This window comes from Pseudomonas ovata, from assembly GCF_003131185.1.
In the GTDB taxonomy this organism is placed as follows: Bacteria; Pseudomonadota; Gammaproteobacteria; order Pseudomonadales; family Pseudomonadaceae; genus Aquipseudomonas; species Aquipseudomonas ovata.
This window is the reverse complement of sequence record NZ_QFFU01000010.1, coordinates 1-56,263: the sequence shown is the minus strand read 5'-3', so window position 1 is coordinate 56,263 and position 56,263 is coordinate 1. Positions and strand designations below refer to the sequence as shown.

Below are 56,263 nucleotides of genomic sequence, written 5' to 3'. Positions count from 1 at the left end.
TTTTCGATGTACTCAAGATCGAATTCGACGCGCTTCTCGATTTTTTCCACGGTATCTGTCTCACCCCTGTAGCCGTTGATCTGCGCAAGTCCTGTAATGCCCGGTTTGACGCGATGCCGCGAGGTGTACTCCTTGACCGCTTGCTCGAAGAGAATGCCGGCCGCTTTGGTGGCTGTGGCATGGGGGCGCGGGCCCACCATGGACATGGTGCCGGCCACCACATTGAACAGCTGTGGCAGCTCATCCAGGCTGGTTTTACGGATGAAGCGACCGACCCGCGTGACCCTGGCGTCGTGGCGGGTGGTTTGGTTTTCCGCCGTGGCATCGGCCTGGTGCTGATGCATGGAGCGAAACTTGAAGACCTCGATCAGGCGGTTGTTGTAGCCGTAGCGTTTCTGCCGGAACAGCACCGGGCCCCTGGAGTCGAGTTTGATGGCAACAGCCACCAGCAGCATGACCGGAGACAAGAGGGCCACGGCCAGTGACGACAGCACGATGTCCTCGGCGCGCTTGATGAACGGCGACCAGCCGTTGAGCGGCACATCCGAGGCATTGAACATCGGCAGGCTGGCCACTTCGGTGATGCGGTTATGGGTGTGGCGAAAGGCAATCATGTCCGGCACCAGCAGCACATTGACCGGCAACCGGCGTAGCTCGCGAATGATGTAGTCCATGCGGTTTTCGGCCGTCCAGGGCAGGGCCACCAGCACCTGGGTGACCTTGTCTTCGCGGATCAGGCGCTCCAGGTCGCCGGTATTGCCCAGCAGCGGCAGGTTGGCAACGGTCTTGGGCATGCGCCCGATGCGATCGTCGATGAAACCGCTGACCCCCGAACGAATGTCCTGATGCTGGAGCAGGTATTCGGCCAGGCGCAGGCCGTTCTCGGTGGCGCCCAGAATCACCGCGTTTTGCAGGAACAGGCCTTTCTTCATCAGGTGGCGGAACAGCACCAGTAACAGCAGGCGCAGCAGGCACAGCAGGGCCAGGGTCGACAGGTACCAGACCAGCAGCGCGTCCTGGCTCACCGACTGCAGCACTTGCATGAAGTGATGCATGATCAACAACAGGCCGAAGGCCGCCGTCCAGGCGAACAGGATCATGCGCATGCGCAGCGAGTTGCTGAACAAGGCCTCGGAATACACGCCCAGCGCCTGGAACATCATCACGCAGATCAGGCCGAAGACCAGCAGCATGCCCAACTGCCCCTTGGCCTGATCGACCTGGATCGCAGGCTCCAGTGCCAGGATTACCAACCCCGGCACCACGCAGGCCAGGCCATGGGCTAGGCGAATGCCGAACAGGAAATACTCCACCAGGCTGGTTCGGGTCAGCGACAGACTGTCGACGGGCTGCAACCGCATAGGGTTTCCTCACTGCGTGTCGATCCTTTGCTCAAGCGTCGGTCCTTGAAATCCATGGCTTGACAGGAGAAGGTCAAAAAAATGTCTATTTGTAAGAGCTGGGAAATATAGTCATTGTTTTGGCGTTTGCAGGTTTATTGCTCCTTGGATTTTCAGTCACTTGTTAACAGTTCTGACGATTGCTATAGCTAATGCCTTGTTTTCATGTAGGACGTATCTGTGATGGCGAACAGAAGCCGCTCTCGGTCAGGCTTTTTGACAGTAAAGCCCATGCAACAAAAAACGTCGGGTTTGACACGCGGATTTGCCGGACAGCGAACGTGCAAACCGCCCGCCTGCAGTTTCTTTCCCCAATAAAACCGGGCCGATGCAGGCGCTGGCCGGGGCACGAAAAAATTACTGGCGCTCGCGAGCGCTTTTGTTTTGGCCAGGGTCATATGCAGGTATCGCCCGCCGCCCGCGACGAACCTGCCCAGGGCAACGCCCGGCGTCCGGCGCGGACGTGGCAACCATCATCGATTACAGGGGACCGTCATGGCTCAACGCAGAGCGATTCTGATTCTTCATGGCAAGCAGTCGCTCAATGAGGATGTACGCAGTGCCGTCAGCCGCAAGCGCGAGGAGGGCTGGGAGCTGGATGTGCGCCTGACCTGGGAAGGTGGCGACGCGCAACGGCTGGTCGCCGAGGCCCTGGCCGCCGGTCATCGACGGGTGATTGCCGGCGGTGGCGACGGCACCTTGCGCGACATCGCCGAGGCGCTGGCCTTGAGCGACGTGCCAGTGGGCGATGATGATCCGTTGAGCCTGGTGATCCTGCCCCTGGGCACGGCCAATGACTTTGCCCGTGCCGCCGGTGTGCCGCTGGAGGTCGATGCCGCCATGGACTTGCTGGACGCCCCGGCACGCCCGGTTGACCTGGGCGAGGTGGACGGCAAGCTGTTTCTCAACATGGCCACCGGCGGCTTCGGCAGCCAGGTGACGGCCAATACCTCTGAAGACCTGAAAAAGGTCCTGGGCGGTGCCGCCTATCTGTTCACCGGGTTGAGCCGTTTCAGTGAACTGCATGCGGCCTATGGCGAGTTGAGCGGCCCTGACTTCCAATGGAGCGGCGACCTGCTGGCACTGGGTATCGGTAACGGACGCCAGGCCGGCGGTGGCCATGAACTGTGCCCCACGGCGCTGGCCGATGATGGCCTGCTGGACATCAGTATCCTGCCGGCCCCGCAAGAACTGGTCGGTACGCTCAAGAGCCTGCTGTCCGGCGGGCTGGGTATCGAGAACATGTTTGTCCGCGCCCGCCTGCCGTGGGTCGAGATCAAGTCGGCACAAGGCCTGGACATCAACCTTGATGGCGAGCCGTTGTCGATCAAATCGATGCGTTTCAGTGCGCGGCCGGCGGCCTTGCGGGTGCATTTGCCAACGGGGTCCGCGCTCTTGGGTGCCAGCGAAACGCCCTGGCTCAGTCGCGCTGACTGACGCCTGGGGGCGTAGCGGTTGCTGCCTGATCGCCGAGCCTGGCGAGCAACCGATGCTGATCATCATCGTCCAGCGGCAACTCGCCGGTGTGCGGGTCGATCAGTTCCAGTTGCCAGGCCAGCAGGCCCAGGCAGTGCCTGAGTGTGGCGATGGCCTCAAGGCTCAAGCCATGGCTATCGATCAACCGCGCCAGGCGTTGCTGCAGTTGCAGGGTGAAGGCCGCCATAGTGTCCAGCGAGGCGCCGGCGGCCTGCTCGGTAAGGCTGAGCAGGGTCGCTTGCAGGCAGGCGATGGCATCTTCGTCATCGGCGATCATTTCCAGATGAGTCACGCATTCGTGCAACCGGTGCAGCAATGCCTGGGACTGGGTCACGAATTGATCGTGTCGATGCAACCATTGATTGCTGTTCAGCATCCTTGATCTCCATGCTCAATGGATAGCGCACACAGGGCGCGCGTTATGAATGCCTGACAGTTAATTTTGGTTTTGTTGGAAAGTCTGTAGGGCGTTTCTGAATGTTGCCTGGCTGTGATATTCAACCGCTTTGAACGCACGACAGAGGCTGCAGCAGGCGCGCACCCGGACGCGCAATAGCGCCCGGGCAGGTGTAAGGGTCGCAAATCCTGAAGCACGGTCAACGGCCTGACTCCATTCATGCGTTGAGAAGGTCGTCACAATAATGGCTATCGAATATGACGAGTATCGGGCGCGCCCCGAGCCGGACTCAGGCTTACCCTTACGCTCGGGCATTCCAATTGGCTTTGCGGGAGGGCTTGCAGGCCTGTCGGGCAGTGGCAATCAAGGCACCACTCAAGCATGATGCCTGTATGACATCAATGACTCCGATTGACTGCAAATAGCCTTCAAGGGTCGCTAAGGTCTGGCGTTTTCCAGCCGATAAACCGGCTGGCAGACTCATCGTTATCAACGCTTCAGGAGCTATAAATGGCCGGCATTCTCGACACAGTAGATCAGCGCACACAATTGGTGGGCGAGAATCGCCTGGAAATCCTCATGTTCCGCCTGGCCGGTCGTCAGTTGTTCGCGATCAACGTATTCAAGGTCCAGGAAGTGCTGCAGTTGCCCAAGCTGACGCTCATGCCGCAGCGTCATTCGTTCGTGTGCGGCGTGGTCAACCTGCGTGGCCAGACCCTGCCGGTGATCGACCTGTCCCAGGCCATCGGCATGCGCCCGCTGGTGCCAGGCCCGGAGAGCACCATCATCGTGACCGAGTACAACCGTACGGTGCAGGCGTTTCTGGTCGGGGGCGTCGATCGCATCATCAACCTGAACTGGGAAGCGATCATGCCACCGCCGGCCAGTGCCGGTCGCCAGCATTACCTGACGGCCATCAGCAAGGTCGATGACCAGTTGGTGGAAGTGATCGACGTGGAAAAGGTCCTGGCCGAGATCGTGCCGTACAACGCCAAGGTCTCACGCGAAAAACTCGAAGACCCGATCCTGGATCATGCGCACGGGCTCGAAGTGCTGCTGGTGGACGACTCCAAGGTCGCCCTGGCCCAATTGCGCGATACCCTGTCACAGCTGGGCCTGAAGCTGCACACGGCCAGCGATGGCCTCAAGGGCCTGAACATGCTCAAGGCTTGGGCCGACACCGGCATGGACATGAACGAAAAACTGCTGATGGTCTTTACCGACGCCGAAATGCCGGAAATGGACGGTTATCGTCTGACCACCGAAATCCGCAACGATCCGCGACTGAAAGGGTTGTATGTGGTGCTGCACACCTCACTGTCGGGCAGTTTCAACGAATCGATGGTCAAGAAGGTGGGGTGTGACAACTTTCTGTCCAAGTTCCAGCCCGACAAACTGGTGGACATCGTGCGCGACCGGTTGAAAATGGTGTTGGAAGGCTAAAACGTGTGCAAAGCCTGTAAGCTGTGGCGCGAGTCTTGAAGTGTTCGTGTCACACAAGGAAAAGCCGGCCATGGCCATGTTACAACTCAGCGCGCTTTACCGTTACCCCCTCAAGTCCTGCAAGCCCGAGGTGCTCGACAGCGCCCGCCTTGATGCGCTGGGGCTGGCCGGGGATCGCCGCTGGATGCTGGTCGATGCGGCCACGGGGCGTTTTCTGACCCAGCGCGCCCTGCCGCATATGTCGCAACTTTCAGTGCTGTGGAATGCCACCGGTGGCGTCACGCTGGCCGCCGAGGGCCTGGGCTCGCTGGACGTGGCCGTGCCCTGTGATCAGGCCGATACCCTGCGTGGCGTGACGGTCTGGCGCGACAGCCTGCAGGTGCCTGATGCCGGTGACGAGGCTGCCGCCTGGGTCAGTGCCTTTATCGGCAAGCCAGCCCGCATGGTGTACATGCCCGAGGGGCGGGCGCGCTGGTTGCCGGATGGCTATGGCACGGTCGCCGACAAGGTGGCATTTGCCGATGGCTTTCCGCTGTTGCTGATTGGCCAGGGCTCGCTGGACGATCTTTCGGCGCGCATCGGCCGGCCGCAGGAGATGCTGCGCTTTCGGCCCAACCTGGTGATCAGCGGGACCGAGCCGTTCGCCGAAGACAGCTGGAAGCGCATTCGTATCGGTACGATGGAGTTGCGGGTGCTCAAGGGCTGCTCGCGCTGCATCCTGACCACCATCGATCCGGCCACCGGCCTGCGCAGCCAGGACCGCGAACCCTTGACCACGCTCAGGACCTATCGACAGGTCGAGGGCGAGATCCTGTTCGGGCAGAACGTGGTGGGTGACGGGGAGGGGCAGCTGGAGGTGGGGATGGCGGTCGAGGTGCTGGAGTAGGGCCCTTTAGGACCCCTCTGAAAACGACCTGCGTTGTCATCGCTGCGTTAAAAACAGGCCCGTGCGCGAGTCCGATCGTGCGCGATCCCGGTCAAAATGCTCATTTACAACCTGTAAAGTCGAACGTGACTCCGACCGTTTTTCGCCTGTTTTTGTGGGGCCGCCGTCGGTGTTGCGCTGACTGCCTCGCCTGCGTTTATAGAGGCCCCCCTTTATGGCGTGGCTTCGCGCACTTTCCCCAGGCCTATCCGTCCAGATCAGCGGCCGGTTGATTGCGCGTCTGTCGTTCCTTTATGAAACACAAGTATTGTATTAAAAGGTACACGCTGCCAGCATCAGGTTTGATGTATGTTCGCATTATTATTGATGTTGTAAGCGAGGTTCGATCATGAGAACGACCGTTACGATTGATGACGCCCTGTACGCGCGCGCCCTGGAAGTTGCAGACCCCAACATGGACAAGGCCGATTTGTTTCGTGAAGCCGTACAGACGTTTGTCCGTGTCCAGGCGGCCAAGCGCCTGGCTGCCCTTGGCTCTTCAATGCCCTCGATCAAGGACATTCCACGCAGAAATGAAGATTTGAAATGATGGATGTATTGGTCGATACATCCATCTGGGTGGCGCACTTTCGAACTCACAATCAGCCCCTGGTGCAATTGCTTGAGCATGATCGAGTGCTGATCCACCCTATGATCCTGGGTGAGCTGGCGTGCGGTACGCCGCCTGCGCGGGTTCGAACGCTGGCTGACCTTTCCAGCTTGAAGCATTGTCAGCAACCTGCCTTAAGCGAAGTGATGACCTTTGTAGAGCAGCACAAGCTGTATGGTCTGGGATGCGGACTGGTCGACATGACCCTGTTGGCATCAGCCTTGATCACTCGTGCCAGGTTGTGGACGCTGGACAAACGACTTGCCAGTCTGGCCACACGCCTGCAGATCAACTACCAGCCCCTTTGACAGGTCCCTGCATACTTACTGTTGCGGTTGCCGCTTTGCCAACACTGATTGCAGACGCCTGGTGATTTGGGGGCGGGTTGTTCTTGCAGGCTATGGTCTGGCTGGGGAGAGGGTCGCAGCCTCTCTCACAGACCGCCCCGGTCAAAGAACAACCCGGCCGCAAGCGTGGATCCTGGCCGTTCAGCCCTTACAAATCATCAAAAAACCGTTCATGCCAATCCACCAGCGGCTGCGGCGAGTTGAGCTTCTGGCCGTAGATCACCGAATACGACAGCACGTTCTGCACATACTGGCGCGTCTCGTCGAACGGAATGCTCTCGACCCACACATCGAACGCCAGGTGATTGGCACCCTTGAGCCATTGCCGCACGCGGCCGGGACCTGCGTTGTAGGCGGCCGAGGCCAGGACCCGGTTGCCATTGAACTGGCCATGCACCTGGCTCAGGAACGCGGCACCCAACTGGATATTGGTATCCGGGTTCAACACCTGCTGCGGTGAGGCCAGCGGGATATTGAAGCGCTTGGCGGTCTCCTTGGCGGTGGCCGGCATCAGCTGCATCAGGCCGCTGGCGCCGACACCTGAGCGAGCGTCATCCATGAAGGCGCTTTCCTGACGGGTTATGGCAAACACCCAGCTTGAATGCAGACCGCGCAGATTGGCTTCACGCACCAGGGTGTCGCGATAGGCCATCGGGAAGCGGATATCCAGATCGTCCCAGTACTGCGCCTGGCTGATGGTGCGAATGGCCGGGAAGTACCATTTCAGGTCATAGGCCAGTTTGGCCTGGGCGACCATTTCATCGCGGCTGAAATGACGGCTGACGTGATACCACTCACGGCGTCCGTCGACGATTTCGCCCCGGTCATGAAACTCCAGCGCACGGCGCACGCCTGGGGTGTTGCGCACCTTGGTGATCAGCGCCTGGCTGAGCAGCAGCGGCTTGTTGTTGAGCTGATAAGGGTTCTGGGTACGATCGGCGGCCAGGAAACCGTAGAAATCACGCTCCTTGGCCACGTCCTTGTACAGGGCCGGAATCTGCGGGTTGTTCGGTTGCGCCAGCTCCAGCGCACGCGCTTCCCAGTAACGCCAGCGGTTGGTGTCGGCCAGCGACGGCGGCAGGCGCCGGGCCAGGTCGTAGGCGTCCTGCCAGCGGCCCAGGCGCAGCAGCAGGCGCATGCGCCATTCGCTGACCGTGTCGTCGCGCAGTTCGGGGTCGTAGCGGGTCATGACGTCCAGTGCGCGGTCGTCATAGCGCCGCGCCAGGGTCAGGCCGATCTCCTTGGCGATCTCGACTTTCTCTTCCCGGGAAAAGCGCAGGCTGGTGGCATAGCCATCGAGCATCGCCAGCGCTTTCTGCGGGTCCTGGCGTGCCAGGCGGCGCAGGCCCAGGCCGACGACATCGGACATGGCCTCGTCGACCGGCATGAACTGCGCCGGGTTGTTGAGCATCTCGGGCTTCTGCGCCACGGCCAGCAACAGCTTGCCCTGGGGCGCCAGGGACGTGAGGCTGTCGACCAGCGTCTTGGCCAGCGTGTAGTTGCGCGCCTGGGCGGCGAGCTTGGCACGCTGCCAGCGTTTTTCTTCGGGTAACTGGCCAGCAGCGGCCCATTGCGCGAAAAAGGCATCGCAGGCGCCGGGCAGGGTCTTGCTGGTCATCCACAGTTTTTCGGCGCTGGCAAAGCCTTCGGCGCGCTGACCGTGGCCGATCTGGTACTGGCCATACAGGCAGTCCAGCTCGGTGAAGTTCATCTTCGGGTCGTAGTACTTGACGAAGGTCGCCCAGTCGCCGCGCTCGGACAACCAGCGCAGCCAGCGCAGTTTCATCCAGTTGGCCTGCGGCAGGTCGCCATGCTCGGCCAGGAATTTCTCGATCTCGGCGTTGCTGGCGCTTTTCAGGCGGGCCGTCAGTTCGTCGTATTCGAGGTAGGGCTGCAGCGGGTAGTCGGCCAGCGCCACGCTGCTGGCCATGTACGGCCCGGTATCGCCCCGCGCCAGGGCACGCTTGGCCTCGTCATAGAGTTTGCGCTGTTGGCTGAGGTCCGCCGCCTGGGCATGGGTGGCGGCCGTGATGGAGAGAAGCAGGCAGGATACAAGGCTGAACAAACGACCGCGCATGGGACTTCCGGGCTGGTGAGTCGTAAAAAGTGCCGCTAGCTTAGCCTTTTGCCACCTCCGGTTGAAAGCATTGCCGTCCATCGAGACTCACCTGGAAATAAATCTTTGTCCCGCAGGGCGCAGGTGGCGGGCTTCAAGGGTATTGCCCGGTCATCGGATGCCGACATTCGCCCGCCATCTCAGGTAGAATGCGCGCCCGGTTTTTGGAGAAGATCATGACCCTGCTCAAATTCAGCGATGTGTCCCTTGCCTTCGGCGCCATGCCATTGCTGGACAAGGTCTCCTGGCAGATCGCCCGTGGCGAGCGGGTGTGCATCATCGGCCGCAACGGCACTGGCAAATCCAGCATGTTGAAGCTGGTCAAGGACAGCCAGAAGCCTGACGAGGGCTCGATCTGGCGTGCGCCCGGGCTCAAGATCGGCGAATTGCCGCAAGAATTGCCCGAAGCCGACGAGCGGACCGTGTTCGACGTGGTTGCCGAAGGCCTGGACGGTGTCGGCGCGCTGCTTGCCCAGTACCATCACCTGGCGCAGAACTGCGTCACCGAAGACGACCTCAATCAGCTCATGCATGTGCAGCAGGAGCTCGAGGCCCGTGACGGCTGGCGCCTGCAGCAAGTGGTCGACAGTACCCTGAGCCGCCTGCAACTGCCGGCCGACAAGACGCTGGCCGAGTTGTCCGGTGGCTGGCGCCGGCGTGTGCTGCTGGCTCAGGCACTGGTGTGCGAGCCCGACCTGCTGCTGCTCGACGAACCGACCAACCACCTGGACATCGGTGCCATTGCCTGGCTTGAAGAGGCCCTCAAGGATTTCCAGGGCGCCGTGCTGTTCATCACGCACGACCGCTCGTTCCTGCAGAACCTGGCGACCCGGATCCTGGAACTGGACCGTGGCGGCCTGATCGACTGGAATGGCGACTACGCCAGCTTTCTGGTGCACAAGGAAGCCATGCTGTCGGCCGAAGAGACCGCCAACGCGCTGTTCGACAAGCGCCTGGCCCAGGAAGAGGTCTGGATCCGCCAGGGCATCAAGGCCCGCCGTACCCGTAACGAAGGCCGTGTGCGCGCCCTGAAGGCCCTGCGTGTCGAGCGTGGCGAACGTCGTGAGCGCACCGGCAAGGCCAATATCCTGATCGAGTCGGCCGACAAGTCCGGCAAGCAGGTTATCGTGCTGGACAACGTCAGCTTTGCGCACCCGGGCGGCCCGCAACTGATCAAGGACTTCTCGATGGTCCTGCAGCGCGAGGACCGCATCGGCCTGCTGGGCGCCAACGGCACCGGCAAGACCACCTTGCTCAAGCTGATGCTCGACAACCTGCAGCCGACGTCTGGCACGGTCGAGACCGGCACCAAGCTGGAAGTGGCCTACTTCGACCAGTTGCGCCATCAACTGGAACTGGAAAAGACGGTGATCGATAACATCGCCGAAGGGCGTGACTTCATCGACATCGACGGCCAGAGCCGCCATGTGTTGAGCTACCTGGGTGATTTCCTGTTCAGCCCGCAGCGTGCCCGCACGCCGGTCAAGGCACTGTCCGGGGGCGAGCGGGCACGGTTGCTGCTGGCCAAGCTGTTCAGCAAGCCGGCCAACCTGCTGGTGCTCGACGAACCGACCAACGATCTGGACGTCGAGACCCTGGAGCTGCTTGAAGAGGTGCTGTCCAACTACAAGGGCACTGTGCTGATGGTCAGCCACGACCGGGCATTTCTCGACAACGTGGTGACCAGCACCCTGGTGTTCGAAGGCGAGGGCAAGGTTCGCGAATACGTGGGCGGTTACCAGGACTGGCTGCGCCAGGGCGGATCGCCACGCCTGCTGGGCGTGGCCGACAGCAAGTCGGGCAAGGCCGAGCTCAAGAGCGCCGTGGTGCCGCCTGTGGCCGCCGCGCCCGTGGCGGCAGCGCCTGCAGCCAGAAAGAAGCTCAGCTACAAGGAACAGCGCGAGCTGGAAGCCTTGCCGGGGCAGATCGAGCAGGCTGAAACGCAACTGGCGACCCTGAGCGCCGAGATTGCCAAGCCGGCGTTCTATCAGCGACCCTCTGCCGAAGTGACGGCGATGCTGGCCAAGGTCGAGACGGTGCAGGCCGAGCTGGATGCGCTGCTTGAGCGCTGGGCCGAACTGGACGACTGATGAAACGAAAACGCCCGGTTGATACCGGGCGTTTTTCGAGGCGGCTCGCTTACTCCTGTTTCTTCAGGCGTACGGCCAGTACGTCACATGGCGCGCCATGCAGTACATCGTTGGCGGTCGAGCCCAGTAGCAGTGCCAGGCCATGACGGCCATGGCTGCCCACCACGATCAGGTCGCAATTGTGTTCACGGGCGAGCTTGTGGATCTCCTGGCGCGGCTGGCCATATTCCAGGTGGCTTTCGCCGGTCTTGATGTCCGGGTACTTGAGTTTGATCTGCTCCAGCTTGGTCTTGGCCTGGTCGATCTGCTGCTGTTGCAGTTGTGACAGGTCCATCGGCACATCGCCACCAAAGGCCATGGCCATGGGTTCGACGATATGGACGGTCGATAGCCTGGCACCACTGACCTGGGCCAGTTCGCGTGCCTTGCGGATGACCGGATCGCATTCTTCGGTGAGGTCTATGGCAACCAGGATGTGTGTGTACGGCATGAGGGTATCCTCCGGAAGATTGCATGCGGCGAGTATGACCCTTTCGCGCCCTTCTGGGCAGGCCGTTGTGGGCCAGCGTTTTATTGATTTTTGTAAGGCCTGGGTAAGGCGGGGGCAAGAAATATGACGAGCTGGATCATTCTGTCAATCATTTGTGTGATGTTGAGCCCTCTGGTGTGGATGATGCCCACTCGTCGGCAGAACGGCAGAATGGCCCTGCGCCTTGAGGCGCGGCGCCTGGGACTGGGCATGCAGCTCAGTCGCGAGGAGTGGCCACACTGGCTGCAGCGCGAGCCGCCAGGCTCCTGTGCCCAATACCACCGCCCGCGCCAGGCCGGGCAGACAGCCTGCTGGGCTTACTGGCAAAGTGAGCCTGGGGTGTGGGTGAACCGCTGGCGCGAAGTCTGTGAAGACGAGCAGATGATGGCCCATTTCAGGGCGTTACCGGCCGATGTCTACAAAGTCGAGGCCGATACGCAAATGGTCGCGCTGTATTGGGGAGAACGCGGCGATGCACAAGTGTTGCAACATATGAATGCGACACTCAAGGCCCTGGCAGCCAGATGAACAGGGCTGGATGACAGGCATAAAAAAGCCCGATAGCAACATCGGGCTTGGGTGTGGCCAGGCAGGCCGGTAATGCGGTGAGCTGACGGTGCAATGCCGCAGTGATGACGCTGTTATGCGGGTGTCAGGCAATGGCTGGACTCTAGCGGCTTTGCTCTTTTTTGTCGCTTTTTTTCTTCAGAATTTGCTGATGTGAACCGCCACGGTGCACGGGCAACTGCTGGACTTTGACCCATACTTTGCACGGGTGCCGCTATTGGCAGCGCAGGCGTGTGCCTGCGGATACCGACCAGGCGGAACATGCAGGCTCAATGCTGGCCCGGTTTCACGGGTTTTTGAGGCGAATTGACAATTGGCCGGTTTTGGATGAAGGTGTGCTACCCAAATCAAACGGGCGTATGAATTGATCGTTTGGTGTCAGACTTTTCTGACAGAATCCTGACTGCCGCGTCGGCGGGTTTGCCTTTGATTTGGCGTGTTCATGACGGCGACGTCGTAGTCTCGTTGGACCCTGCTGTCCGGCGTGTATTGTTCAGCTTCCATATCGTGGAGATCAGTTGATGATTTACGAAGGTAAAGCCATCACGGTTAAGGCTCTTGAAAGTGGCATCGTCGAATTGAATTTCGATCTCAAGGGTGAGTCCGTCAACAAGTTCAACCGCCTGACGCTCAATGAGTTGCGTGAGGCGGTCGAGACCCTCAAGGCCGATGCCTCGGTCAAGGGTGTGATCGTTACCAGTGGCAAGGACGTGTTCATCGTCGGTGCCGACATCACCGAGTTCGTCGAGAATTTCAAGTTGCCCGAGGCCGATCTGGTCGCCGGCAATCTGCAGGCCAACCGCATCTTCAGCGATTTCGAAGACCTTGAGGTGCCCACTGTCGTGGCCATCAACGGCATCGCCCTGGGGGGCGGCCTTGAGATGTGCCTGGCAGCCGACTATCGCGTCATGTCCAGCAGCGCAAAGATCGGCCTGCCTGAAGTCAAGCTGGGCATCTACCCGGGGTTTGGCGGCACGGTGCGTCTGCCAAGGCTGATCGGCGCCGATAACGCCATCGAGTGGATCGCCTCCGGCAAGGAAAACGGTGCCGAAGACGCACTGAAAGTCGGCGCGGTCGATGCCGTGGTCGAGCCGGGCAAGCTGCAGGCAGCTGCTCTTGACCTGGTCAAGCGTGCCATTGCCGGCGAGTTCGACCACAAAGCCAAGCGCCAGCCCAAGCTCGACAAGCTCAAGCTCAATGCCATCGAGCAGATGATGGCCTTCGAGACCGCCAAGGGCTTCGTCGCCGGTCAGGCCGGCCCGAACTACCCGGCCCCGGTCGAAGCCATCAAGACCATCCAGAAGGCCGCCAGCTTCGGGCGCGACAAGGCGCTTGAAGTGGAAGCGGCCGGTTTTGCCAAAATGGCCAAGACCTCGGCGGCGCAGAGCCTGATCGGCCTGTTTCTCAACGACCAGGAGCTTAAGCGCAAGGCCAAGGCCTATGACGCCCAGGCCCGCGAGGTCAAGCAGGCGGCCGTACTCGGTGCCGGCATCATGGGCGGCGGCATCGCCTACCAGTCTGCCGTCAAGGGCACGCCGATCCTGATGAAGGACATCCGCGAAGAAGCCATTCAGTTGGGCCTGAACGAAGCAGCCAAGCTGTTGGGCAATCGTGTCGAAAAGGGCCGCCTGACCCCGGCCAAGATGGCCGAGGCGCTCAATACCATTCGCCCGACCCTGTCCTATGGCGATTTCGGCCATGTCGACCTGGTGGTCGAGGCGGTCGTGGAAAACCCCAAGGTCAAGCAGGCCGTATTGGCCGAAGTCGAGGCGCAGGTGGGTGACAACACCATTCTGGCGTCCAACACCTCGACCATTTCCATCAGCCTGCTGGCCCAGGCTCTCAAGCGCCCGGAAAATTTCGTCGGCATGCACTTCTTCAACCCGGTGCACATGATGCCGCTGGTCGAAGTCATTCGCGGCGAGAAATCCAGCGAAGAGGCCGTGGCCACCACTGTCGCCTACGCCCGCAAGATGGGCAAGAACCCGATCGTGGTCAATGACTGCCCGGGCTTTCTGGTCAACCGCGTGCTGTTCCCGTACTTCGGCGGTTTTGCCCGTCTGGTCAGTGCCGGGGTGGATTTCGTGCGCATCGACAAGATCATGGAAAAGTTCGGCTGGCCCATGGGCCCGGCCTACCTGATGGACGTGGTCGGCATCGACACCGGCCACCACGGCCGTGACGTGATGGCCGAAGGCTTCCCGGACCGCATGAAGGACGATCGCCGCTCGGCCATCGATGCCCTCTACGAGGCCAAGCGCCTGGGGCAGAAGAACGGCAAGGGCTTCTATGCCTATGAGACCGACAAGAAGGGCAAGCCGAAAAAGGTCAACGATGCCACCGTGCTCGACGTGCTCAAGCCGGTCATCTATGAGCAGCGCGAGCTGAGCGACGACGACATCATCAACTGGATGATGATCCCGTTGTGCCTGGAAACCGTACGTTGCCTGGAAGACGGCATCGTCGAAACCGCCGCCGAGGCCGACATGGGCCTGATCTACGGCATCGGTTTCCCTCCGTTCCGTGGTGGCGCCCTGCGCTACATCGATTCGATCGGCGTTGCCGAATTCGTGGCCCTCGCCGATCGCTACGCCGAGCTGGGCGCCCTGTATCAACCGACCGCGAAGCTGCGCGAAATGGCCCGTACCGGCCAGAGCTTCTTTGGTCCTGCGTCTGTCAAGGAGTAAACCTATGAGCCTGAATCCGAGAGATGTGGTGATTGTCGACTTCGGTCGCACGCCCATGGGTCGTTCCAAAGGCGGCATGCACCGCAACACCCGCGCCGAAGACATGTCGGCGCACCTGATCAGCAAGCTGCTGGAGCGCAATGCCAAGGTCGACCCGGGCGAAGTCGAAGACGTGATCTGGGGCTGCGTCAACCAGACCCTGGAGCAGGGCTGGAACATTGCGCGCATGGCATCGTTGCTGACCCAGATCCCGCACACGGCTGCCGCGCAGACCGTCAGCCGCCTGTGCGGTTCGTCGATGAGCGCGCTGCACACCGCCGCGCAGGCGATCATGACCGGCAACGGTGATGTGTTCGTGGTCGGTGGCGTCGAGCACATGGGGCATGTGGGCATGATGCACGGTGTGGACCCCAACCCGCACCTGTCGCTGCATGCGGCCAAGGCCTCGGGCATGATGGGCCTGACCGCCGAACTGCTGGGCAAGATGCATGGCATCAGTCGTGAACAGCAGGATGCCTTCGCCCTGCGCTCGCACCAGTTGGCCCACAAGGCCACCGTGGAGGGGCGTTTCAAGGACGAGATCATCCCGATGCAGGGGTATGACGAGGACGGTTTCCTCAAGGTCTTCTCTGAAGACGAGACCATTCGTCCCGACACCACCCTTGAAGGCCTGGCGGCCCTCAAGCCGGCCTTCAATCCCAAGGGCGGTACGGTCACGGCCGGGACCAGTTCGCAGATCACCGACGGTGCCTCGTGCATGATCGTGATGTCAGCCCAGCGTGCCAAGGACCTGGGGCTGGAGCCGCTGGCCGTGATCCGTTCGATGGCCGTGGCCGGTGTGGACCCTGCCATCATGGGCTACGGCCCGGTACCGGCCACCCAGAAGGCCCTCAAGCGTGCCGGCCTGTCGATTGCCGACATCGACTACTTCGAGCTCAATGAAGCCTTCGCTGCGCAGGCGCTGCCGGTACTCAAGGACCTCAAGGTGCTCGACAAGATGAACGAGAAGGTTAACCTGCACGGCGGTGCCATCGCGCTGGGGCACCCGTTCGGTTGTTCCGGGGCGCGGATCTCGGGCACCTTGCTCAATGTCATGAAGCAGCGTGAAGGTCGCCTGGGGGTGGCCACCATGTGTATCGGTCTGGGGCAGGGTATCTCGACTGTCTTCGAACGCGTCTGATTCTGCGCATGTGAGACCGGCCGGGGCCTTGTGCCCCGGCTTTTGTATTTTTCAGATACGGTTTTTCAAGGGCAGGTTCTGCCCGACTCAAGAGGATTCTGTTGATGCTGTTGCAGCCCGGTCTATATCGTCACTACAAGGGGCCCGAGTACCGGGTTTTCAGCGTCGCGCGTCATTCCGAGACCGAGGAGTACGTGGTGTTCTACCAGGCGTTGTACGGTGATTACGGCATGTGGGTCAGGCCCCTGGACATGTTTCAGGAGACCGTCGAGGTTGACGGCGAGCCTGTGCCGCGCTTTGCTTTGGTCCAGGCCGAAGAAAGTCTTTTTTCCAGGCCGTGAGTCAAAACCGCCCATCAGGCGGTCTGAAAAATCGCTGCGGCATGACAAGCGCTGTTGCAAAACTGTGAGGCAGGTGGCTGCAGTGCCTGCTTTCATGGGGGCAAAGCGCGAGCCAGAGCGTGTTTTATGCATGAGGTGATCGACCCGGCGACGGTTTTGCTGCACAGTCCCGTGCTTGACCTCACTCTGTAGCCACTATATATAGCGGTGCCTTTAGCAGGCTCGCGTCTGTCTTTCATTTATCGTATTCAGGAATTTACTGATCCATGGGCAAATCGCTGGTCATCGTGGAATCCCCGGCTAAGGCCAAGACCATCAACAAGTATTTGGGCAACCAGTACGTGGTGAAGTCGAGTATCGGCCATATCCGTGACCTGCCCACCAGCGGTTCGGCCAGTGCCAGCAAAGAGCCTGCCGCCAAGCGCGGCAAGGCTGCGGCCGGTGATGCGCCGGTCCTGACGCCCAAGGAGAAGGCCCGCCGTCAACTGGTGGCGCGCATGGGTGTCGATCCGGATCAGGGCTGGAAAGCCCAGTACGAGATCCTGCCGGGCAAGGAAAAGGTCATCGAAGAGCTGCGCAAGCTGGCCAAGGATGCCGACACCATCTACCTGGCGACGGACTTGGACCGCGAAGGGGAGGCCATTGCCTGGCACCTGCGCGAAGCCATCGGTGGCGAAGACGAGCGCTTCAAGCGTGTGGTGTTCAACGAGATCACCAAGAAAGCCATCCAGGAAGCCTTCTCCCAGCCGGGCGAACTGGACATCGACCGGGTCAACGCCCAGCAGGCGCGCCGCTTCCTCGATCGGGTGGTGGGCTACATGGTCTCGCCGCTGCTCTGGCAGAAGGTCGCCCGTGGCCTGTCGGCCGGTCGCGTGCAATCGGTGGCGGTGAAGCTGGTGGTCGAGCGCGAGCGTGAGATTCGTGCGTTCAACCCCGAAGAGTACTGGGAAGTGCACGCCAACCTGGGCACGGCCAAGGGCGCCCAGGTGCGCTTCGAAGTCGCCCGGCACAAGGGCGAGGCCTTCAAGCCGCTCAACGAGGCCCAGGCCACCGCCGCTCTGCAGACGCTCAAGGCGTCCAGCTACAGCATCATCAAGCGCGAAGACAAGCCTACCAGCAGCAAGCCGTCGGCGCCGTTCATCACCTCGACCCTGCAGCAGGCGGCGAGCAATCGCCTCGGCTTTGGCGTGAAGAAGACCATGATGATGGCCCAGCGCCTGTACGAGGCCGGCTACATCACCTATATGCGTACCGACTCGACCAACCTGTCGGCCGATGCCCTGGAGATGGCGCGCAGTTTCATCGAGAGCGAATTCGGAAAGAAGTACCTGCCCGAAGCGCCCAACCTCTACAGCAGCAAGGAAGGCGCCCAGGAGGCGCACGAGGCGATCCGTCCTTCGGACGTCAATACGCACCCAAGCAAGCTGACAGGCATGGAGCGCGACGCCGAGCGCCTCTATGAGCTGATCTGGCGCCAGTTCGTGGCCTGCCAGATGCCACCGGCACAGTACCTGTCGACCACCGTCAGTGTCAGTGCCAGCGACTATGAGCTGCGTGCCAAGGGCCGCATCCTCAAATTCGACGGCTACACCAAGGTGCTGCCTCAGATCGCCAAGCCAGGCGATGACAGCGTGCTGCCGGACATGGGCGAGGGCGAGGCGCTTGAGCTGCTGGCGCTGGAGCCCAGCCAGCATTTCACCAAGCCACCGGCCCGCTTCTCCGAGGCCAGTCTGGTCAAAGAGATGGAAAAGCGCGGTATCGGCCGTCCGTCGACCTATGCTGCGATCATTTCCACGATCCAGGACCGTGGTTACGTCGCACTGCATAACCGCAGGTTCTATTCCGAGAAAATGGGCGATATCGTCACAGAGCGCCTGGCCGAGAGTTTCTCCAACCTGATGGACTACGGTTTCACCGCCGGCATGGAAGAAAACCTCGACGACGTGGCCCAGGGCGAGCGTGACTGGAAAAACGTGCTGGACGAGTTCTATGGCGATTTTCGCAAGAAGCTCGAAGTGGCCGAGGCGGCCGAAGGCGGCATGCGCGCCAACCAGCCGGTGATGACCGACATCCCGTGCAAGACCTGTGGCCGGCCGATGCAGATTCGTACCGCCTCCACTGGCGTGTTCCTCGGCTGCTCGGGCTACAGCCTGCCGCCCAAGGAGCGCTGCAAGGCGACCATCAACCTCACCCCCGGCGACGAGATTGCCGAAGACGACGAGGGCGAGTCCGAATCGCGGGTCCTGCGCGGCAAGCATCGCTGCCCGATCTGCAGCACGGCGATGGATGCTTACCTGCTCGACGAGAAGCACAAGCTGCACATCTGCGGTAACAACCCTGATTGCACCGGCTACGAGATCGAAGAAGGCACCTATCGCATCAAGGGCTATGAAGGTCCGAGCCTGGAATGCGACAAGTGCGGCAGCGAGATGCAGCTCAAGACCGGCCGTTTCGGCAAGTTCTTCGGCTGCACCAATGCCGAATGCAAGAACACCCGCAAGCTGCTCAAGAGCGGTGAGGCGGCGCCGCCCAAGATGGACCCGGTCAAGATGCCGGAGCTCAAGTGCGAGAAGGTCGACGACACCTACATCCTGCGTGACGGGGCTTCAGGGTTGTTCCTGGCCGCCAGCCAGTTCCCGAAAAACCGTGAAACCCGCGCCCCTCTGGTGATCGAGTTGCTGCCGCACCGTGAAGAGATCGATCCCAAGTATCACTTCCTGTGCGACGCACCGGCCAAAGACACTGAAGGCCGTCCGGCGGTGGTGCGTTACAGCCGCAAGACCAAGGAGCAATATGTGCAGACCGAAGTGGAAGGCAAGCCGACCGGCTGGCGTGCGTTCTACGACGGCAAGGCGTGGAAGGTCGAAGACAAGCGCTGATCGGGTCAGCCCTTGCCGGGTAGTCCCGGCAAGGGTGCCTGGCCTCCGGCCTACGCCCGTTCCATTTGTGACTCAGGGGAGTTAGCCGCATGGCTCAAGAGCGTTATACCCGTACCAACCAGAAGATCTACTTCGCAGGCCTGGCCCTGGAAGCGTTGGGCAAGGCCGAGCAGGGCCAGGCCATCAACGCCCAGGCGCAGGTTCAGGCAAGTCGTGAAGCGGTGTTGTTTCATCTGTACGGTGCCCTGCTGGGCCTGTGCCATGAAATCGCCGGTTATTACCGCTTGCCGCAAGCCAATGCGCCACGTGCCGAGCAGTTGCTGACCCCGCAGGTCATCGAGAGTGTGGCCATTCCGGAGCTGGGCGAGTTGATCGAGCTGGCGCAGAACTCGCACACTTGGGTGGCCCGGTTGCTGGCCGCCTATGGCGCGTTGTTCGAGCCACCGCGTGAAGTCGTCAAGCCCAAGGGGGATGTCACCCAGCCGATGATCGTGGCGGTGAACCTGGACCGCGAGCCTGAGCCGGAGCTGGACCGTGAAGAGCTTGAAAGCTGGCGGCAATCGCTCAAAGCACTGGCGGTACGCTTTCGCGAAGGCCTGAACGAGTTCTGAAACCTGTGATGTATGCGACCGTGCGGACTGTTACACTGTCCGCCTTTCGCGGAGTATTTGTACTGATGCCTACTTCTTTTCTTGAAATTGTCGAACTTCCTGACGGTCGTATCGAGCTGCGTCGTGCTGATGACGAGGGCTCGCTGGTGACGCTGAATTTCTCCGAGGACGCCAAGGTCTTCCTGCAGGGTCAGCATGTAGAAGTCGCCAAGGCCATGTTGAGCGTAGGCGTGCAGATGGCCGGGCGTCTGGCAGAAGGCGTGACGGAGAAGGAAGAAGACGGGCCTCGTGTGCTGCATTGAGCCCCGTCGACTTTCCTGAAATCAGCCCAGGCGGATGTTCAGGCTTTGCGCATCGCCGATGCGTGCGGCAGCCGTCAATTGCTGGCGTGCTGCAGGGCTGAGGGGATTGAACCAGCTCACCACCGTGTGGCTGCGGCCCAGGCGCAGGACTTCGCGAGCCAGTTGCAGGGCGTTCTGATTGCCGCTGGGCTGTAGCAGCAGGATCCGCTCCCGATTCAGGCCTGCCTCACGCAGCCAGTTCTGGGTCAGGCTTGGCGGCGGCGCGACCAGGGTCAGCCAGCGTGCGTTCGGCCCCAGGCTCAACTCTCTCAGCATGGGCGCCAGCAGGCTCAGGCAGTTCCCGGCGGCACCACGCAACGACACTTCACTGAATACGTCCGGAGCGGGCTCTTGTAGCACTGGCTGCAAGGTCGCGGCCAAAGGCACATCCATGGACACAGGCATGGGCTGGGCCAGGAATGCCTCGAACAGGTGGAGTTGGGTATTGGGTACCGAATGGAACTGCATAGTGTTCTCCCTTAGCGACGAATCACGCCAACGCTCAACCCTTCGATGACCAGCTCCTGCTCCTTGAGGTCGATTTCGATCGGGGCGAAATCGGGATTCTCGGCAATCAGCCAGACCTTGTTGCCTTCGCGCTTGAAGCGTTTGACCGTTACTTCATCGCCGATACGGGCAACGACGATCTGGCCGTTACGGGCTTCACGCGTGGTGTGGACGGCCAGCAGGTCGCCGTCGAGAATGCCGACGTTCTTCATGCTCATGCCATGCACACGCAGCAGGTAGTTGGCGCTGGGGTGGAAGAAGGCCGGGTTGATGTTGCACGACTCCTCGATGTGCTGCTGGGCGAGGATCGGTGCGCCGGCAGCGACGCGGCCGATGACCGGCAGGCTGCTGTCGTCGGCACGCGCTTCGAAGCCCGGGATGCGAATACCCCGCGAAGCACCGGGGGTCATCTCGATGGCACCTTTGCGGGCCAGGGCCTTGAGGTGTTCTTCAGCGGCATTGGGTGACTTGAAGCCCAGCTTCTGGGCAATCTCGGCACGGGTGGGCGGGTAGCCATTGTCTTCGAGACACTGCTTGATGAAGCCCAGGATTTCGGCCTGGCGTGGCGTCAGTTTGATCATGATGGGCGCTCTGGATTTTTGTACAGTGACTGGGATTATATACAGTGAAGGCGTCTTGGCAATCGCCCTGTTTATTTTTTCGCCAGACGGACGTCTATATAGAGCAGCTGAATGCGCTTGTCAGACCGGCTTGAATACGTGACTGTTCGGCCACAAAATGAACCGCTGACTTGACAACCTGCCTGCCTGAAACGTATGTTTCAAACGATTGTTTTGTCAGGCAGAGAGTCATGGCCCAGTCGGAAACCGTTGAACGTATTCTTGATGCTGCCGAGCAGTTATTCGCCGAGCGAGGGTTCGCCGAGACTTCGCTGCGGCTGATTACCAGCAAGGCCTCGGTCAACCTGGCGGCCGTGAATTATCATTTTGGCTCCAAGAAAGCCCTGATCCAGGCGGTGTTCTCACGGTTTCTCGGGCCGTTCTGCGCCAGCCTGGACCGTGAGCTGGAGCGCCGCCAGACCCGTCCCGAACACCAGCCTGACCTCGAAGAGCTGCTGGGCATTCTCGTCGAACAAGCCATGGCGGTGCAGCCGCGCAGTGGCAACGACCTGTCGATCTTCATGCGCCTGCTGGGCCTGGCCTTCAGCCAGAGCCAGGGTCACCTGCGCCGTTACATGGAAGACACCTATGGCAAGGTGTTTCGTCGTTACATGGTGCTGGTCAATGAGGCTGCGCCGTCCATACCGCCCATCGAACTGTTCTGGCGCGTGCACTTCATGCTCGGGGCAGCCGCCTTCAGCATGTCCGGTATCAAGGCACTGCGGGCAATTGCCGAAAACGATTTCGGCGTGCACACCTCGATCGAGCAGGTCATGCGCCTGATGGTGCCGTTCCTGGCCGCCGGCATGCGCGCCGACAGCGGGTTGACCGACGCGACGATGATTACCGCCCAGCCACGCCCGCGCACCAAGACCGCCGGTGTACCCAACGGCACGGCAGGCATTGCCAAAGCCTGAGCGCCTGCATTGCACCAGGCGGCCGGATCAAGCACCATGCGGCCCTGATCCAAGGCAATGGTGTGAAGGTTTCCTATGAGTTCTGGCCTGCAAGGCTCCTTGATGGTCGATGTCGAAGGCCTCTGGCTGACAGCTGAAGACCGCAGTTTCCTGCGCCACCCGCAAGTGGGTGGCCTGATTATCTTTGCACGCAATATCGAACACCCGCGCCAGGTGCGCGAGCTGTGTGCCGCGATTCGTGCCATTCGTCCCGACCTGCTGCTGGCTGTCGACCAGGAAGGCGGGCGCGTGCAGCGTCTGCGCCAAGGGTTCACCCGCCTGCCGGCCATGCGCTCGATTGCCGAGCGTCCCGAGGCGCAGACGCTGGCCCGTCATTGTGGCTGGCTGATGGCCGCCGAGGTGCTGGCGGTGGGGCTGGACCTTAGTTTCGCGCCGGTGCTGGACCTGGACCACCAGCGCAGTGCCGTGGTCGGCACCCGTGCCTTCGAGGGCGACCCGGAACGCGCAGCACAACTGGCCGGCGCCTTTATCCAGGGCATGAACGAGGCCGGCATGGCCGCCACCGGCAAGCACTTTCCGGGTCATGGCTGGGCCGAGGCCGACTCGCATGTGGCCATCCCCACCGACGAGCGCAGCCTGGACAGTCTGCGCGCCCAGGACCTGGTGCCTTTCGCCCGCCTGAGCCGGCAACTGGCTGCCGTGATGCCAGCCCATGTCATCTACCCGCAGGTCGACGCTCAACCGGCCGGCTTTTCCCGGCGCTGGCTGCAAGACATCCTGCGCGGCGAGCTGCAGTTTGACGGGGTGATCTTCAGTGACGACCTGTCGATGGCCGGCGCCCATGTGGTCGGCGATGCCGCCAGCCGTATCGAGGCGGCATTGAGCGCCGGTTGCGACATGGGGCTGGTGTGCAATGACCGCGCCGCCGCCGAACTGGCCTTGAGTGCGGCGCAACGCCTGAACGTCACGCCGTCGCCGCGCCTGGCGCGCATGCACGGCCAGGCCCATGCCGCCAGCGAGTACCGCCAGCACCCGCGCTGGCTGCAAGCCATGCAGGCCTTGCGGGCCGCGCAACTGGTCGACTGATCAGAGAATCCGGTAGAGCAAGCGCTCGATACGGACCCGGCTGACCCTGCGCAGGAATTTGTGCACGCCTTCGGGGTAGTCGGCCAGGGTCTGCAGCTCTTCGAAATGGCCGACGCGCCGGGTGTGCTGCATCAGGTGGGCAACTTCCTCGGCCCGTGGCTGGCGCCATTGACCTTGCGGGTCATCGATCAACAGGGCGTTTTCCAGGTCCAGGTTGAAGGCCCGCGGGTTGAGGTTGTTGCCGGTCAGCAGCGTGTAGCGCTCGTCAATCCAGATGCCCTTGAGGTGAAAGGTGTTGTCGCCGTCTTTCCACAGGTGCACGTTCAGGCGCTGGCGGGCGATCGCTGCCTGATGCTTGCGGGTGAAGCGGCGCAGGCTGATCTCGTACAGGTAGGGCAGGGCCGAGATGACCTTGAACGGTTCCTGGGGCGGGATGAAGAAGTCGTTGGCGGTCTTGTCGCCAATGATGATGTCGACCTTGACCCCACGCTTGAGCGCCCGATTGATTTCCCGCGTCACGGCCACCGGCAGGTTGAAATACGGGGTGCAGATCGTCAACTGGCTTTCACTGCTGGCGATCAGGTCGCAGATCGTACGGTTCAGGGCATTGCGTGGCCCGACCCCCAGCAGTGGCGTGATGCGCAGCTCGCCATTGTCAGTGATGCCGGTCGAGGTGTCGTAGGCGGCGCGCTTGAGCTGGCCACGAAACGCCCGGATCTCGCCTCGCAGGCTGCGCGAGGTCGGGGGTTGTGGCAGGTCGAGACGGTGCACCGCCGGTGACGCAATGATCTCGCGCTGTACCAGGTCGACAAAACTGTCGGCCAGTGCGGCACTGTGGATCAGGTGATAGCGGTCCAGACGGTACTTGTCCTGCTTGTGCAGGTAGACATTGTTGATGCTGGCGCCGGTGTATAGCACGTTGTCGTCGATCACGCTGCCCTTGAGGTGCAGCACGCCGAACAGCTCGCGGGTCTGCACAGGCACGCCGTAGACCGGCACTTCCTGCTCGTATTCCAGATGCTGGGCCTGGTACCAGGCGCTGTTGCCCGGCTGGCGGCCGGCGCCGATCAGCCCGCGCTGGGCCCGGAACCAGTCGACCAGCACGCGGATGTCCAGGTGCGGACGCGCCTGTTTGGCCGCGTACAACGCGTCGAGGATTTCCTGCCCGGCTTCGTCCTGTTGCAGGTACAGGGCGATGATGTAGATGCGCCGGGTGGCCGAGGCAATCTGTTCCAGCAGGCACCGACGGTAATCGGCGGCGCTGGGAATCAGGGTGATTGCCTGTTCTGACAAGGCAAAACCGCGCAGCGCGGCCAGGGTCGAGCGTCTGAAGGGGGACTGCATAAGCCTCTCATGGGGTTTGCGCAACAGCCTGCGAGCTTACACCAGAAACAGGCTGTGATGCCCTCAGTAACCGTGGCGCTTGAGCAGCGCGTCACTGTCCTCTTTGGCTGGTCGCTCGTAATAGCGCAGCAGTTCGGCCGGGCGGTTGGTGAAGAAGCCGTCGACGCCGGCCGCGCTGATGGCCTTGAAGTCTGCGGCAGCGTCCACCGTGTAGGGGTGGATGATCAGGCCCCGGTCGTGGGTCAGGCGGTTCATCCACGGCTTGACCAGGTCCATGTAGCTTTGCTCGCCACCCTCGGCCAGGCGGGACGAGGGGCCGGTGCCCAGGGCGCCGTTGTCCCGGGCCCAGTCGACCCAGGCCTGGAAGTCGGCTTCGGATTTGACCTCCTGGGCAGCGTAGTAGCTGGCCCGGTCCTTGAACCCCGAGTCCTTGAACGCCACCTCGGACTTGCCCGGGATCGACCCCGGGCCGATCCACAGCAGCAAGACCTTGGGCACCTGGGGCATGGCCTTGTGCAGCAGTTGCAGGCTGTTCTTGTCGAAGGTCTGCAGCACCACCCGGCCCGGTCGTTGCGCGACATTGACGTGTCCGGCAGCGGCTGCCGGACGTTCGCCGAGCCAGCCGCGTTTGGCCAGAGCCTTTTGCAGGTCGGCCTCGATGCCCGGAAACTGACCGGGCGCCTTGGTCTCGATGTACAGCCCGGGCTTGTTGGCACCGCCCTCGGCAATGTCGATGACCTCATCGAGGGTCAGAATCTTCAGCCCTTTGAAGGCGGCACGCGCGCGGTCCGGGTGAGCCTTGTTGAACCAACTGCCGGCATCAAGCTGTTTGAGTTCGGCCAGGGTGAAGCGGTTGACCGGCTCGTCGGCACGCGCCGGAAACACCTCGGCGACATTGGTGGTACGGCGCAGGTTATCGTCGTGCAGCGCGATCAGGACGCCGTCCTGACTGCGCTGCAAGTCCAGCTCCAGGTAATCGGCGCCCAGCTCGCGGGCCAGGACATAGGCCGGCACGGTTTCTTCAGGCGCATCGTACGAGGCCCCCCGATGCGCGATGACCGCTGGCCACGGGATGCCGGCCTTTTCGCTCAAGGCCTTGCCGACAGGCTCGCTGGCCAGGGCGGTGCCCGTGCTCAGCACCAGGCCGATCAAGGCCTGGACAAGCCGCTGCCTGGTCGTGGAGAAACGGGGCAATACAACATCCTGCATGGTCAGATTCCTTACTGATGATGAAAAAGGCGTCACGCCGTCTGTCGCCTGCCGCCGCCTGACAGCAGTGTCCGGCATGCAGTAATGGCCGCAAGCCTTCAATGCAGGCACTATTGAGCGCGCAAGCAGGCAGTCTAGCTGGCAGTTCAGTCTGTGTGGTCAATGAGTCCAGCGTATGAATGTCCCCAATTTCCCAGGCAGGTCTCATGGAAAACACCACTCACCGGGCCCTCGAAGGTTTCGTCGATATGCTCATGGACGCGATCTGCGTGGTGGACACAGAGGGACGCTATGTCTATGTCAACGCCGCGTGTGAACGGATCTTCGGTTATACCCCACAGGAATTGATCGGCACCCAGATGATCCGTCTGGTCCACCCGGACGACCGGGCGCGCACGCAGGCAGCGGCGCAGGAAATCATGCAGGGACAGCCCAAGCTGCATTTCGAGAACCGTTACCTGCACAAGAACGGTCAGGTGGTGCACATCATGTGGTCGGCCCGCTGGTCGGAGGTGGATCACCTGCGCATTGCCGTAGCTCGCGATATCACTGAGTTCAAGCGCGCCGAGCACCTGCGCCTGAGCCTGTTGCAGATTTCCGAGGCGGCCAATGGCTGTGATGAGCTGCCGGACCTGTACCGACGTATCCATGAAGTACTTGATGAGCTGCTGCCGGCGCGCAACCTGTCGATTGTCCTTTGCGGTCAGCCGCCGGATCACGTGACGTTTGCCTACCACGTCGACGACGAGGCCGACCCGGCCACTGTCCAGGCCCTGGCCCTTGAGGTGATGCGCAGCGGTCAGTCCTTGGTGTTTGCTCCCGACCACGCCACTGCCTGGCCGCAGGCCCTGCGTGAGCGTCTCGACCCGCATGCGCCACCCTGGCTTGCGGTGCCATTGCAGTCCACAAGCGGCATCATCGGTGCCTTGATGATCAAGGGCACGTGCGAGAGCCCGGCCTACACCGCCCAGGATCAATCGGTGCTGCAGTTCGTGTGCGGTCAGGTGGCGGCGGCCATCGAGCGCAAGCAGTTGCACGAACGCTTGCAGTCGATGGCCCGTTACGACCAGCTCACCGGGCTGGCCAATCGCATGCTGCTGCAGGAGCGCCTGCAAGAAGCGATCGAGTCTGCCCAGCGCCACGGCGATCAACTGGCGGTGCTGTACCTGGACCTGAACAAATTCAAGCAGGTCAACGACACCCTTGGCCACGCGGCTGGCGACGCCTTGCTGCAAGAGGTGGCGCGACGGCTCAAGGCCTGTGTGCGCAACAGCGACACTGTGGCGCGTATCGGCGGCGACGAGTTTGTGGTGTTGCTCGAGCGGATGCAGGCCGACACTGACGCGGCGCGTGTCACGCAATTGATCCACAGTGCCTTGCAGGTGCCGATGCAACTGGAAGGGTGGCCCTGGAGCATTGGCGCCAGCATCGGCATTGCCCGTTATCCGCAGGATGCCACTGACCTGGCGCAACTGTTCCGCCATGCCGACCAGGCCATGTATCGCGCCAAGCGTCAGGGCTGATCGGTCAGAGGAGGGCTGCACAAAGCCGCGACTCGGGTTACTGTCGGCACCTTTGAACAGGCTGTGGACGCATTCCCATGACAACGACGGTGCTGGTGCTGGTCGAAAACCTCAACGCATACCTGCCGATTCTGGAAGACAGCGGCTTTCGTTTGCTGCGCGCGCCCACCGCCGCGCTGCGCGCCGAGGCCATTGCCCGGCACGCCGATGAGATCACAGCGGTGGTCACCCGCGGACCGCTGGGTTTCTTTGCCGAAGAGATGGACGCCTTGCCCGGCCTGCGCATCATCTGCGTCAGTGGCGCAGGCTATGAAAAAGTCGATGTGCCGGCGGCCGAAGCGCGCGGTATCCAGGTTACCAACGGCGCCGGCGTCAACGCCCCGACCGTGGCGGACCATGCGCTGGCATTGCTGCTGGCGCTGGTGCGCGACATCCCGCAGGCCGATGCCTCGGTGCGCCGCAGCGAGTGGCGCAAGGCAATGTGCCCGTCGCTGGCCGGTAAACGCCTGGGCATCGTCGGTCTGGGCGCGGTGGGCCTGGCGATTGCCCGCCGTGCCGCCGCGTTCGATATCCACATTGGCTACCACAACCGCCGTGCGCGCCAGGACACCGAGTACAGCTGGTACGCCTCGGTGCTCGAACTGGCCCAAGCGTCGGATTTCCTGCTGCTGGCCACGCCAGGCGGTGCCGACACCCGGCACCTGGTCGACGCCTCGGTGCTCGAAGCCCTGGGTGCGCAGGGGTATCTGGTGAACATTGCCCGCGCCAGCGTGGTCGACACCGTCGCCTTGCTCGATGCCCTGCAAGGGCGGCGCATCGCCGGCGCGGCGCTGGACGTGTTCGACGACGAGCCGAATGTGCCTGACGCCCTCAAGGGCCTCGACAACGTGGTCCTGACCCCGCATGTCGCCGGCTTGTCGCCCGAGGCCTCGCATGACTCGGTGCGCCTGGTGGCCGACAACCTGCTGGCCTTCTTTGCCGGCCAGCCTGTGCTGACGCCGGTTTCGTCTTGATAAGACTTGTATTGGTGCGTCATGACCTGATCAGCCCGGACCTGTTCATCACGGTGGCCCAAGAACGCAACCTGACCCGTGCCGGGTATATCTGCATGCACGTCATCACCTGGATTTTTCCCTCACACCACAGGAGCACCCGATGAACACTGTCACCCCTGGCGTACTGGCTGACCTGGCCCCCGATGGCGTGCTGCGTGCAGCCATCAATCTGGGTAACCCGGTGCTGGCCCAACAAGCCGCCGACGGCACGTTGCAAGGCGTTTCGGTGGCCTTGGCCAAGGCGCTGGCTCTCGAGCTGGGCGTGAGCCTGCACATGCAGACCTTTGATGCCGCCGGCAAGGTGTTCGCCGCGCTGGAGCAGGGCGCCTGGAACCTGGCGTTTCTGGCCATCGAACCAGTACGGGCGGCGCTGATCGATTTCAGCGAACCCTATGTACTGATCGAAGGCACCTACCTGGTGAATACCCAAGCACCGTACCAGCGCGTCGAAGAGCTGGACCAGCCGGGGTTGCGCCTGGCCGTGGGGCAGGGCGCCGCCTATGACCTGTACCTGAGCCGCACCTTGCAACAGGCCAGCCTGGAGCGGGCCGAGACCTCGGCCGGGGCGATGGAGCTGTTTATCGAGCAGGGCCTGGATGCGGTCGCCGGTGTACGTCAGCCACTGGAACAGACAGCGGCCAGCGACCCGCGCTACCGGGTGCTGGACGGCGCCTTTACCGCAATCCGCCAGGCCATGGCGGTGCCGCGCGGGCGCGAGGCCGGCGCGGCGTATGTGCGTGACTTCATCGAGCGCCAACTGGCCGGCGGCTTTGTGCGCGGCGCGCTGCTCGCCAGTGGCCAGACTGACGTCAGCGCGACCGTGGAATGTCAGTCAAACGCCTGACATTCCACGGTCGCAAGACCCCTTATGGCATGACCGGGGGGATGTAGGTCAGGGTCGTGCCCAGCGCCCAGAGCAGGAACAGCACGATGGGCGCATGCACCAGCAACTGCACGAACGAGAAGCCGATCAGGTCACGCGCCTTCAGGCCCAGTACGCCCAGCAGCGGCAGCATGTAGAAGGGGTTGATCAGGTTTGGCAAGGCCTCGGCGGCGTTGTAGATCTGCACCGCCCAGCCCAGGTGGTACTGCAGCTCGTTGGCCACTTGCATCACATAGGGCGCCTCGATGATCCACTTGCCGCCACCAGAGGGAATGAAGAAGCCCAGCACCGCCGAGTAGACGCCCATCAGCAATGCATAGGTGTCGTGGGTCGCGATGCTGGTGAAGAACAGCGAAATGTGGTGCGCCAGGGTTTGCGCGTCACTGCCCTTGACCGTGGTCATCAAGGCGGCGATCGAGCCATACAGCGGGAACTGGATCAGCACCCCGGTGGTGGTCGGCACGGCGCGGGCCACCGCATCCAGGAAGCTGCGCGGGCGCCAGTGCAGCAGGGCGCCCAGCATGATGAACAAAAAGTTGTAGGTGTTGAGCCCCGAAATCGCGGTGATCACCGGCTTGCTGCTGAATTCGTTGATCAGCCAGCCCACGCCCAGCGCGACCATCGCCAGGATCAGGATCGGGCTGTATTCCAGCCATTCACCCGGACGCGTGCGCGGGGCCAGCGGCGGCAGGTTGAAGGCCGGGTCCACGCCGCAGTCCTTGGCTTCACGGGCGCTGTTGGGGCCGGGAGCGGTGGCGTAGGCGACGATGATCGAGATCACCACCAGCGCCAGCAGGATCACCCCGGACTGCCAGAGGAAAATGGTCTCGGTAAACGGTATCACACCGGTGATCGACAGGATCGACGGTGGCAGGCTGGCCGGGTTGGCCTGCAACTGCGCCGCCGACGATGAAATACCCAGCGCCCAGACCGCGCCCAGGCCCAGGTAGGCGGCAGCGCCCGCGGCGCGATAGTCCATTTTCAGGTCTGTACGGCGTGCCAGGGCGCGCACCAGCAGGCCGCCGAACACCAGCGACAGGCCCCAGTTCAGCAACGAGGCGACCATCGAGATCAGGGCGACCCAGGCCACGGCACTGCGTCCGTTTTTCGGGATACGCGCCAGGCGATCAATCAGCCGCACCGCCGGCGGCGAGCTGGCGACCACATAGCCGCTGATGACCACGAAGGCCATTTGCAGGGTGAAGGGGATCAGGCTCCAGAAGCCATCGCCAAAGGCCTTGGCAGCCGCGGCCGGCTTGGCGCCCATGGCCAGGGTTGCGAGAGTCACGATCAAGACGGCCAGGGCGGCGAACACCCAGGCATCGGGGAACCAGCGTTCAGCCCAGGCCGAGCAGCGCAAGGCAAAGCGGGCGGAGCGGCTTTCCTGGATGGGAGCAGACATGAGAAACCTCGTTATTATTTTTAGTCAATACGAAAAAGACCCCTGACGGTGCAGGGGTCCTGAAGCATAAAAAAGTCAGAACTGCATTTCGATCACATTGTCCGGCACGATCAGCTTGCCGGCGGTCTTGGCGACAATTTCTTCGATGCTGACCCCCGGTGCCCGCTCGCGCAGGATGAAGGCGCCGTCCTCGATCTCCAGCCAGGCCAGGTCGGTGAGCACCCGGCGGATGCACCCGGCGCCGGTCAATGGCAGGCTGCACTGCGCCAGCAGCTTGGATTCGCCGTCCTTGGAGGCGTGGGTCATGGTGACGATGATGTTGTCGGCGCCGGCCACCAGGTCCATCGCGCCGCCCATGCCCTTGATCAGTTTGCCGGGGATCATCCACGAGGCGATGTTGCCGCTGACGTCCACTTCGAAGGCGCCCAGCACCGTCAGGTCGACATGGCCACCACGGATCATGGCGAAGGAGTCGGCGGAGTTGAAGATCGAGGCGCCGGTGCGGGCGGTAACGGTCTGTTTGCCGGCGTTGATCATGTCGGCGTCGAGGGTCTGCTCGGTGGGAAACTCACCCATGCCCAGCAGGCCGTTTTCCGATTGCAGCATCACGTCGATGCCGTCGGGGACATAGTTGGCCACCAGGGTCGGAATGCCGATGCCCAGGTTGACGTAGTAGCCGTCTTTGAGTTCACGGGCGACCCGTTGAGCCATTTGTTCGCGCGAAAGTGCCATGGTCGAATGCTCCTGCTCAGGCCTTGAGGGTACGTTTTTCGATGCGTTTCTCGAAGGTGCCCAGGATCAGCCGATCGACGTAGATGCCGGGGGTGTGAATCTGTGCGGGGTCGAGTTCACCGGGTTCGACGATCTCCTCGACCTCGACCACGGTGATGCGTCCGGCGGTGGCCACCAGCGGGTTGAAGTTTTGCGCGGTGTGGCGATAGATCACGTTGCCGAAGTGATCGGCCTTCCAGCCTTTGACCAAGGCAAAGTCGCCGGTGATGGCCTCTTCCAGAATGTAGTTGCGGCCCTTGAACTGACGACTTTCCTTGCCTTCGGCGACCGGGGTGCCGTAGCCGGTGGCGGTGTAGAACGCCGGAATGCCGGCGCCGCCGGCACGCAGTTTCTCGGCCAGGGTGCCTTGCGGGGTGAGGTCCACTTCCAGTTCGCCGTTGAGCAACTGCTGTTCGAACAGCGCGTTTTCGCCCACGTAGGAAGAGATCATTTTGCGGATCTGCCGGTCTTCGAGCAGGATGCCCAGGCCAAAGCCGTCGACGCCGCAGTTGTTGGACACCACGGTCAGGTCGCGGGTGCCCATGCGCCTGATCTGCGCAATGAGGTTTTCCGGGATGCCGCACAGGCCAAAGCCGCCGCACAGCACGGTCATGCCATCGGTAAGCCCGGCCAGGGCTTGTTCATAGGTTGCTACTCGTTTGTCGAGTCCGGCCATGATGATCCGCCTTGTTGTCGTTGTAATTGTCTGGGAGTGTGGCGCGATTGCATGCCGGCCATCTTCTGCTTTGAGCAATGATTTGTTAATTTTGTTTTTCTGATGATTTGATAAGAAAAGCAAAACAATGAACGTCAAACAACTGCGTGCCTTCGTGGCCGTGGCCGAATGCCTGAGTTTCGCCCAGGCCGGCGAGCGCCTGCACCTGTCCCAGCCGGCCCTGAGCCTGACCATCAAGAACCTCGAGGAGTCGCTGGGGGGCCAGTTATTGACCCGCACCACCCGCAGCGTGAGCCTGACGCCGGAGGGCGAGACACTGCTGCCGCTGGGCCGGCAGTTGCTGGCCGATTGGGACAACACCGAAGAACTGCTGCGCCAGCGCTTCACCCTGCAAATGGGGCGGGTGTCGCTGGCGGCCATGCCGTCGTTTGCCGGCAACCGCCTGCCGGAAGCGCTCAAGGTGTTCAGGCAGCGCTATCCACGGGTCAACGTCGCGGTGCATGACGTGATCAACGAGCAGGTGCTGGAGATGGTGCGCGAACGCCGCGTTGAAATGGGCATCGGCTTTGAGCCCGAGCCCGGGCATCTGCTGCATTTCACGCCGTTCTGGCTGGACCGCTTCGTGGCGGTGGTGGCGGCGGACTCGCCGCTGGCGGGGCACGAGGAAATCGACTGGAGCGAACTGCTGCGCGAGGATTTCATCGCCTTGCAGCGGCCTTCGGCAGTGCGCCTGCTGCTGGAGCAGTCGATTGCGCCACTGCATGGCCGGCTGGCGGTGGCCTTCGAAAGCCATCAACTGGCAACGGTGGGACGCATGGTTGCCCATGGCCTTGGCGTCAGTGCGGTGCCGGCCTTGTGCATCGGTCAGATGCAGGAACTGGGCGCGCGCTGCATCCCGCTGGTAGGCCCGCGTATCGAGCGGCGTATCGGCCTGATGACCCTGGGTGAGCAGCCCCTGTCAGTGGCCGCCCAGGCGCTGCGCGACGTGCTGATCGAGCAGGTATCGATGAACAGATAGTGACTATCAAAGGCGGTGATTTTTGGCCGGGACGGCACGGGATTAAGCTTTGCTCATTCCGAATCGAAACGACCACGGAGGTCGCCATGAACCGTATTACTGCCCTTGCCCTGTTGCTCACCGTCGCCGTCGTCAGCGGTTGCTCGACCCATCATGCGGTCGAACAACGCCCTTTCAGCGCCGAGGAGTCCCGTCAACTGGCACTGGAAGACCTCAACCGTCGCGGCCTGTCGTTCGACGAGTACCATGCCCGCAAGGCGCAGTTGCTGGCCGAGCCGCAGATTCAGCAGGTGCGTGAATTCGACCGCAGCGCCGAAGTCAGCGTCGACGCCGGTGTGATCGGCCAGGATCGCCAGGGCTGACAGTTTCTGTGGCGCGCTTATGTGGCTGAAACTGTACTGGCTCAACTTTCGTGTAACTGTCCGTGTGTTTGTCCAGCCTGGCTGGTTAGTGTGAACGCCTTGTTCACCGCTGCCCTGGACTGTCGTCATGTCTCTCTCGTTCGATCTGCTGCTGGCCTTTGCCCTGTTTGCGCTGGTGACCTCCATCACGCCGGGCCCCAATAACATGATGCTGCTGGCCTCGGGCGTGAACTTCGGCTTTCGTCGCACGCTGCCGCACATGCTGGGTATCAGCACCGGGTTCATGGTGTTGGTGCTGGCGGTCGGTTTTGGCCTGGGCAGCCTGTTTCAGACCTGGCCGTTGCTCTATACGCTGCTGCGTTATATCGGCGGCGCCTACCTGCTGTACCTGGCCTGGAAGATCGCCACCTCAGGGCCGGCCAACGAAGATGACCAGCCTCAGGGCAAACCCATGAGCTTCATGGCGGCCGCGCTGTTCCAGTGGGTCAACCCCAAGGCCTGGGTCATGGCAATCGGCGCGATCAGCACCTATACGCCAATGCAGGGCTACTTCACCAATGTGCTGGTGATTGCCGCCGTCTTCGCCTTGATCAACCTGCCAGGCGTCAGCATCTGGGCCGGGTTCGGCAGCCTGCTGCGCAACGTGTTGCGCGACCCACGCGGGCTGCGGATCTTCAACGGCGTGATGGCGTTGCTGCTGGTGCTGTCGCTGTACCCGCTGGTGATGGGGTGAACGGCGGGTGACGGGCTGAAGGGCGGCTGTAGGAGCGCGCTCTGCCCGCGACCGAGTGCGCAGCGCTCGCAAAATTGATGCAACGCCACACATTTACGATCTGAAAATCTGCGAAATGCCACTATTTTACGACTGCTAACGCAGCCGGTCGCGGGCAAGCGCGCTCCTACAACGCCAGTTGTAAATGGGTGCCGGCGGCTTTCTGGCGGGTGTGCAGGCGGTGCTGCAGGCTGCGCAGGAAATGCTCCAGCCCCTCATGCAAACGCTCGGTCAGAACCTGATCGAGCACGCCGCCTTCAGACCCGTCGCCGTAGCTGATCTGGCTGTCGATGGCGAAGATGCCGTGCAGCACTTCCTGGGACTTGAGCGCCGACAGCACCGGCTTTAGCGCATAGTCCACCGCCAGCATGTGCGCCATGCTGCCGCCGGTGGCCAGCGGCAGCACCACCTTGCCATACAGTGCCCGTTCGGGCAGCAAATCCAGCAGCGTCTTGAGCGCCCCGGAGAACGAGGCCTTGTACACCGGCGTGCCGATCAGCAAGCCATCGGCCTGCTTCACCGCTTCGATATACGCCTGCACCTGCGGGCTGTCGAAGCGGGCGAACAACAAGTCCTCGGCATTGAAGTCACGAATGCGCAGCGTTGTCACATCGACACCGTGCTGCGCCAGCCAGGTACCGGCATGGGCCAGCACCACGCCGGAACGGGAAGTGGGAGAGGGACTGCCAGAGAGTGAAACGACCAACATCGGGGAGATTCCTTGCAATAGGCGTCTGACGGTAAAGCAGCTTGCGTGCCAGTCCGCAGGGTGGTCTGCAGGCCACGCAGTGCAAGGGGGCGAGGCGGGTGGGAGCTTGCGGGTGATGCTCCAGCAACAGGCCGGTGTCGAATGGCTGTTGCTGGAACAACAGGGGGTAAAGGGGACAAACGTGCAAGAGCGGCTGTGGCGAGGGTCAATTGCGGAACGAGGCACCGGTCTGTACCACGCTGGCCGAGCCCAGCAACTGGCTGATGAAGCGGCTCCAGCGGGTGATATTGGCTGGCCCCACGAACACTACATCCTGTGCCTTGAGTTCGAACTGTCCGGCCAGCAGGTAGGCGGTGGGTTTTTTGGCCTTGAGGTTGTAGACCGTCGACACGGTATTGGCCTGGGCATCGGCCCCGCGAATCACATACACCGCATCACCATCGGCGCTGTCAGGGCTCAGGCCGCCGGCGTTGCCCAGCGCTTCGAGCAGGGTCACGCGCGTGGTCCCGAACGATAGCACTTGCGGAGTGCGCACTTCACCGAGCACGTAGATGCGGTTTTTCGAGTTGCTGTTGAGGTGCAGGTAATCGCCGTCCTTGAGGTAGATGCGGCTCAGTTGCGAACCGCGGCGGTTGAGCGAGTCGATGTCGATCAGGTAGTCGCGTCCATCGCGGCGCAAGGTCAGGCCGGCGAGGTTGGCATCGGTGAGGTCGACGCCGGCGGTACTGACCGCCTGCACCAGGCTCAAGGGGATATTGGTGATCGGTTGCGGACCCGGGGTCTTGAACGAGCCCGACAGCAATACCCGCTGGCTGTTGTAGCGCAAGACTTTGACGTCGACCTTGACCTCGGTGTACTGCGGTGCCAGGCCCATGCGCAGTTGTTCGCGAATCTGCCGCACGGTCTTGCCCGCCGCCTGGATGCGCCCGATGTACGGAAAGTACAAGGTGCCGTCGCCCTGCACTTCACGGGTGTTGGCATCGAGTTGGTCCTGGGAGCCTGGCGCGGTGAGCTCGGGGTGTTCGAACACCGTGACCAGCAGCGTATCGCCCGGTCCGACCTGGTATTCAGGCGTCTTGTAGTTGAGCAGCTCGGGCGGTAGCGGCTGGCCGTTGGCCAGGGCCACATCCTGCGCCTGTTGCAGGCTTTGCGGGGTAATGTCGACCAGCCGGGCCTGGGGACCGTCAGGGTCATGGGCTTCGATGTCGTCCTGGGTCATGTGCTGGCCGGGGGCAAAAGCACAGCCTTGCAGGAGCAGGGCAAAGATCATTGCAGCGGCGAGAGGTCGCTTCATAGGGCGGTTTCCTTCCTGAGAATTCGCGGGGGGCCATGGGAGGTGTCGACGTGCAGCGTCAAAAGGCGTTCTTGTTGAGAAAGCCCTTGAACAGGGTCAGCAGGATGATTTTCAGGTCCAGCCAGACCGACCAGTGCTCGATGTAGTGCAGGTCGAATTCGACCCGCTTGCGCATTTTGTCCAGCGTGTCGGTTTCACCGCGCCAGCCGTTGACCTGGGCCCAGCCGGTGATGCCGGGCTTGACCTTGTGGCGCAGCATGTAGCCGTTGACCTGCTTGCGGTATTGCTCGTTGTGCGCCACGGCGTGCGGGCGCGGGCCGACGATGGACATGTCGCCGCGCAGCACATTGAAGAACTGCGGCAGCTCGTCCAGCGAGGTGCGGCGCAGGAAGCTGCCCAGCGGCGTGATGCGCGCATCGTTGCGGGTGGCCTGGCGCACCACGTCGCCATTTTCCTGCACGGTCATGCTGCGAAATTTCCAGACCATGATCGGCCGGCCATCCAGGCCGTAGCGACGCTGGCGAAACAGCACCGGGCCCTTGGAGGTGAGCTTGATCGCCACGGCGATGATCAGCAGGGGCACGGCGATCACGGCCAGGATCAGGCAGGCCAGGACGATGTCTTCCAGGCGCTTGACCACGCCCCAGGCACCGTCCATGGGCGAATCGAAGATGCTGATGGTCGGCAGGCCGTTGATGCTTTCGCTGCGGGCGTGCAGCAGTTCGAAGGTGAACACGTCAGGAATCAGATAGACCGAGGCGGTGGTGTCGCTCAGGCCGGTGATCAGCTCGCGCAACTGCGGCTCGGCCTGGGTGATGTACACCTTGTCGATACGGCCACAGCGGGCATCCTCGATCAGTTGTTCAAGGTTGCCCAGCACCGGGACACGTAGCCTCCGGCTGCGCAGGTCGGTCTGTTGCGGGCAGGAGTCGTAGAAGCCCAGCAGCTTGAGGCCCATCCATGGCGCATCGTTGATCGAATGGGCCAGGCTCACACCGACCTGGCCGGTGCCGAAAATCGCCACCCGCCGGGTATTGAAGCCGCGTCGGCGCAAGGCGTGCAGCCCCTGGCGGATCAGAATCCGGTAGCCGCACAGCACCGTCAGCACCAGGGCGAACCAGGTCATCTGTTGGGGCGCCGGCAGGTCGCGCTGGCCCAGCAGCAGGTAGTTGCTCGACAGCAGGATCACGAAGGCCAGCGCCCACCAGGTGAACACCTTGGTCAACTCAGTGGCAATGCGCTCGCCGCGCCAGGAGCCATACAACTGATGAAACTCGCTGAGCCAATGGAACGCCAGCACCGCCAGCAGAATCTGCAACCAGGCTTCGGTGTGGTCGAACAGCGGCATTTGCTGGTGTTGCCAGTAGCCGATCGACACGATGACCAGCAAATCCAGCAGGCGATGGGCAACTGACAGGATCGATTGATGGGCATGCAAGATGCCGCGTACAGGGTTGTCCATGACCGTCTTGCCTCATGCCGACTCGATGGGGGCGGCACGTACCGGCAGCTCGTTCGGTAGGGGCACGGGCAGGCGTACGTCCTGGACCGCCAGGCGGGTGTTGGCCAGGCGGCTGTCGACGAAGGCTTCGAACTGCTGCTCGAAACGGCTGACCGAGAAACGCTCGGCATTGAGCCGGCAGGCCGTGGGTGTGATACGCGCCTGCGCGGCTTCGAATTCACGGACTGCCGCGCAGAGCGACTCAATGTCCTGGTGCTGGAAAAACACCCCGGTGGGCGTCGGGTGGTCCAGGCCCAGAATGGTTTCCAGCGCGCCGCCCTTGCCATAGGCAATCACCGGCGTACCGCAGGCCTGGGCCTCCAGCGGGCTGATGCCGAAGTCTTCTTCGGCGGCGAACACAAAGGCCTTGGCGGCACGCATGTGTTGCAGCATGACCGCCGCCGGCTGGTAGCCGAGCAGGCTGACGTTGGGCGCTGCGATGGCTTTGGCACGGGCCATGTCCGGTCCGTCGCCAATCACCACCAGGCGTTTGTCGGGCATGGCCGCAAAGGCTTCGACGATCATCGGCAGGCGTTTGTAAGGCACCATGCGCGAGGCGGTGAAGTAGTAGTCCTGACGCGGGCCCTGGGCGGTGAAACTGGAGGTGTCCACCGGCGGGTAGATCACCGTGGATTCACGCCGGTAGGCCTTGCCGATCCGCGCGCCGATAAAACCTGAAACCGCAATGAACTCGTCCACGCCGGCCGCCGTGCGCTGATCCCACAGGCGCATATAGTGCAGCACCATGCGCGCCAGCCGACCCTTGAAGCCCTTGTCCAGGCCCGATTCGCGCAAGTACTGGTGCTGCAGGTCCCAAGCGTAGCGAATGGGCGAATAGACATAGCTGATATGCAACTGGTCGGGGCCGGTCAGCACGCCCTTGGCCACCGCATGGCTGCTGCTGATCACCAGGTCGTAGCCGGACAGGTCCAGTTGTTCGATGGCCAGCGGCATCAGCGGCAGGTAGCGCTGGTAATGCTTGCGTGCGCCGGGCAGGCGCTGGATGAAGGTGGTGGTGGCCATCTTGCCGCCCAGTTGCACACGGTCCTTGTCGCTGAGAAAGTCGATCACGGCAAACAGGTCGGCCTGGGGCCAGATGCGCAGCAGCGAGGCCAGGGCGCGTTCGGCGCCAGCGTAAGTCACCAGCCAGTCATGGACGATTGCGATTTTCATGGGTCTTCCTTGATGTATGGAATCTCGCTACATCAGGCGCATACAGCAGGCGTCTAAGCGTGTAGGAACGGCTTCAGCCGTGAAGGGCATCACTAAAAGAGGTTGTGTTGTCGGCTGACACGGCTTGTCAAACCACGGCTCTACTTGTTGGAGCCATTGGCGGTCTTGCCTGGTCGGGCGTGAGCGGCTTGCAGGTTGTCGATGTGTTGCGACAGGCGCTGCGCCGAACGTTGCCAACTGAAGCGCGCCGCATTGGCCAGCCCCTGGCGGCGCAGCGACTGGCGCAAGGCCGGGTCGTGGAGAACGCGCTGCATGGCGGCGGCCATTTGCCCGACCTCCAGCGGGTCGAAATACAGCGCACTGTCCCTGAGTACCTCCGGGATCGAGGCGGCCTTGGCAGCCAGCACCGGGCAGCCGCAGGCCTGGGCTTCGAGCGGTGGAATGCCGAAACCCTCATACAGTGAAGGAAACACGAATGCGGTCGCGCCCTGGTATTGGGCCAGCAGTTCCTGGTCATCGAGACGGCCCAGAAAACGGATGCGTGGATCGCGGCTGGCCAGGCGCTGCAGGTCAGGCTCGGCGAACAGACCATTGGTGGAGCCGACAATGTGCAATTGCAGGTCCGGCTGGCCGCGCAAGCTCAGGAACGCCTGGATCATACGGGCAAAGTTCTTGTGGACGCTGGGTGAGGACACGGCCAGCAGGTAAGGGCGTTCGACCTGTGCAGCGGGGTTGGGCACAAAGTGTTCGGTCACCGCATTGGGCAGGGTCAGGATGCGCTGCGGGTCGATCTTGTAGAAGCGCGATATTTCACCTTTGGAAAACTCGCTGGGTGTCAGCAGTGTCCTGACCCGCGACAGCAGGATCGGAGTCATGAGCCGGTAGGCAACGCGGAACTTCCACGAGTAGGTGTGGGGAAACCGCACATAGGTGATGTCATGGTGCGTGGCGATCTGGTTGGCATAGAACACCGGGCTGGTGCTGCACAGCGACACCAGCAGCGGATTGCCTTGCTGGCGCAGGTAGCGGGGCAGGTCGAGCTGCTCCCACAGGTGGCCCCGATGGCGGCCGATGCAACGTGCTTGCAGTACGCCTGCGATGTGATGCGAGTGGATGTCATGCGGGGCGACGAACACCACGTCGTCGCGCAAGCGCTTGAGGGCCAGGCTGATTTGCTCGGCATAACGCTGCACGCCGGTGACAGGCTGGGTAAGGAACCGGGCATTGATAACGATCATCGTGTGCTTCCTGCAAGGATGAGCTGTAAGAAGAAGGCGACGGCATGACCCATAAAGCTCTCAGAGCGAAGGATTGACCGGGATCAGCCGCCGCTCGCGCAGGGCCTGGGCAAATATGCGTTCATAGCTGTCGAGCATCAGGTCCAGATCGAGCAAGGCGGCGACGCTGCTGCGGGCCTGGGCGCCGAGGCGTGCCAGCAGGGTCGGGTCCTGATGCAGCCGCAGCATCGCCAGGCCCAGGGATTCCGGATCGTCGGGGTTGCACAGCAAGCCGTTGAACGGGTCCTGGATGATCTCGACCAGGCCGCCCATGCGGCTGGCAATCACCGGTTTGGCGTGGGCACAGGCCTCGACGGCGACCATGCCGAACGGCTCGCTCCACATCGAAGGCACCACGGCTACATCGATGCCGGCATAGAACTGCTCGGGCCTCTGGTAGCCGACGAAGCGGATGCGTTCGCTGACGGCCATGGCCTTGAAGCGTTGCTCGTCGGCCAACTGCCCGCGTCCGGCGATGTCCAGCGTGGCCTTGAACGGCAGGCGCAAGAACTGTTCGATCAGCCAACCCACGCCCTTGGGTTCGGACAGCGTGCCCATGTAGCCAAAGCGCAGCGGTGCGTCGGCCGCACGCGGGGCCTGCGAAGTCGTTGGCGGTGGGGCAAAAGGGCTGGCGTTGTACACCACATGGCTGTGGGCATGCTGAAAGTACCCTTGGCCCTGCAAGCGTTCGAGCATGAAGCGGCTGACCCCGACCACGCTGTCGACCTGCGCCGAGCGTTCGGCATGACCCTTGCGCAACTGCACGCACAGCCCACACTGGCGCTGGCAGTCATGACCCTTGCGAAACATGGTGCTGCCAGGGCACAGCAGGTAGAGGTCATGCAGCACCTGCACGATGGGTCGCTCATGCTGACGAATCTCGTCCCAGGCCGAGACCGACCAGCCGGTGAGGTTATGGCAGACCACCAGGTCCGGTTGTTCCAGGGCAATGACCTGACTCAGATAACGGCGCATGCTGCGGTTGTAGCGGTCGCGCAGGTGCCAGCCCAGGCGCTTCAGCCGGCCGGGCCGCTGAGGGGTGAAGTGCCAATAGAAGTTACGCAGGCCGGCGCGATAGACCCTGACCTGATTGACGCTGTCCTGATGCAACCCGGCCTTGGCGCCAGTGGCCAGTACCACGACCTGATGACCACGTGCCTGCAGGCCCTCGACGGTGCGTTGCAGGATGATTTCGGCACCGCCGCCGATGTCCGGGGCATACAGGCTATTGAGGAAGAGCAGTTTCATAGTGGATAGGACCGGTTCAGGCCCAACAGGCCGGACTCACCGTCGGCGATGGCCTTTTCCAGCAGTTTCAGGCGTGCGCCCGCGTCGCAGCGGCGCGCAAAGACCCGCAGCAGGCAGAAGAACAGCCAACGGTTGAAACGATAGACCTGCGGCGAGGCAGCCCACACGTGCTTGTCGAACCACGCCTGGTTGCGTGCGCCGTAGTAGGCGCGCAGGTCGGAGCCGCCGAGCAGGTAGTTTTCATAGATATTGCTGGTGCGCGCCTTGATGTTCCACGAGTGCTCCAGGTCATCGAGCAAGGCCTCGGGCACCAGGAAAATCCGCCCGCCACCGGCGGTGATGCGCCAGGTGTATTCGGTGTCGTCGGCGTAAAGCTTCAAGGCATCCAGCGGCAGGCCAATGCGTCGATACAGGCTGTGGTGGGCCAGCAGGCCGCCGTAGGTGGCAAAAGGCAGTTGCACCAGTGATGGCAACTGATGCTCGGGTCGGGGCCGGCCCCACGGCAGGCGGCGCCATAGCTTGTAAGGCAGCTGGGTAATGTGAAAGCCGAAAAAGCTTGAGCGCGGCTGGATGGCAAAGCGCTGCGGCACCCCCATGGCAATGTCGGCCTGGTGGGTCGGCCGAAAGCCCACCACGGCCACCCGGTCGGCACCGTAGGTCGGCTGCAGACGCTGCAGCCGGTCGTGCAGGGCCTCGATGGCGTTGATGGTCGGGGCGTTGTCATCGTCCATCAGCCACAGGTAGTGCGCACCGGCGTCCAGTGCCGCCTGGATACCGACGGCATAGCCGTTGGCAGAACCTGTGTTGGTGGGCAGGTCAATGACCTGGACCCGGTCGGGCCAGGTCTCGACCAGCATGTGCAGCGGTGCGCTGGAGGCGTTGCTGACGACGATGACGCGCTCGATCTGCGGGCTTTCCAGCGATCGGCTGATCAGCGTGTGCAAATAGGTGTAGCGGTCACCGTAGGTCAGGGTCACCAGGGTGGTCAGGTTGGGCATGGTGCAAGTTCCGCTCATGAGGCCGAGTTCAAGACAATAAGAGGCGCCGCTCAAGCCCTGGCCGGCACGCGGGTCAGGCTGCTCAAGGGCAAGACCACCTTGTGCTGGCGTTGCAACAGGTTGAGCAGGATCACCGCGCGTTCAGCGCCGTCCAGGGCAAGAAAGATCGCTTCGACGTCGCTGAAGCTGCCGCTTTTGATGCGCACCGCCTCGCCGTGGGCGAATACGTCGTGTGGTGCCGGTCGGGCCAGGCGCTGGCGGATCTGTTCGATCAGCTCGTTGTGCACCGGCACCGGCTGGGCGCCGAAGGTGACAATGCGGGCCACGCCACGAGTGGAGCGGATCGGGTACCAGTTGTCATGCACCTGGTCCATGCGAATGAACAGGTAGCCTGGAAACAGCGCTTCCTGGCGCGCGGTGCCGGTGGTCAGTGGCTGGTAGCACTCGAATTGCTGGCGCTGCAGGTGCTCCAGGGCGCGCAATTCCTGGCGCGGTTTGGTCTGGATCAGGTACCAGCGCGCTGGATCAGGGGTCGACATGGGCTTACTCCACGGCCAGTTGAGGAATCAGGGGTCGCACAATGGCGCCCAGGCCGGGGTCGTTGGCAGCACTGCCTTCACTGATGGTGAAGCGATCGAGCAGCGCGCGGGTCTGTTCGACGCTGTTGAACATCAACACGTCGATGATCGACAGGTTGTCGACAAAGTGCTGGCCGAACTGTGGGTAGCGAACCGGGTTCATGGTGAAAAAACGCAGCAGCAGGCCGTTGCGGGCAAACAGGTCGCGTTCGTACAGGTCGAAACCGCCGATAGGGTTGAGAAAGGTGGTCGCCGAAAAGGTGCGGGCAATGTTGATGACCCGATCCTGCTTGTCGTGGCATGAGGCCAGTTTCAAATCCGAGCCGCGCAGGATCGGCGTGGTGATGCGCAGCCAGGCGCATAGCTCGCGCAGGGCGTTTTCGGCGTACAGCGCCAGGTTGTGCTGCGGGAAGCGGATCAGCCGCTCGATCAGCGGCATGACCTCTGCGAAGTACGGCGCCTTGCGGTAACTTTGCTCGATCAGGTTGACCAGCCGTCCGGCCTCGGTGTCGAAGTCGTCGGCCAGGCGGCGCTGCATGATGGGCAGATTGAAGTGATCCTTCTTGACCGGGAAGGTCAGCAGGCGCGGCTGGCCATTGCTCAGGATCCGGTTGCGGTTGACCCAGCCGGCGCGGATGAACTGCAGGTCATCGCCGAGGATGAACACATCGGCGCGGTTGATCAGTTGGAAGTACCCCAGGTAGGGGAACAGGTACGGCTGCATCATTGCGATAGTCCTGGCCACGGTTAACTCCTTTTAGTGATGGCTGGCCAGCCCCTGTGAACACCTTGGGCATTCATGGGGTCTGGAGTGGGCGCGCCCTGTTCACTTGCGTACAGGGTGATAGCTGTATCCATAGGTGGTGCAGTCGTACTCGGCGGTGGAAGCCTTGCGGATGGTGGCGTTGAAGATCGCTCCCTTGATCAGGATGCCGTTCTGGTTGAGCCGGCGTTTGCAGGCTTCAAGTTCCTTGGTGGTGGTCAGGCCGAAGCGCGCCACCAGCAGGCAGGTGCCGGCCTGGCGACCGACCAGCGTGCCGTCGGTGACCGCCAGGATCGGCGGGGTGTCGATGATGATCAGGTCGTACAGCGGCGACAGCTCGCTGAGCATCTTGTTAAAGTTGTCGTGCATCAGCAGTTCGGAGGGGTTGGGGGCGGCAAAACCACAAGAGATAAAGTCCAGGTGACGCACTTCAGTGCGGTTGATCACCTCAAGGCACTTGAGCCGCGCCGCCAGGGTGTCGGACAAACCGTGCCGCGACTGCACGCCCAGCACCTTGTGCAGGTAGCCCTTGCGCATGTCAGCATCGATCAGCAGCACGCGCTTGCCGGTCTGCGCAATGATCACCGCCAGGTTGGCCGACACGAACGACTTGCCGGCGCCAGGCAGGGGACTGGTGATCATCAGCACATTGTTGCGCGCTTCGAGCATGGCAAAGTGCAGGCTGGTGCGCAGGCTGCGCAGCGATTCCAGGGCCAGTTCCTCGGGCGCACGGGTGCTGAGCAGGCGCGATTCGCGCGGGGCACCGTGGCCGGTGGCCGCCTTGTCCAGGCGCTCCTGCTGGCGTGAATAGGGCAGTGAGGCATAGACCGGCATGCCAAGGCTTTCGATGACCTCCGGATTCTCGATGCCGCGATAGAACGCCTGGCGCACGAAGATGATCGCCACGGCGAGCAGCGCGCCCAACAGGGTGGCAATCAGCACCACCAGTTTCTTCATCGGCTTGACCGGTTTTTCGACGTTGCTGTCGGCGTTGTCGATGATGCGCACATTGCCGATGCTGCCCGCGCGCAGGATGTCCTGCTCCTGGCTCTTGTTGAGCATCAGGGTGTAGGTCTGGCTGATGACCTGCATGTCGCGGGTCAGGCGCAGCAGTTCCTGCTGGGCCTGGGGCAGGGCGTCGATCTTGCGCATCTGGCCCTGCTTCTGGGCTTCAAGCTGGCTGATCTGGCTCATCAGGCTGCGGTAGGTCGGGTGCTCGCGGGTATAGAGGCGCTCAAGCTCGACACGCTTGAGCTTGAGCTCGCTCAGTTGTTTGTCCAGCTCGACCACCTGGTCGAGCACCCCTTTGGTTTCGATCGACAGGTCCACCGAGCGCGAACTGGTCTGGAAGGTGTTCAACGCCGCTTCCGAGGCTTCGAGCTGCTTGCGCACCATGGGCAATTGCGAGCGCAAAAATTCCAGGCGCTGCGCCGCTTCGGCCGAGCTGCGTTCGACGTTCTGGCGCACATACAGGCGGCTGACTTCGTTGAGCACCGCGTTAGCCTTGAGCGGGTCGGGGTCTTGCAGCAGCAGGTAGATGATCCCCGAGTCCTTGCCGGCTTCGGTGATCTTCAGCCGCTCCTGCCAGGCCAGGGCGGTGCTTAGATTGCGCTGGCGGATCACAGTGAAGCCGGTCTGCGGGCGGGCATTGAGGGTGGCGACCTGAATCTTGATGCCCTGGCCTTCGCTGCTGCGCCCTACGGTGCCGTTGAGCAGCAGATGGCCGTCGGGGTCGTAGAGCGCGTACTGGCCCGGTTTGCCGGCCACCAGCTTGAGTTTCTCGCCCAGCAGGGCCTCGGGTACTTCAAGCTGGAATACGTCCAGCTTTTCGCCGCCCCACGCATAGCCCTCCAGGCCGAACAAGGGTTCAGCCAACTGGCCGGCGTACTCGGGTGCAAAGGTGCGAAACAGCCACGGCCCGATGACCGGCAGGCGGTCAGGCTCGGTTTCCACGTTCAGGCGCAGGTCCTCGACCACTTTGCCCAACAGCGCGCGGGACTTGATCAGCTCGATCTCGGTGGTGGCCTGGGAGGCCGACATGGGCTTGTTGCTGACTTCCGGAATGCCCTCGATACCGACCTTGCGCGGCTCGACCTGAATCATCGCCGAGGCCTGGTACACCGGGGTGGCGAGGATGGCGTAGAGCACACCGATCAGCATGAATACACCGGTCATCCACAGGATCAGGCGTTTGTGGTCGAGCAGGGTGCGCAACAGGGTGGCCAGGTCGATCCGGGTGTCCTGGGGGGTGTCCAGAGAAGTGCGGTTCATGACAGTCATTTATCTCGGATCTCCTGACTGAAGATAAGGAAGCCAGTCGTCGACACAGCGCGACAAGTGCACGTAGGTCTGTTCGAAGGCGGTTTTTGCACGCCGGTAGGGGTCGGCAATGTCCGTCGGGTGTTGCCAATGGCCGATCAAAAAGGTGCGGCCACGTATTTCCGGCGCCAGGCGGAACAGGCCGTGCAGATGGGATGGCTCCATCGCCAGGATCAGGTCGGCGCGGCGCAGCCTGTGGCGGTCGACCTGGCGGGCCTGATGCGCAGGTGGCACCAGGCCATGGTCGCGCAGCACTTCTTGCGCCAGGCGATCCATGGGCTCGCCAATCAGGGCATGCAGGCCGGCCGAGTGCACCTGGATGCCCGGGGTGGCCAGCCGTGCCCGCAGCATGGCCTCGGCCATCGGGCTGCGACAGATATTGCCCGTGCAGATCACCAACAGCTCACTGAACATAGGCTTTACGGGTGGCCTGGCGCAGGCGCCGGCCAAGGTTGACCATGACATTGCGCGCCACGGTCAGCATGGCCTTGATCTTGTGCGCCGGCGACAGGGCCGCCAGCGACAGGCATACGCTCTGGCTCAGGAAGTGCTCGTACAGGGCCTGGTTGCCCAAGCGGTTGTAATAGTTGGCCAGGCTGGAAGCGGTTTGCAGGCTCATGTGCAATTTGCGCTTGTCGCTGCGCATGGAAAAGATCCCGCCGGCATGCAGGCGGTAGGCAGCCGGCTTGATCTCGGCCATGAACTTGCCTTTGCCGTGGGCGCCCAGCAGCGACCACCAGCACAGGTCGTTGAGCGGCGCGATGCGAATCTGCAGCTCCGGCGGCATGCTGGTCAAAACGTTGCGAAAGCAGGTGGTCAGGGTCGAGATCGGCCGGGCCTTTTGCAGTTCCAGCGCGCTGGCGTCGCGGCGCAGGTCCCCCTGCAACTGGATGCCATGCTGCTTGTGCTCATCAAAGGCCATTGCGTCGTGGTAGGTGATGACGTAGTCGGGGTGGCTTTCCAGAAAGTCCACTTGCAGCTGCAGCTTGCGCGGATCGGTCCAGTAGTCGTCGCCCTCGCAAAAGGCGATGTAGCGCCCGCGGGCTTCAAGAAACAGGTCCGGCACGCAAGGCTTGCCTTGCCGGTACTGGTTTTCCTCGTGATAGAAGGGTCTGATGATTTGCGGGTAGCGCTCGACGTACTGCGCGATGATGCGCGCGGTGTTGTCGGTCGAGGCGTCGTCATTGACGAGGATTTCGAAACTGAAATCGGTCTGTTGCGCCAGAAAGCTGTCCAGGGTCTGGGCGATGAAGGCTTCCTGGTTGTAGGTCGGGCAGACAATGCTCAGCAGCGGTGTCTTGGCGCAATCGGGGCGCGTGTGGCGGGCAAGGGCATCCATGGCTCAAGTACTCGGTTTGCTCAACGATAGGTAAAGCTTGTGCATCAGTGGCCGGTAGCTGACCGCCACCAGCAGCAAGGTGACCAGGCCACTGGCGGCCAGGCCCAGTAACAGCGTCAGGCGGTTGGGCCCCAGGCCTGCGATCAGTTCGAACAGCGGGTTGCTGAGCGCCAGGCCCAGCGCGGTCATCAGGCTGATGCGCAACAGGTCGCGCAGCCAGGGACCGTGCACGGCAGGCGCCAGGTGTCGGTGCACGATCAGCGGCCAGATGGCCAGCGACACCAGGCGCAGGCCGAACCAGGCCAGGGCCGCCCCCAGCACCCCCAGTTCATCGATGGCCCAGACCAGCAGCGGTACGCTGATGACGGCCGACACCAGGCTGTAACCGACATGCAGGCGCATCTGGCCATAGGCGTATTGCAGGTAGAACTGGAACGCACTGATGGCCATGATCGCGCTTCCCAGGGCATACCAGCCCAGCACCGGCTGGCTCCAGCGCGCGGCCGTCTCATCGCCGGTCCAGGCGTAAATCAGCGCTTCGCCATGCAGGGCAATGATCGCCGCCAACGGAAACAGCACCGTGCAGACCAGCCGGTGCGCGGCCAGAAACAGGTTGTGCATGTCGTCTTCACGGTCCTCGGCCACCAGCCGGGTGAGGCGTGGCAGCAGAGTCTGCACCAGAGGGTTGGTCAGGGTCAGGATGCCGGTGGCGACCAGCGCCACCAGCGAAAAGTACCCGTACTCGGCCAGCGGCAGGCGTTCGGACAGCAGCACCTTGTCCATCTGGGTCAGAACAATCCATAGCACGGCGGTCAGCGACAGGCTGGCGGCAAACGGCAGCACCGGCCTGACCTGCACGCCGTCGAAGCCGGCCAGCAAGGCGCCGGGCATCTGCCGCCAGGCGCGCACAGCGAACAGCAGGGTCTCGACCAGGCTGATCAGGGCCTGAAACAAGAAGAAATCACGCACATCGCTGGACACCGAACTGACCAGCCACAGCGCGCCGAAATAGCGCAGGGTGGCAATCAGCACATTGGCGCCATTGAGCCAGGCGTGCTGTTCCAGGCCTTGCAGGCCGCTTTTATACAGCGTGGCGTACAGGCGCAGGGCAATGATCACGCCCATCAGGCCAATGCAGTCGCTGACGCTTTGCGCCGACAGACTCTGGGCATTGAGCCAGTGGCTGGCGATCCACGGGCTGGCCAGATGGATGGCCAGCGCGCAACCCAGGGTCAGGGGCAGAAAGATGATCTCGAACGAGCGCAGCAGCCGCCCACAGTTCAGGCGTCCTGAGCGGGTCGCCGGCTGGTGGGCCACCGCACGGACCAGGCTGGGCGACAGGCCGGCGTCGAGCAGTTGCAACCAGGCCTGCATGACGGTGAAAAACCCGATCAGGCCGTAGGCTTCGGCCCCCAGATGCCCCAGGTAAAAGGGCATGACCGCAATTCCTGTCCCCAGCACGTAAGCCTGGCCGGCATAGTTCAGCACGGTGTTGCGAATCACCGACATGCTCAATACTCGACTGGCGCCACGACCGGGCGAGTGCGGCGTGGGCTGCACGTTTCCAGCACGCTGTCGATCACGCGATTCTGGTCTTCGTGCGGCAGGCCCGGGTAGATCGGCAGGCATAATACCCGGTCGCTCAGGGCGCGGGCGGCGGGCTGGCCCGGCTGTGGCTGCAGGTATTCCAGGGTGTCCAGGCACGGGTAGAAATAGCGCCGCGGATTGATGCCGCGGGCATTGAGCAGGCTGCGTACCTGCAGTAGATGTGTCTCATCGCTCAGGGCGATCGGGTAGTAGCTGTAATTGGCCTGGCTGTGGGTTTGCGGTTGCTGCAGGTCGACATAATCACGCAGCCGCGTGGTGTAACGGTCGGCGATTTCGGCCCGCGCCTGCAGAATGGTGTCGATGTCGTCAAGAATGCACAGCCCCATCGCTGCGCAAAACTCATTGAGCTTGGCATTGATGCCAATGCCCTCTATGCGGTCGACGCCGCTGATACCGAAGTTGCACAGCAGCATGGCACGCCGGGCCACGTCATCGTCGTTGGTGATGATGGCACCGCCTTCGATGGTGTGGAACAGTTTGGTGGCGTGAAAGCTCAGGATGCTGATGTCGCCCCAGGCATACACCGATTGTCCGGCGTAGCGCACCGAGAACGCGTGCGCGCCGTCATAAACCACCTTGAGTTGGCGTCGACGGGCGATTTCGTCGATGGCCTGTACCGCGCACGGGTTGCCGAAGACATGCGTGGCGACGATGGCTGAGGTGTCGGCTTCGATCGCCTGTTCGATGTGCCGGGGTGACAGGTTCCAGGTCTTGGGGTCGATGTCGGCAAAGAGGGGGCGAATACCTTCCCACTGCAGCGAACTGCTGGTCGCCACGAAACTGAACGGGGTGGTGACGGCACTGCCGGTGAGGTTCAGCGCCCGATAGGCGATCTGCAAGGCCAGGGTGCCGTTGTTGGTCAGGATCACATGGCGTACGCCCAGGTAATCACGCAAGCGTGCCTGCAACTCTTCGACCAATGGTCCGTGGTTGGTCAGCCAGCCGCGTGCGTAAATCCCTTCGACATAGCGCTTGAACTTGTCGATATCGCCAAGATAGGTCTTGGTCACATTAATCATCGAAACCTCCGTGTCAGTGGGTTCAGCAGGCTGTGGCAAATAAGGCGGACAGGTATGGATCAGGATGCTTGCGGCGGCTCGTCGCGCAGGGCTCTGGCGCTGAGACGGGCGGCGCGGCGCTGGCTGTATCTGAGAATCAGCCGGGTCGCCAGGCTGCCGCTGTGCGGGTCGCCAAAGTGCAGCAGCACCGTGGCGCGCATCAGGCCGGGGCTGCACGGCTGATTGGTGTGCAGGGTGCGATAGCCCCAGAACAGGTAAAGATTGCCGGGCACCAGCGGCAGGATCATTGGCTTGAGCCAGCCGCGCTGGATGGCCTGGCCCATCAACCAGCGGCTGGCCTTGTTCTGCAGCAAGGCCTTCTGGATCAGGTTGACCAGAATCGACTGGCGGGCGCGGCGAAGGTTGGGAAACAGCATCAGGTCACCGCGCTCCTGGCCTTCGGTGGGGATGTGAATCGGCACCAGCACGGTGACCAGGCTGGCGTCGAAGTGAAAACAGTTCGACTCACGGCGCCCTTGTGCGCCCTGTACACAGCGCAGGACCGGAAAGATCCTGGAACTGAGGCTGTCGTGACCGGTGGCCAGCCGATAGAGCGCGGCCAGTAACTGCTTGAGTTGCGGATTCGACCAAAGCTGCACCAGCACCTTGTGATTGAGGTGTTGCTCACCGTGATAGGCAAAGTACTCGCCCGGGTGGCGCTCGGCGTGCTCACGGGTGAAGGCGCGCAATTGCGCCAGGTCTTCCTGGCCCGGCAGACCTTCGATCCGGGCATAGCCTTGGGTGTCCATCAGGCCGGCCAGCGTGGTGGCGCAGTCGGTGACAGCTTCAGCAGTGGATGACATTCGGTACACCTCATGGGCAGGGGGAGGCGAAAAACCAAAGGCATGGCGGCAGGGCCTGGCTTGTCAACGATCCGTTCGGCCACGCTACCGCCCCAGGCACAAGCACCAGGCGGGGTGAAGGCAGGCAAGGCAGGCCCGTGACCGTCAGCCACAGTCGGCCGTGAGGGTCGGAAAACTTTTGGGCAAAGCTACCGCCATACCGAACAGGTTCAGTCATTCAAATAGGGGTATGCGAGTCGACAGACATCCAGCGGCATGCAGCAGCACCGTGGAAACAACCGGGATACAGGGTTACAGCGATGTGGGGTCACTACGACCATTCCGATGCAATGCTCTGTGGCATTGGCATAAAAGCCAGGAATCGTCAGACAGGTCTATATATTGAAGCTGTGTGGGAATCTGTCAAATTATTTCGTCAATTTCCTGTTAAATTTTTAATAAAGCCCAAGTTGTAAGTTCTAACCGTTTGAATTCAGTAAAAGTCAAAAAAACAACAGGGTGTTTTTTCGCTTGGTATGACGGTTTTCTGGCAGTCGGGCAGACCTTCATGAATCACATCTGCTGCCTGAAGTTGACACACGACACGGCGTTCAAGTCACGGTAGAGCACGTTGTACCAAGCGTTGAGCAATATCGGCAATCTGCCTGTGACGCGGTGCGATACAAGGCTTTTATTGACGAAAGCCGGCTGGGAGTGACACGAATGGCCTTGCAAGGTTTTTTATTCTTTTTATGAATATATAAATTCAAATTTAGAATTTTTAGTTCTATTTGATTGGGTGCATCATGCTTTCATGGTTATGCCATCACCCCTAACAGGTGTGAGGCAGCAACGTGCCGCCGCGGCCCTGTTCGACTGGCCGGGCCGTGTATATCAGGGGAATGTTCATGAGCAATAGCGCACTGTATTTCGACTACGCCGCCACCACGCCCGTGGACGAGCGTGTCATCCAGGTGATGGTGGCCTGTCTGGGGCAGGCGGGTCACTTTGGCAACCCGGCCTCCAGTTCCCATGGGTTCGGTCAACAGGCGCGAATGCTCGTGGAGCAGGCCCGGCAGCAGGTGGCAACCCTGGTGGGCGCCCGTTCCGGGCAGATCGTCTGGACCTCCGGTGCGACCGAGTCCAACAACCTGGCGCTCAAGGGTGTGGCCGAGGCGTACACGCAGCGCAGCGGCAAGACCGTCGGGCATATCATTACCAGCCAGATAGAACACAAGGCCATCCTCGATACCGCGCAGTACCTGCAAGGGCGGGGGGTAGACGTCACCTACCTGGCGCCGGACGCCGATGGCCTGATCAGCGCCGAGGCGGTCAGCGCCGCCTTGCGTGACGACACGTTTCTGGTGTCGCTGATGCTGGTCAACAACGAGCTGGGCACGGTCAACGACATTGCGGCCATTGGTGAGCGCGTACGCGAGCACGGCGCCTTGCTGCATGTGGATGCCGCTCAAGCAGCCGGCAAGCGGCCTATTGACCTGAGCACGCTGGCGGTCGATCTGATGTCGTTCTCGGCGCACAAGCTCTACGGGCCCAAGGGCATCGGCGCCTTGTACGTCGGGCCGCGTGCCGAAAAACGGGTGTTGGCGCAGATTCACGGCGGTGGTCACGAGCAGGGCCTGCGCTCTGGAACCCTGGCGACTCACCAGATCGCCGGCATGGGGGCGGCCTTTGCCTTGGCCGCTGAATCACTGGATAAGGAGATTGCCTGGACCCAAAGGCTCAATGACCGTCTGTGCGAGCAACTGGCAGGCATCAAGGGGCTGGTCATCAACGGCAGCCGCGAGCAGCGCATCCCGCACACCCTGAGCCTGACGTTCACGCGCCATGATCTGGATGTGGCCGCTTTGGGCAAGTCGCTGGCCTTTTCTTCGACCTCGGCCTGCAACTCGGCGAAAAATGCACCTTCTCATGTGTTGCTGGCGCTGGGCCTTGATGCGGCAGCCGCCAGCCAGACCATTCGCCTGAGCCTGGGGCGTTTTACTTGCGAGGCTGATATTGACGGCGCCGCCGGGCTGATTCAGGCAGCTCTGAGTCGTCCACCGTTCTGGGCGGTTGCTCAGTCGTAAGCGCTGCTCCATTATCTGTCCCAAGGTCAATTCCGGGTCAGCAGGAGCGGTAATGAGTAAGCAAACCAATGCCCATGCAGGCGCAAGCGAGCGTCTGGCGCAGGCACGGGCGGTGATGAGTCGTGAAAAAATCGATGCCTGGCTGGTGCCCTCGGCCGATCCGCATCTTTCCGAATACTTGCCGGGGTTCTGGCAGGGGCGCCAATGGGTGTCCGGGTTTCATGGTTCGGTCGGGACGCTGGTCGTCACTCAGGATTTCGCCGGCCTTTGGGCTGACAGCCGTTACTGGGAGCAGGCGAGCAAGGAGCTGGCCGGCAGCGGCATCGAGCTGGTCAGGCTGTTGCCCGGCCAGCCGGGGCCGCTGGAATGGCTGGCCGACCAGGCCGAGGCCGATACCGTGGTCGCGGTCGACGGGGCGGTATTGGCCGTAGCCTCTTCCCGAACCCTGGCCAGCAAGCTGTATGACCGTGGCGCAAGATTTCGTACCGACCTGGACCTGCTCACCGAGTTGTGGCAAGACCGTCCGGCCTTGCCGACCCATCCTGTCTACGAGCATCTGCCGCCTTATGCCACGGTGTCGCGCCGGGAAAAGATCGAGCGACTGCGCAAGACCATGGCCGAGCGCGGGGCTGACTGGCACTTTATCGCGACTTTGGATGACATTGCCTGGCTGTTCAACCTGCGCGGCTCGGACGTGTCTTATAACCCGGTGTTCATTGCGTTTGCTCTGGTCGGGCCCAAGAGCGTCACCTTGTTTGTCAGTGGCGAAAAGATCGACGCTGCGGTGCGCCAGAGCCTGCAGCGCGACGGCGTCAATCTGCTGGAGTACAGCCAGATTGGGGCTGCGCTGCGCCGGGTGCCCAAAGCCGCACGACTGTTGGTCGATCCGGCGCGTGTCACCTGTGGCCTGCTCGATTATCTCGACAGCGAGATCAGCCTGGTCGAGGGGCTCAATCCCACGACCTTGTTCAAGTCGCAGAAGAGCGCTGAGGATTTGCGCCATATCCGTCTGGTGATGGAGCAGGACGGTGCGGCGCTGTGTGAGTTCTTTGCCTGGCTGGAAGCGTCCCTGGGGCGCGAGCCGGTCAGTGAACTGACCATTGATGAGCAACTGGGGCTGGCCCGGCAGCGGCGGCCCGGTTACGTGTGCCCCAGTTTTGCGACCATTGCCGGTTTCAATGCCAACGGTGCCATGCCGCATTACCGTGCCACTGAAGCGGAGCATGCGCAGATCGAAGGCAATGGCCTGTTATTGATTGATTCCGGCGGTCAATACCAGGGCGGAACGACTGACATCACGCGAATGGTTCCGGTTGGCGAACCCAGTGTGATGCAGAAGCAGGATTGCAGTCGCGTACTCAAGGGTGTGATTGCCTTGTCGCGAGCGCGTTTTCCCAAGGCAGTGCCTGCGCCGCTACTGGACGCTATCGCTCGCGCACCGATGTGGGCCGATGGGGTCAACTACGGTCATGGCACCGGCCATGGTGTAGGTTACTTTCTCAATGTGCATGAAGGACCACAGGTGATTGCCTACCAGGCACCGGTCACCCCACAGACGGCCATGCAGGCGGGCATGATCACGTCGATCGAGCCTGGAACTTACCGGCCGGGGCGTTGGGGGGTGCGTATCGAGAACCTGGTGATCAACCAGGAGGCGGAGCAGACCGAGTTTGGCGAGTTCCTGCGCTTCGAAACCCTGACACTGTGTCCGATCGACACGCGTTGCCTGGACTTGTCGTTGCTCAATGCGGACGAGAAAGGGTGGCTCAATCGCTACCATGCCCATGTCCGCCAACGCTTGAGCCCTTTATTGCAAGGGGCTGCATTGCAGTGGCTGCAAGCGCGTACCGTCGCTGTCTGATCAAGCGGCAAGCGTCGCTCAGAGGCGTGATTTCTTGCAGATGATGATCATGCTGCGACTGGTGTAGCCGGCGGGATTCAGGCCGAACGGGTAATCGCCCGGGTCTTCGACGGCATCACCGGACTTGGCGATTACCCTGTATTGCCCGGACTGGCAGGTATTGGCTGCAAGTTCCTGGCACCTCTCCCAAGAGGAAGACAATCCCGAGCAGTTGATATGAATGCCGCGTTTGCCCAGCACAACGGGCTTGGCTGTCGCGGCGCATCCTGTCACGCCAAGCAGCGCCAGTACGATAACAATGTATTTCATCCCGTTCCTTAACCGGCCATGTCTGAAAGCCACTATCGGGCCTGAGTCTTTGTACTCAAGGGATATCGATCGGTTCACAGATATTTCCCGCAAACTGCATCGGTCAGGCTCTAAACATGGCGCATGCGCGGAACAAATGCTAGTGCCTTGTCATGTATCGTGATTGAGAATCAGTCGCCCGGCACCAGTTTGGGGCGCTCTGGCGTGGCCGACAGGGTGACGCCAATCGATGCCAGGATGATTGCGCCCATGGCCAGCCATTGCAGCGCCGACAGCTGCTCGTGCAGAAACAGCAGGCCAGACAAGGCAGCGATGACCGGCTCCAGGCTGGCCAGTGTGCCGAAGGTGCGCGTCGACATACGCGTCAGTGCCACCATTTCCAGGCTATAAGGCAAGGCGGTCGACAAGATGGCCACGCCGATGGCAGCCGGCAGCAAGCCGATGTCCAGCAGGGCCGAGCCGGCGTGTGCCACGCCAAAGGGCGCGACGAACAGGGCGGCGACGATAACGCCAAGGGCCGCAGTCTGTACGCCGTTGCCTTCACCGGCTTTCTGACCGAAAACGATGTAGGCGGCCCAGCAGGCACCGGCGCCCAAGGCATAGGCGGCCCCTAGCGGATCGAGGCTGGCACTGCTGCGGCCGTCGGGGATCAGCAACAATAGGCCGCCGACGGCCAGGGCGATCCAGACGACATCGATTGTGCGGCGTGAAGTCAGCAATGCCACGGCCAGAGGGCCGGTAAGCTCCAGTGCTACGGCAATGCCCAGCGGCACACTGCGCAACGACATATAGAAGAGCAGGTTCATCCCGCCCAGTGCGATGCCATACACAATGATCATGCGCAGCGATCGAGCCGTCAGGCGAACGCGCCAGGGGCGCAGGACCAGGATCATGATGAGACTGGCAAAGATCAGTCTCAGCGTGGTGGTGCCCTGAGCACCAATGGCAGGGAACAGGCTCTTGGCCAGTGAAGCGCCGGTCTGGATGGAAACCATCGCGATAATCAGCAGCCCCAGAGGGAACAGTATGGAAGAGGGGGGTGACGAGGGTTTCATGGCGGGTGCTGTCCTGAGGGTGCTGTCTATATATAAGAAGCATAATGAGTAACCTGAACGGTTTGCGCAATATAATGCGCATTTATTTAATTTCGGCCTGGTTTGAAATTAAGTGTTGACGCCCTGTCTCAGCGCTCTATAATGCGCACCATTCCCGCCGCGGAAGAAACTGAAAACTCCTTGAATATCAATGAGTTGGATAAGAAATCGGCGAGGGGGT

General features: G+C 62.1%; 51 protein-coding genes (1 of these 51 cut by a window edge). 23 read left to right on the top strand and 28 right to left on the bottom strand.

The window, feature by feature from the left end; genetic code table 11:
- Positions 1 to 1,361, bottom strand: the 5' portion of a protein-coding gene (locus DGA31_RS15210) for an undecaprenyl-phosphate glucose phosphotransferase (RefSeq protein ID WP_109513112.1). Its footprint begins 76 nt before the window's first position; the window shows 1,361 of its 1,437 coding nt (coding positions 1–1,361); its start codon is at positions 1,359 to 1,361; its stop codon lies off the left edge, out of view.
- 534 nt (positions 1,362 to 1,895) lie between these two features.
- On the opposite strand from DGA31_RS15210, the gene yegS reads away from it, so the two are divergent.
- Entirely contained in the window at positions 1,896 to 2,837 is a 942-nt protein-coding gene (yegS, locus tag DGA31_RS15205; protein ID WP_109513111.1) for a lipid kinase YegS, read from the top strand.
- Here the strand turns inward: yegS and DGA31_RS15200 are convergent.
- Entirely contained in the window at positions 2,821 to 3,252 is a 432-nt protein-coding gene (locus DGA31_RS15200; RefSeq protein ID WP_109513110.1) for a hypothetical protein, read from the bottom strand. The genes yegS and DGA31_RS15200 overlap by 17 nt on opposite strands.
- Positions 3,253 to 3,783: 531 nt before the next feature.
- Between DGA31_RS15200 and DGA31_RS15195 the strand changes: the two genes are divergently transcribed.
- From DGA31_RS15195 to DGA31_RS15180, 4 genes are all read left to right on the top strand, one after another.
- Complete coding sequence (locus DGA31_RS15195) at positions 3,784 to 4,716, top strand: chemotaxis protein CheV (RefSeq protein ID WP_056838946.1); 933 nt, start codon at positions 3,784 to 3,786, stop codon at positions 4,714 to 4,716.
- Positions 4,717 to 4,792: 76 nt separating this feature from the next.
- Positions 4,793 to 5,602 (top strand): MOSC domain-containing protein, encoded by an 810-nt coding sequence (locus DGA31_RS15190; protein WP_109513190.1) that lies wholly within the window; start codon positions 4,793 to 4,795, stop codon positions 5,600 to 5,602.
- Positions 5,603 to 5,990: 388 nt separating this feature from the next.
- Positions 5,991 to 6,191 carry a type II toxin-antitoxin system VapB family antitoxin gene (locus DGA31_RS15185; RefSeq protein ID WP_056838948.1) on the top strand — a complete coding sequence of 67 codons (201 nt, stop codon included), beginning with the start codon at positions 5,991 to 5,993 and terminating at the stop codon, positions 6,189 to 6,191.
- Positions 6,188 to 6,559, top strand: a complete 372-nt coding sequence (locus DGA31_RS15180; RefSeq protein ID WP_177339463.1) for a type II toxin-antitoxin system VapC family toxin — start codon at positions 6,188 to 6,190, stop codon at positions 6,557 to 6,559. The genes DGA31_RS15185 and DGA31_RS15180 overlap by 4 nt, the downstream gene beginning before the upstream one ends.
- A 187-nt stretch (positions 6,560 to 6,746) precedes the next feature.
- On the opposite strand, the gene DGA31_RS15175 is transcribed toward DGA31_RS15180, so the two are convergent.
- Entirely contained in the window at positions 6,747 to 8,675 is a 1,929-nt protein-coding gene (locus tag DGA31_RS15175; RefSeq protein WP_109513109.1) for a transglycosylase SLT domain-containing protein, read from the bottom strand.
- A 215-nt stretch (positions 8,676 to 8,890) separates the two neighbouring features.
- Between DGA31_RS15175 and DGA31_RS15170 the strand changes: the two genes are divergently transcribed.
- Positions 8,891 to 10,804 (top strand): ATP-binding cassette domain-containing protein, encoded by a 1,914-nt coding sequence (locus DGA31_RS15170; protein WP_056838953.1) that lies wholly within the window; start codon positions 8,891 to 8,893, stop codon positions 10,802 to 10,804.
- A gap of 49 nt (positions 10,805 to 10,853) precedes the next feature.
- Here DGA31_RS15170 and DGA31_RS15165 read toward each other — a convergent pair whose 3' ends face one another.
- Positions 10,854 to 11,294, bottom strand: coding sequence for a universal stress protein (locus DGA31_RS15165; protein ID WP_056838955.1), 441 nt, complete (start codon positions 11,292 to 11,294; stop codon positions 10,854 to 10,856).
- Positions 11,295 to 11,417: 123 nt separating this feature from the next.
- Here DGA31_RS15165 and DGA31_RS15160 point away from each other — a divergent pair, with 123 nt between their 5' ends.
- The 7 genes from DGA31_RS15160 (at position 11,418) to DGA31_RS15130 (ending at position 19,900) form a co-directional block, all read left to right on the top strand.
- Entirely contained in the window at positions 11,418 to 11,861 is a 444-nt protein-coding gene (locus DGA31_RS15160) for a hypothetical protein (protein WP_056838957.1), read from the top strand.
- Between the two features lie 560 nt (positions 11,862 to 12,421).
- Positions 12,422 to 14,587 carry a fatty acid oxidation complex subunit alpha FadB gene (fadB, locus tag DGA31_RS15155; RefSeq protein WP_109513108.1) on the top strand — a complete coding sequence of 722 codons (2,166 nt, stop codon included), beginning with the start codon at positions 12,422 to 12,424 and terminating at the stop codon, positions 14,585 to 14,587.
- 4 nt (positions 14,588 to 14,591) lie between these two features.
- A complete protein-coding gene (gene fadA, locus DGA31_RS15150; protein WP_056838961.1) occupies positions 14,592 to 15,767 on the top strand; it encodes an acetyl-CoA C-acyltransferase FadA in 1,176 nt (391 codons plus the stop codon).
- A 104-nt stretch (positions 15,768 to 15,871) separates the two neighbouring features.
- Positions 15,872 to 16,108, top strand: a complete 237-nt coding sequence (locus tag DGA31_RS15145) for a DUF1653 domain-containing protein (RefSeq protein ID WP_109513107.1) — start codon at positions 15,872 to 15,874, stop codon at positions 16,106 to 16,108.
- A 266-nt stretch (positions 16,109 to 16,374) separates the two neighbouring features.
- Positions 16,375 to 18,987, top strand: coding sequence for a type I DNA topoisomerase (gene topA / locus DGA31_RS15140; protein WP_056838965.1), 2,613 nt, complete (start codon positions 16,375 to 16,377; stop codon positions 18,985 to 18,987).
- Between the two features lie 89 nt (positions 18,988 to 19,076).
- A complete protein-coding gene (locus DGA31_RS15135; protein WP_109513106.1) occupies positions 19,077 to 19,598 on the top strand; it encodes a DUF6586 family protein in 522 nt (173 codons plus the stop codon).
- Between the two features lie 65 nt (positions 19,599 to 19,663).
- The gene (locus DGA31_RS15130) at positions 19,664 to 19,900 is read left to right on the top strand and encodes a hypothetical protein (protein WP_056838968.1); all 237 of its coding nucleotides are present in this window, start codon (positions 19,664 to 19,666) and stop codon (positions 19,898 to 19,900) included.
- Positions 19,901 to 19,921: 21 nt separating this feature from the next.
- Here DGA31_RS15130 and sulA read toward each other — a convergent pair whose 3' ends face one another.
- Together sulA and lexA are read right to left on the bottom strand one after the other, a co-directional pair.
- The gene (gene sulA / locus DGA31_RS15125; RefSeq protein WP_109513105.1) at positions 19,922 to 20,407 is read right to left on the bottom strand and encodes an SOS-induced cell division inhibitor SulA; all 486 of its coding nucleotides are present in this window, start codon (positions 20,405 to 20,407) and stop codon (positions 19,922 to 19,924) included.
- A gap of 11 nt (positions 20,408 to 20,418) precedes the next feature.
- On the bottom strand, positions 20,419 to 21,027 hold the full coding sequence (gene lexA / locus DGA31_RS15120) for a transcriptional repressor LexA (protein ID WP_056838972.1): 609 nt from the start codon (positions 21,025 to 21,027) through the stop codon (positions 20,419 to 20,421).
- 230 nt (positions 21,028 to 21,257) lie between these two features.
- Between lexA and DGA31_RS15115 the strand changes: the two genes are divergently transcribed.
- Together DGA31_RS15115 and nagZ are read left to right on the top strand one after the other, a co-directional pair.
- On the top strand, positions 21,258 to 21,983 hold the full coding sequence (locus DGA31_RS15115) for a TetR/AcrR family transcriptional regulator (RefSeq protein ID WP_109513104.1): 726 nt from the start codon (positions 21,258 to 21,260) through the stop codon (positions 21,981 to 21,983).
- An 87-nt stretch (positions 21,984 to 22,070) separates the two neighbouring features.
- Positions 22,071 to 23,069 (top strand): beta-N-acetylhexosaminidase, encoded by a 999-nt coding sequence (gene nagZ, locus DGA31_RS15110; RefSeq protein WP_193551511.1) that lies wholly within the window; start codon positions 22,071 to 22,073, stop codon positions 23,067 to 23,069.
- Here the strand turns inward: nagZ and pssA are convergent, their stop codons facing one another.
- Positions 23,070 to 24,413, bottom strand: coding sequence for a CDP-diacylglycerol--serine O-phosphatidyltransferase (pssA, locus tag DGA31_RS15105; protein ID WP_109513102.1), 1,344 nt, complete (start codon positions 24,411 to 24,413; stop codon positions 23,070 to 23,072).
- A gap of 63 nt (positions 24,414 to 24,476) precedes the next feature.
- The gene (locus DGA31_RS15100) at positions 24,477 to 25,622 is read right to left on the bottom strand and encodes a glycerophosphodiester phosphodiesterase (RefSeq protein WP_109513101.1); all 1,146 of its coding nucleotides are present in this window, start codon (positions 25,620 to 25,622) and stop codon (positions 24,477 to 24,479) included.
- Positions 25,623 to 25,828: 206 nt separating this feature from the next.
- Here DGA31_RS15100 and DGA31_RS15095 point away from each other — a divergent pair, with 206 nt between their 5' ends.
- From DGA31_RS15095 to DGA31_RS15085, 3 genes are all read left to right on the top strand, one after another.
- Complete coding sequence (locus DGA31_RS15095) at positions 25,829 to 27,145, top strand: GGDEF domain-containing protein (RefSeq protein WP_109513100.1); 1,317 nt, start codon at positions 25,829 to 25,831, stop codon at positions 27,143 to 27,145.
- 77 nt (positions 27,146 to 27,222) lie between these two features.
- A complete protein-coding gene (locus tag DGA31_RS15090; protein ID WP_109513099.1) occupies positions 27,223 to 28,158 on the top strand; it encodes a 2-hydroxyacid dehydrogenase in 936 nt (311 codons plus the stop codon).
- Between the two features lie 142 nt (positions 28,159 to 28,300).
- The gene (locus DGA31_RS15085; RefSeq protein ID WP_109513098.1) at positions 28,301 to 29,044 is read left to right on the top strand and encodes a transporter substrate-binding domain-containing protein; all 744 of its coding nucleotides are present in this window, start codon (positions 28,301 to 28,303) and stop codon (positions 29,042 to 29,044) included.
- Between the two features lie 22 nt (positions 29,045 to 29,066).
- Here the strand turns inward: DGA31_RS15085 and DGA31_RS15080 are convergent, their stop codons facing one another.
- From DGA31_RS15080 to DGA31_RS15070, 3 genes are all read right to left on the bottom strand, one after another.
- Positions 29,067 to 30,485, bottom strand: a complete 1,419-nt coding sequence (locus tag DGA31_RS15080; RefSeq protein ID WP_056838988.1) for a short-chain fatty acid transporter — start codon at positions 30,483 to 30,485, stop codon at positions 29,067 to 29,069.
- Positions 30,486 to 30,560: 75 nt separating this feature from the next.
- Complete coding sequence (locus DGA31_RS15075) at positions 30,561 to 31,217, bottom strand: CoA transferase subunit B (RefSeq protein ID WP_056838990.1); 657 nt, start codon at positions 31,215 to 31,217, stop codon at positions 30,561 to 30,563.
- Between the two features lie 16 nt (positions 31,218 to 31,233).
- Complete coding sequence (locus tag DGA31_RS15070) at positions 31,234 to 31,932, bottom strand: CoA transferase subunit A (protein WP_109513097.1); 699 nt, start codon at positions 31,930 to 31,932, stop codon at positions 31,234 to 31,236.
- Between the two features lie 127 nt (positions 31,933 to 32,059).
- On the opposite strand from DGA31_RS15070, the gene DGA31_RS15065 reads away from it, so the two are divergent.
- The 3 genes from DGA31_RS15065 to DGA31_RS15055 all read left to right on the top strand — a co-directional run bounded on the left by DGA31_RS15065 (position 32,060) and on the right by DGA31_RS15055 (position 34,045).
- Positions 32,060 to 32,950 carry a LysR family transcriptional regulator gene (locus tag DGA31_RS15065; protein WP_056838994.1) on the top strand — a complete coding sequence of 297 codons (891 nt, stop codon included), beginning with the start codon at positions 32,060 to 32,062 and terminating at the stop codon, positions 32,948 to 32,950.
- Between the two features lie 86 nt (positions 32,951 to 33,036).
- Complete coding sequence (locus DGA31_RS15060) at positions 33,037 to 33,312, top strand: hypothetical protein (protein ID WP_056838996.1); 276 nt, start codon at positions 33,037 to 33,039, stop codon at positions 33,310 to 33,312.
- Positions 33,313 to 33,439: 127 nt separating this feature from the next.
- The gene (locus tag DGA31_RS15055; RefSeq protein WP_109513096.1) at positions 33,440 to 34,045 is read left to right on the top strand and encodes a LysE family translocator; all 606 of its coding nucleotides are present in this window, start codon (positions 33,440 to 33,442) and stop codon (positions 34,043 to 34,045) included.
- A gap of 166 nt (positions 34,046 to 34,211) precedes the next feature.
- Here DGA31_RS15055 and ssuE read toward each other — a convergent pair whose 3' ends face one another.
- From ssuE to DGA31_RS14980, 15 genes are all read right to left on the bottom strand, one after another.
- The gene (ssuE, locus tag DGA31_RS15050; RefSeq protein ID WP_109513095.1) at positions 34,212 to 34,793 is read right to left on the bottom strand and encodes an NADPH-dependent FMN reductase; all 582 of its coding nucleotides are present in this window, start codon (positions 34,791 to 34,793) and stop codon (positions 34,212 to 34,214) included.
- A gap of 205 nt (positions 34,794 to 34,998) precedes the next feature.
- Positions 34,999 to 36,087, bottom strand: a complete 1,089-nt coding sequence (locus tag DGA31_RS15045) for a polysaccharide biosynthesis/export family protein (RefSeq protein ID WP_109513094.1) — start codon at positions 36,085 to 36,087, stop codon at positions 34,999 to 35,001.
- Positions 36,088 to 36,145: 58 nt separating this feature from the next.
- Positions 36,146 to 37,549, bottom strand: a complete 1,404-nt coding sequence (locus DGA31_RS15040) for an undecaprenyl-phosphate glucose phosphotransferase (RefSeq protein ID WP_109513093.1) — start codon at positions 37,547 to 37,549, stop codon at positions 36,146 to 36,148.
- Positions 37,550 to 37,561: 12 nt separating this feature from the next.
- Entirely contained in the window at positions 37,562 to 38,761 is a 1,200-nt protein-coding gene (locus tag DGA31_RS15035; protein WP_109513092.1) for a glycosyltransferase family 4 protein, read from the bottom strand.
- Between the two features lie 140 nt (positions 38,762 to 38,901).
- A complete protein-coding gene (locus DGA31_RS15030; protein ID WP_109513091.1) occupies positions 38,902 to 39,999 on the bottom strand; it encodes a glycosyltransferase family 4 protein in 1,098 nt (365 codons plus the stop codon).
- Between the two features lie 60 nt (positions 40,000 to 40,059).
- Positions 40,060 to 41,286: a glycosyltransferase family 4 protein gene (locus DGA31_RS15025; RefSeq protein WP_109513090.1), complete on the bottom strand. Its 1,227-nt coding sequence runs from the start codon at positions 41,284 to 41,286 to the stop codon at positions 40,060 to 40,062.
- Positions 41,283 to 42,284: a glycosyltransferase gene (locus DGA31_RS15020; RefSeq protein ID WP_109513089.1), complete on the bottom strand. Its 1,002-nt coding sequence runs from the start codon at positions 42,282 to 42,284 to the stop codon at positions 41,283 to 41,285. Before DGA31_RS15020 ends, DGA31_RS15025 begins: the two co-directional genes overlap by 4 nt.
- 50 nt (positions 42,285 to 42,334) lie before the next feature.
- Complete coding sequence (gene rfaH / locus DGA31_RS15015) at positions 42,335 to 42,823, bottom strand: transcription/translation regulatory transformer protein RfaH (RefSeq protein ID WP_109513088.1); 489 nt, start codon at positions 42,821 to 42,823, stop codon at positions 42,335 to 42,337.
- A 4-nt stretch (positions 42,824 to 42,827) separates the two neighbouring features.
- Positions 42,828 to 43,607, bottom strand: coding sequence for a WbqC family protein (locus tag DGA31_RS15010; protein ID WP_109513087.1), 780 nt, complete (start codon positions 43,605 to 43,607; stop codon positions 42,828 to 42,830).
- Positions 43,608 to 43,688: 81 nt separating this feature from the next.
- Complete coding sequence (locus DGA31_RS15005) at positions 43,689 to 45,905, bottom strand: polysaccharide biosynthesis tyrosine autokinase (RefSeq protein WP_109513086.1); 2,217 nt, start codon at positions 45,903 to 45,905, stop codon at positions 43,689 to 43,691.
- Positions 45,906 to 46,358 (bottom strand): low molecular weight protein-tyrosine-phosphatase, encoded by a 453-nt coding sequence (locus DGA31_RS15000; RefSeq protein WP_056839022.1) that lies wholly within the window; start codon positions 46,356 to 46,358, stop codon positions 45,906 to 45,908.
- Positions 46,348 to 47,283, bottom strand: coding sequence for a glycosyltransferase family 2 protein (locus DGA31_RS14995; protein WP_109513085.1), 936 nt, complete (start codon positions 47,281 to 47,283; stop codon positions 46,348 to 46,350). Before DGA31_RS14995 ends, DGA31_RS15000 begins: the two co-directional genes overlap by 11 nt.
- A 3-nt stretch (positions 47,284 to 47,286) precedes the next feature.
- Complete coding sequence (locus DGA31_RS14990) at positions 47,287 to 48,792, bottom strand: lipopolysaccharide biosynthesis protein (protein ID WP_056839026.1); 1,506 nt, start codon at positions 48,790 to 48,792, stop codon at positions 47,287 to 47,289.
- 2 nt (positions 48,793 to 48,794) lie between these two features.
- Positions 48,795 to 49,910 carry a DegT/DnrJ/EryC1/StrS family aminotransferase gene (locus DGA31_RS14985; protein ID WP_109513084.1) on the bottom strand — a complete coding sequence of 372 codons (1,116 nt, stop codon included), beginning with the start codon at positions 49,908 to 49,910 and terminating at the stop codon, positions 48,795 to 48,797.
- Between the two features lie 59 nt (positions 49,911 to 49,969).
- Positions 49,970 to 50,752 carry a hypothetical protein gene (locus DGA31_RS14980; RefSeq protein WP_109513083.1) on the bottom strand — a complete coding sequence of 261 codons (783 nt, stop codon included), beginning with the start codon at positions 50,750 to 50,752 and terminating at the stop codon, positions 49,970 to 49,972.
- Between the two features lie 887 nt (positions 50,753 to 51,639).
- On the opposite strand from DGA31_RS14980, the gene DGA31_RS14975 reads away from it, so the two are divergent.
- Both DGA31_RS14975 and DGA31_RS14970 read left to right on the top strand, forming a co-directional pair.
- On the top strand, positions 51,640 to 52,818 hold the full coding sequence (locus DGA31_RS14975; RefSeq protein ID WP_109513082.1) for a cysteine desulfurase family protein: 1,179 nt from the start codon (positions 51,640 to 51,642) through the stop codon (positions 52,816 to 52,818).
- A gap of 52 nt (positions 52,819 to 52,870) precedes the next feature.
- Positions 52,871 to 54,679, top strand: coding sequence for an aminopeptidase P family protein (locus DGA31_RS14970; RefSeq protein ID WP_109513081.1), 1,809 nt, complete (start codon positions 52,871 to 52,873; stop codon positions 54,677 to 54,679).
- 18 nt (positions 54,680 to 54,697) lie between these two features.
- Here DGA31_RS14970 and DGA31_RS14965 read toward each other — a convergent pair whose 3' ends face one another.
- Positions 54,698 to 54,988, bottom strand: coding sequence for a hypothetical protein (locus tag DGA31_RS14965; protein WP_056839036.1), 291 nt, complete (start codon positions 54,986 to 54,988; stop codon positions 54,698 to 54,700).
- Between the two features lie 170 nt (positions 54,989 to 55,158).
- Positions 55,159 to 56,043 carry a threonine/homoserine exporter RhtA gene (gene rhtA / locus DGA31_RS14960; RefSeq protein WP_056839038.1) on the bottom strand — a complete coding sequence of 295 codons (885 nt, stop codon included), beginning with the start codon at positions 56,041 to 56,043 and terminating at the stop codon, positions 55,159 to 55,161.
- Positions 56,044 to 56,263 lie beyond the last annotated feature (220 nt).

Excerpts from the sequence above, each read along its gene's own strand:
- yegS (WP_109513111.1), top strand. The coding sequence starts at position 1,896 with ATGGCTCAACGCAGAGCGATTCTGATTCTTCATGGCAAGCAGTCGCTC.
- DGA31_RS15200 (WP_109513110.1), bottom strand. The coding sequence starts at position 3,252 with ATGCTGAACAGCAATCAATGGTTGCATCGACACGATCAATTCGTGACC.
- DGA31_RS15195 (WP_056838946.1), top strand. The coding sequence starts at position 3,784 with ATGGCCGGCATTCTCGACACAGTAGATCAGCGCACACAATTGGTGGGC.
- DGA31_RS15190 (WP_109513190.1), top strand. The coding sequence starts at position 4,793 with ATGTTACAACTCAGCGCGCTTTACCGTTACCCCCTCAAGTCCTGCAAG.
- DGA31_RS15185 (WP_056838948.1), top strand. The coding sequence starts at position 5,991 with ATGAGAACGACCGTTACGATTGATGACGCCCTGTACGCGCGCGCCCTG.
- DGA31_RS15180 (WP_177339463.1), top strand. The coding sequence starts at position 6,188 with ATGATGGATGTATTGGTCGATACATCCATCTGGGTGGCGCACTTTCGA.
- DGA31_RS15175 (WP_109513109.1), bottom strand. The coding sequence starts at position 8,675 with ATGCGCGGTCGTTTGTTCAGCCTTGTATCCTGCCTGCTTCTCTCCATC.
- DGA31_RS15170 (WP_056838953.1), top strand. The coding sequence starts at position 8,891 with ATGACCCTGCTCAAATTCAGCGATGTGTCCCTTGCCTTCGGCGCCATG.
- DGA31_RS15165 (WP_056838955.1), bottom strand. The coding sequence starts at position 11,294 with ATGCCGTACACACACATCCTGGTTGCCATAGACCTCACCGAAGAATGC.
- DGA31_RS15160 (WP_056838957.1), top strand. The coding sequence starts at position 11,418 with ATGACGAGCTGGATCATTCTGTCAATCATTTGTGTGATGTTGAGCCCT.
- fadB (WP_109513108.1), top strand. The coding sequence starts at position 12,422 with ATGATTTACGAAGGTAAAGCCATCACGGTTAAGGCTCTTGAAAGTGGC.
- fadA (WP_056838961.1), top strand. The coding sequence starts at position 14,592 with ATGAGCCTGAATCCGAGAGATGTGGTGATTGTCGACTTCGGTCGCACG.
- DGA31_RS15145 (WP_109513107.1), top strand. The coding sequence starts at position 15,872 with ATGCTGTTGCAGCCCGGTCTATATCGTCACTACAAGGGGCCCGAGTAC.
- topA (WP_056838965.1), top strand. The coding sequence starts at position 16,375 with ATGGGCAAATCGCTGGTCATCGTGGAATCCCCGGCTAAGGCCAAGACC.
- DGA31_RS15135 (WP_109513106.1), top strand. The coding sequence starts at position 19,077 with ATGGCTCAAGAGCGTTATACCCGTACCAACCAGAAGATCTACTTCGCA.
- DGA31_RS15130 (WP_056838968.1), top strand. The coding sequence starts at position 19,664 with ATGCCTACTTCTTTTCTTGAAATTGTCGAACTTCCTGACGGTCGTATC.
- sulA (WP_109513105.1), bottom strand. The coding sequence starts at position 20,407 with ATGCAGTTCCATTCGGTACCCAATACCCAACTCCACCTGTTCGAGGCA.
- lexA (WP_056838972.1), bottom strand. The coding sequence starts at position 21,027 with ATGATCAAACTGACGCCACGCCAGGCCGAAATCCTGGGCTTCATCAAG.
- DGA31_RS15115 (WP_109513104.1), top strand. The coding sequence starts at position 21,258 with ATGGCCCAGTCGGAAACCGTTGAACGTATTCTTGATGCTGCCGAGCAG.
- pssA (WP_109513102.1), bottom strand. The coding sequence starts at position 24,413 with ATGCAGTCCCCCTTCAGACGCTCGACCCTGGCCGCGCTGCGCGGTTTT.
- DGA31_RS15100 (WP_109513101.1), bottom strand. The coding sequence starts at position 25,622 with ATGCAGGATGTTGTATTGCCCCGTTTCTCCACGACCAGGCAGCGGCTT.
- DGA31_RS15095 (WP_109513100.1), top strand. The coding sequence starts at position 25,829 with ATGGAAAACACCACTCACCGGGCCCTCGAAGGTTTCGTCGATATGCTC.
- DGA31_RS15090 (WP_109513099.1), top strand. The coding sequence starts at position 27,223 with ATGACAACGACGGTGCTGGTGCTGGTCGAAAACCTCAACGCATACCTG.
- DGA31_RS15085 (WP_109513098.1), top strand. The coding sequence starts at position 28,301 with ATGAACACTGTCACCCCTGGCGTACTGGCTGACCTGGCCCCCGATGGC.
- DGA31_RS15080 (WP_056838988.1), bottom strand. The coding sequence starts at position 30,485 with ATGTCTGCTCCCATCCAGGAAAGCCGCTCCGCCCGCTTTGCCTTGCGC.
- DGA31_RS15075 (WP_056838990.1), bottom strand. The coding sequence starts at position 31,217 with ATGGCACTTTCGCGCGAACAAATGGCTCAACGGGTCGCCCGTGAACTC.
- DGA31_RS15070 (WP_109513097.1), bottom strand. The coding sequence starts at position 31,932 with ATGGCCGGACTCGACAAACGAGTAGCAACCTATGAACAAGCCCTGGCC.
- DGA31_RS15065 (WP_056838994.1), top strand. The coding sequence starts at position 32,060 with ATGAACGTCAAACAACTGCGTGCCTTCGTGGCCGTGGCCGAATGCCTG.
- DGA31_RS15060 (WP_056838996.1), top strand. The coding sequence starts at position 33,037 with ATGAACCGTATTACTGCCCTTGCCCTGTTGCTCACCGTCGCCGTCGTC.
- DGA31_RS15055 (WP_109513096.1), top strand. The coding sequence starts at position 33,440 with ATGTCTCTCTCGTTCGATCTGCTGCTGGCCTTTGCCCTGTTTGCGCTG.
- ssuE (WP_109513095.1), bottom strand. The coding sequence starts at position 34,793 with ATGTTGGTCGTTTCACTCTCTGGCAGTCCCTCTCCCACTTCCCGTTCC.
- DGA31_RS15045 (WP_109513094.1), bottom strand. The coding sequence starts at position 36,087 with ATGAAGCGACCTCTCGCCGCTGCAATGATCTTTGCCCTGCTCCTGCAA.
- DGA31_RS15040 (WP_109513093.1), bottom strand. The coding sequence starts at position 37,549 with ATGGACAACCCTGTACGCGGCATCTTGCATGCCCATCAATCGATCCTG.
- DGA31_RS15035 (WP_109513092.1), bottom strand. The coding sequence starts at position 38,761 with ATGAAAATCGCAATCGTCCATGACTGGCTGGTGACTTACGCTGGCGCC.
- DGA31_RS15030 (WP_109513091.1), bottom strand. The coding sequence starts at position 39,999 with ATGATCGTTATCAATGCCCGGTTCCTTACCCAGCCTGTCACCGGCGTG.
- DGA31_RS15025 (WP_109513090.1), bottom strand. The coding sequence starts at position 41,286 with ATGAAACTGCTCTTCCTCAATAGCCTGTATGCCCCGGACATCGGCGGC.
- DGA31_RS15020 (WP_109513089.1), bottom strand. The coding sequence starts at position 42,284 with ATGCCCAACCTGACCACCCTGGTGACCCTGACCTACGGTGACCGCTAC.
- rfaH (WP_109513088.1), bottom strand. The coding sequence starts at position 42,823 with ATGTCGACCCCTGATCCAGCGCGCTGGTACCTGATCCAGACCAAACCG.
- DGA31_RS15005 (WP_109513086.1), bottom strand. The coding sequence starts at position 45,905 with ATGACTGTCATGAACCGCACTTCTCTGGACACCCCCCAGGACACCCGG.
- DGA31_RS15000 (WP_056839022.1), bottom strand. The coding sequence starts at position 46,358 with ATGTTCAGTGAGCTGTTGGTGATCTGCACGGGCAATATCTGTCGCAGC.
- DGA31_RS14995 (WP_109513085.1), bottom strand. The coding sequence starts at position 47,283 with ATGGATGCCCTTGCCCGCCACACGCGCCCCGATTGCGCCAAGACACCG.
- DGA31_RS14990 (WP_056839026.1), bottom strand. The coding sequence starts at position 48,792 with ATGTCGGTGATTCGCAACACCGTGCTGAACTATGCCGGCCAGGCTTAC.
- DGA31_RS14985 (WP_109513084.1), bottom strand. The coding sequence starts at position 49,910 with ATGATTAATGTGACCAAGACCTATCTTGGCGATATCGACAAGTTCAAG.
- DGA31_RS14980 (WP_109513083.1), bottom strand. The coding sequence starts at position 50,752 with ATGTCATCCACTGCTGAAGCTGTCACCGACTGCGCCACCACGCTGGCC.
- DGA31_RS14975 (WP_109513082.1), top strand. The coding sequence starts at position 51,640 with ATGAGCAATAGCGCACTGTATTTCGACTACGCCGCCACCACGCCCGTG.
- DGA31_RS14970 (WP_109513081.1), top strand. The coding sequence starts at position 52,871 with ATGAGTAAGCAAACCAATGCCCATGCAGGCGCAAGCGAGCGTCTGGCG.
- DGA31_RS14965 (WP_056839036.1), bottom strand. The coding sequence starts at position 54,988 with ATGAAATACATTGTTATCGTACTGGCGCTGCTTGGCGTGACAGGATGC.
- rhtA (WP_056839038.1), bottom strand. The coding sequence starts at position 56,043 with ATGAAACCCTCGTCACCCCCCTCTTCCATACTGTTCCCTCTGGGGCTG.